Annotated in this window: 53 protein-coding genes and 8 pseudogenes (1 of these 61 cut by a window edge); 27 read left to right on the top strand and 34 right to left on the bottom strand. The window is 69.5% G+C overall.

Annotated elements, in window-relative coordinates:
* Positions 1-398: 398 nt before the first annotated feature.
* The 4 genes from BM536_RS41670 to BM536_RS05445 form a co-directional block, all read right to left on the bottom strand.
* Positions 399-1,271 carry a hypothetical protein gene (locus BM536_RS41670; protein ID WP_094102597.1) on the bottom strand — a complete coding sequence of 291 codons (873 nt, stop codon included), beginning with the start codon at positions 1,269-1,271 and terminating at the stop codon, positions 399-401.
* Positions 1,271-5,029: a peptidoglycan-binding domain-containing protein gene (locus tag BM536_RS42400; protein ID WP_073490892.1), complete on the bottom strand. Its 3,759-nt coding sequence runs from the start codon at positions 5,027-5,029 to the stop codon at positions 1,271-1,273. The genes BM536_RS41670 and BM536_RS42400 overlap by 1 nt, the downstream gene beginning before the upstream one ends.
* Positions 5,030-5,065: 36 nt before the next feature.
* Complete coding sequence (locus BM536_RS05455; protein ID WP_143650804.1) at positions 5,066-7,987, bottom strand: hypothetical protein; 2,922 nt, start codon at positions 7,985-7,987, stop codon at positions 5,066-5,068.
* A 408-nt stretch (positions 7,988-8,395) separates the two neighbouring features.
* On the bottom strand, positions 8,396-8,746 hold the full coding sequence (locus BM536_RS05445) for a hypothetical protein (RefSeq protein WP_143650802.1): 351 nt from the start codon (positions 8,744-8,746) through the stop codon (positions 8,396-8,398).
* A 185-nt stretch (positions 8,747-8,931) separates the two neighbouring features.
* Between BM536_RS05445 and BM536_RS40215 the strand changes: the two genes are divergently transcribed.
* Complete coding sequence (locus BM536_RS40215) at positions 8,932-9,249, top strand: hypothetical protein (protein ID WP_143650800.1); 318 nt, start codon at positions 8,932-8,934, stop codon at positions 9,247-9,249.
* A gap of 141 nt (positions 9,250-9,390) precedes the next feature.
* Here BM536_RS40215 and BM536_RS42395 read toward each other — a convergent pair whose 3' ends face one another.
* The gene (locus BM536_RS42395; RefSeq protein WP_245873275.1) at positions 9,391-9,636 is read right to left on the bottom strand and encodes an MscL family protein; all 246 of its coding nucleotides are present in this window, start codon (positions 9,634-9,636) and stop codon (positions 9,391-9,393) included.
* Here BM536_RS42395 and BM536_RS44255 point away from each other — a divergent pair.
* The 9 genes and pseudogenes from BM536_RS44255 to BM536_RS42385 all read left to right on the top strand — a co-directional run.
* Positions 9,541-10,155 carry an STAS domain-containing protein gene (locus BM536_RS44255; RefSeq protein WP_342748779.1) on the top strand — a complete coding sequence of 205 codons (615 nt, stop codon included), beginning with the start codon at positions 9,541-9,543 and terminating at the stop codon, positions 10,153-10,155. The genes BM536_RS42395 and BM536_RS44255 overlap by 96 nt on opposite strands.
* Before the next feature lie 728 nt (positions 10,156-10,883).
* Positions 10,884-11,285 (top strand): gas vesicle structural protein GvpA, encoded by a 402-nt coding sequence (locus BM536_RS05430; protein ID WP_073490988.1) that lies wholly within the window; start codon positions 10,884-10,886, stop codon positions 11,283-11,285.
* An 887-nt stretch (positions 11,286-12,172) separates the two neighbouring features.
* Entirely contained in the window at positions 12,173-13,621 is a 1,449-nt protein-coding gene (locus tag BM536_RS05420; protein WP_245873274.1) for a PP2C family protein-serine/threonine phosphatase, read from the top strand.
* A 3-nt stretch (positions 13,622-13,624) separates the two neighbouring features.
* Entirely contained in the window at positions 13,625-13,996 is a 372-nt protein-coding gene (locus BM536_RS05415; RefSeq protein ID WP_073490900.1) for an STAS domain-containing protein, read from the top strand.
* A gap of 602 nt (positions 13,997-14,598) precedes the next feature.
* Positions 14,599-14,835: pseudogene (locus tag BM536_RS05410) on the top strand (hypothetical protein).
* A pseudogene (locus BM536_RS42390) lies at positions 14,835-15,108 on the top strand (hypothetical protein). Before BM536_RS05410 ends, BM536_RS42390 begins: the two co-directional pseudogenes overlap by 1 nt.
* An 896-nt stretch (positions 15,109-16,004) precedes the next feature.
* On the top strand, positions 16,005-16,322 hold the full coding sequence (locus tag BM536_RS40210) for a hypothetical protein (RefSeq protein WP_143650798.1): 318 nt from the start codon (positions 16,005-16,007) through the stop codon (positions 16,320-16,322).
* Positions 16,323-16,442: 120 nt separating this feature from the next.
* Positions 16,443-16,907 (top strand): hypothetical protein, encoded by a 465-nt coding sequence (locus tag BM536_RS05390; RefSeq protein WP_073490991.1) that lies wholly within the window; start codon positions 16,443-16,445, stop codon positions 16,905-16,907.
* A 144-nt stretch (positions 16,908-17,051) separates the two neighbouring features.
* Positions 17,052-17,338: pseudogene (locus BM536_RS42385) on the top strand (hypothetical protein); the annotation flags it as partial.
* 100 nt (positions 17,339-17,438) lie between these two features.
* Here the strand turns inward: BM536_RS42385 and BM536_RS05380 are convergent.
* Positions 17,439-18,398, bottom strand: coding sequence for a helix-turn-helix domain-containing protein (locus tag BM536_RS05380; RefSeq protein WP_073490904.1), 960 nt, complete (start codon positions 18,396-18,398; stop codon positions 17,439-17,441).
* Positions 18,399-18,647: 249 nt separating this feature from the next.
* Between BM536_RS05380 and BM536_RS05375 the strand changes: the two genes are divergently transcribed.
* The 3 genes and pseudogenes from BM536_RS05375 to BM536_RS05365 all read left to right on the top strand — a co-directional run bounded on the left by BM536_RS05375 (position 18,648) and on the right by BM536_RS05365 (position 20,503).
* Positions 18,648-19,493 (top strand): SDR family NAD(P)-dependent oxidoreductase, encoded by an 846-nt coding sequence (locus BM536_RS05375; RefSeq protein ID WP_073490906.1) that lies wholly within the window; start codon positions 18,648-18,650, stop codon positions 19,491-19,493.
* Positions 19,494-19,559: 66 nt separating this feature from the next.
* A pseudogene (locus BM536_RS44735) lies at positions 19,560-19,722 on the top strand (nitroreductase/quinone reductase family protein); the annotation flags it as partial.
* A gap of 241 nt (positions 19,723-19,963) precedes the next feature.
* Positions 19,964-20,503, top strand: coding sequence for an NAD(P)H-dependent oxidoreductase (locus BM536_RS05365; RefSeq protein ID WP_073490908.1), 540 nt, complete (start codon positions 19,964-19,966; stop codon positions 20,501-20,503).
* Between the two features lie 366 nt (positions 20,504-20,869).
* Here the strand turns inward: BM536_RS05365 and BM536_RS05360 are convergent, their stop codons facing one another.
* Positions 20,870-21,730, bottom strand: a complete 861-nt coding sequence (locus BM536_RS05360) for a helix-turn-helix domain-containing protein (protein WP_094102595.1) — start codon at positions 21,728-21,730, stop codon at positions 20,870-20,872.
* Between BM536_RS05360 and BM536_RS05355 the strand changes: the two genes are divergently transcribed.
* The gene (locus BM536_RS05355) at positions 21,699-21,935 is read left to right on the top strand and encodes an Lrp/AsnC ligand binding domain-containing protein (protein ID WP_245873273.1); all 237 of its coding nucleotides are present in this window, start codon (positions 21,699-21,701) and stop codon (positions 21,933-21,935) included. The genes BM536_RS05360 and BM536_RS05355 overlap by 32 nt on opposite strands.
* Positions 21,936-22,396: 461 nt before the next feature.
* Here the strand turns inward: BM536_RS05355 and BM536_RS05350 are convergent.
* Positions 22,397-22,516 (bottom strand): annotated as a pseudogene (locus BM536_RS05350) (MSMEG_1061 family FMN-dependent PPOX-type flavoprotein); the annotation flags it as partial.
* A gap of 142 nt (positions 22,517-22,658) precedes the next feature.
* On the opposite strand from BM536_RS05350, the gene BM536_RS05345 reads away from it, so the two are divergent.
* The 6 genes and pseudogenes from BM536_RS05345 (at position 22,659) to BM536_RS05330 (ending at position 25,557) form a co-directional block, all read left to right on the top strand.
* Positions 22,659-23,222, top strand: coding sequence for a hypothetical protein (locus tag BM536_RS05345; RefSeq protein WP_073494314.1), 564 nt, complete (start codon positions 22,659-22,661; stop codon positions 23,220-23,222).
* Entirely contained in the window at positions 23,219-23,479 is a 261-nt protein-coding gene (locus BM536_RS05340; protein ID WP_073494316.1) for a hypothetical protein, read from the top strand. The genes BM536_RS05345 and BM536_RS05340 overlap by 4 nt, the downstream gene beginning before the upstream one ends.
* A gap of 106 nt (positions 23,480-23,585) precedes the next feature.
* Positions 23,586-23,906, top strand: a complete 321-nt coding sequence (locus BM536_RS42380; protein ID WP_245873272.1) for a DUF6185 family protein — start codon at positions 23,586-23,588, stop codon at positions 23,904-23,906.
* A 218-nt stretch (positions 23,907-24,124) separates the two neighbouring features.
* On the top strand, positions 24,125-24,736 hold the full coding sequence (locus BM536_RS05335) for a TetR/AcrR family transcriptional regulator (RefSeq protein ID WP_073494318.1): 612 nt from the start codon (positions 24,125-24,127) through the stop codon (positions 24,734-24,736).
* Positions 24,733-24,870 (top strand): annotated as a pseudogene (locus BM536_RS39280) (MFS transporter); the annotation flags it as partial. The gene BM536_RS05335 and the pseudogene BM536_RS39280, both read left to right, overlap by 4 nt.
* 30 nt (positions 24,871-24,900) lie before the next feature.
* Positions 24,901-25,557: a lysophospholipid acyltransferase family protein gene (locus BM536_RS05330; protein ID WP_245873271.1), complete on the top strand. Its 657-nt coding sequence runs from the start codon at positions 24,901-24,903 to the stop codon at positions 25,555-25,557.
* A gap of 69 nt (positions 25,558-25,626) precedes the next feature.
* On the opposite strand, the gene BM536_RS41660 is transcribed toward BM536_RS05330, so the two are convergent.
* The 4 genes from BM536_RS41660 to BM536_RS42375 all read right to left on the bottom strand — a co-directional run bounded on the left by BM536_RS41660 (position 25,627) and on the right by BM536_RS42375 (position 27,852).
* Entirely contained in the window at positions 25,627-25,923 is a 297-nt protein-coding gene (locus BM536_RS41660) for a hypothetical protein (protein WP_211362824.1), read from the bottom strand.
* Positions 25,924-26,000: 77 nt separating this feature from the next.
* Positions 26,001-26,213: a hypothetical protein gene (locus tag BM536_RS05320; protein WP_073494323.1), complete on the bottom strand. Its 213-nt coding sequence runs from the start codon at positions 26,211-26,213 to the stop codon at positions 26,001-26,003.
* A gap of 97 nt (positions 26,214-26,310) precedes the next feature.
* Positions 26,311-27,378, bottom strand: a complete 1,068-nt coding sequence (locus BM536_RS05315) for an IS110 family RNA-guided transposase (protein ID WP_073494324.1) — start codon at positions 27,376-27,378, stop codon at positions 26,311-26,313.
* 228 nt (positions 27,379-27,606) lie between these two features.
* A complete protein-coding gene (locus tag BM536_RS42375) occupies positions 27,607-27,852 on the bottom strand; it encodes an ATP-dependent DNA ligase (protein WP_073494326.1) in 246 nt (81 codons plus the stop codon).
* A 632-nt stretch (positions 27,853-28,484) separates the two neighbouring features.
* Between BM536_RS42375 and BM536_RS05300 the strand changes: the two are divergent.
* Positions 28,485-28,856: pseudogene (locus tag BM536_RS05300) on the top strand (site-specific integrase); the annotation flags it as partial.
* A 201-nt stretch (positions 28,857-29,057) separates the two neighbouring features.
* On the opposite strand, the gene BM536_RS05295 reads toward BM536_RS05300, so the two are convergent.
* The 6 genes from BM536_RS05295 to BM536_RS05270 form a co-directional block, all read right to left on the bottom strand.
* Complete coding sequence (locus tag BM536_RS05295) at positions 29,058-29,615, bottom strand: isoprenylcysteine carboxyl methyltransferase family protein (protein WP_073494328.1); 558 nt, start codon at positions 29,613-29,615, stop codon at positions 29,058-29,060.
* Positions 29,616-29,658: 43 nt separating this feature from the next.
* Complete coding sequence (locus tag BM536_RS05290) at positions 29,659-30,591, bottom strand: acyl-ACP desaturase (protein WP_073494330.1); 933 nt, start codon at positions 30,589-30,591, stop codon at positions 29,659-29,661.
* A 62-nt stretch (positions 30,592-30,653) separates the two neighbouring features.
* The gene (locus BM536_RS05285; RefSeq protein ID WP_073494371.1) at positions 30,654-31,766 is read right to left on the bottom strand and encodes a type III polyketide synthase; all 1,113 of its coding nucleotides are present in this window, start codon (positions 31,764-31,766) and stop codon (positions 30,654-30,656) included.
* A 5-nt stretch (positions 31,767-31,771) separates the two neighbouring features.
* Positions 31,772-33,877 carry an MMPL family transporter gene (locus BM536_RS05280; RefSeq protein ID WP_158086498.1) on the bottom strand — a complete coding sequence of 702 codons (2,106 nt, stop codon included), beginning with the start codon at positions 33,875-33,877 and terminating at the stop codon, positions 31,772-31,774.
* Positions 33,878-33,935: 58 nt separating this feature from the next.
* Complete coding sequence (locus BM536_RS05275; RefSeq protein WP_094102592.1) at positions 33,936-35,159, bottom strand: beta-ketoacyl-[acyl-carrier-protein] synthase family protein; 1,224 nt, start codon at positions 35,157-35,159, stop codon at positions 33,936-33,938.
* Entirely contained in the window at positions 35,149-35,529 is a 381-nt protein-coding gene (locus tag BM536_RS05270) for an acyl carrier protein (protein ID WP_245873270.1), read from the bottom strand. Before BM536_RS05270 ends, BM536_RS05275 begins: the two co-directional genes overlap by 11 nt.
* A 70-nt stretch (positions 35,530-35,599) precedes the next feature.
* On the opposite strand from BM536_RS05270, the gene BM536_RS40205 reads away from it, so the two are divergent.
* Positions 35,600-35,818 carry a hypothetical protein gene (locus BM536_RS40205; RefSeq protein WP_073494337.1) on the top strand — a complete coding sequence of 73 codons (219 nt, stop codon included), beginning with the start codon at positions 35,600-35,602 and terminating at the stop codon, positions 35,816-35,818.
* Here BM536_RS40205 and BM536_RS43865 read toward each other — a convergent pair whose 3' ends face one another.
* The 4 genes from BM536_RS43865 to BM536_RS05255 form a co-directional block, all read right to left on the bottom strand.
* Complete coding sequence (locus BM536_RS43865; RefSeq protein WP_281258538.1) at positions 35,819-35,953, bottom strand: hypothetical protein; 135 nt, start codon at positions 35,951-35,953, stop codon at positions 35,819-35,821.
* 76 nt (positions 35,954-36,029) lie between these two features.
* A complete protein-coding gene (locus BM536_RS05265) occupies positions 36,030-37,151 on the bottom strand; it encodes a tyrosine-type recombinase/integrase (protein WP_094102591.1) in 1,122 nt (373 codons plus the stop codon).
* 1,257 nt (positions 37,152-38,408) lie between these two features.
* Complete coding sequence (locus BM536_RS05260; protein WP_073494345.1) at positions 38,409-38,744, bottom strand: helix-turn-helix domain-containing protein; 336 nt, start codon at positions 38,742-38,744, stop codon at positions 38,409-38,411.
* Complete coding sequence (locus BM536_RS05255) at positions 38,741-39,841, bottom strand: tyrosine-type recombinase/integrase (protein ID WP_245873269.1); 1,101 nt, start codon at positions 39,839-39,841, stop codon at positions 38,741-38,743. Before BM536_RS05255 ends, BM536_RS05260 begins: the two co-directional genes overlap by 4 nt.
* Positions 39,842-40,754: 913 nt before the next feature.
* Between BM536_RS05255 and BM536_RS40715 the strand changes: the two genes are divergently transcribed.
* Positions 40,755-40,901 (top strand): hypothetical protein, encoded by a 147-nt coding sequence (locus tag BM536_RS40715; protein WP_158086497.1) that lies wholly within the window; start codon positions 40,755-40,757, stop codon positions 40,899-40,901.
* A 561-nt stretch (positions 40,902-41,462) separates the two neighbouring features.
* On the opposite strand, the gene BM536_RS05240 is transcribed toward BM536_RS40715, so the two are convergent.
* From BM536_RS05240 to BM536_RS05195, 11 genes and pseudogenes are all read right to left on the bottom strand, one after another.
* Positions 41,463-41,924 carry a hypothetical protein gene (locus tag BM536_RS05240; RefSeq protein WP_073494347.1) on the bottom strand — a complete coding sequence of 154 codons (462 nt, stop codon included), beginning with the start codon at positions 41,922-41,924 and terminating at the stop codon, positions 41,463-41,465.
* On the bottom strand, positions 41,911-42,840 hold the full coding sequence (locus tag BM536_RS05235; protein ID WP_143650796.1) for an Hsp70 family protein: 930 nt from the start codon (positions 42,838-42,840) through the stop codon (positions 41,911-41,913). The genes BM536_RS05240 and BM536_RS05235 overlap by 14 nt, the downstream gene beginning before the upstream one ends.
* A gap of 379 nt (positions 42,841-43,219) precedes the next feature.
* Positions 43,220-45,469 carry a dynamin family protein gene (locus BM536_RS43860; RefSeq protein ID WP_094102588.1) on the bottom strand — a complete coding sequence of 750 codons (2,250 nt, stop codon included), beginning with the start codon at positions 45,467-45,469 and terminating at the stop codon, positions 43,220-43,222.
* Between the two features lie 6 nt (positions 45,470-45,475).
* A complete protein-coding gene (locus BM536_RS05225) occupies positions 45,476-46,054 on the bottom strand; it encodes a hypothetical protein (RefSeq protein WP_073494351.1) in 579 nt (192 codons plus the stop codon).
* The gene (locus BM536_RS05220) at positions 46,051-46,593 is read right to left on the bottom strand and encodes a C39 family peptidase (protein WP_158086496.1); all 543 of its coding nucleotides are present in this window, start codon (positions 46,591-46,593) and stop codon (positions 46,051-46,053) included. The genes BM536_RS05225 and BM536_RS05220 overlap by 4 nt, the downstream gene beginning before the upstream one ends.
* Positions 46,594-46,627: 34 nt before the next feature.
* Positions 46,628-48,115 (bottom strand): hypothetical protein, encoded by a 1,488-nt coding sequence (locus BM536_RS42360; protein ID WP_245873268.1) that lies wholly within the window; start codon positions 48,113-48,115, stop codon positions 46,628-46,630.
* A gap of 128 nt (positions 48,116-48,243) precedes the next feature.
* Positions 48,244-48,396, bottom strand: a pseudogene (locus BM536_RS44730) (dynamin family protein); the annotation flags it as partial.
* 150 nt (positions 48,397-48,546) lie between these two features.
* Positions 48,547-49,830, bottom strand: coding sequence for a hypothetical protein (locus BM536_RS05210; protein WP_107439549.1), 1,284 nt, complete (start codon positions 49,828-49,830; stop codon positions 48,547-48,549).
* Complete coding sequence (locus tag BM536_RS05205; protein ID WP_245873267.1) at positions 49,827-50,723, bottom strand: PP2C family serine/threonine-protein phosphatase; 897 nt, start codon at positions 50,721-50,723, stop codon at positions 49,827-49,829. Before BM536_RS05205 ends, BM536_RS05210 begins: the two co-directional genes overlap by 4 nt.
* 39 nt (positions 50,724-50,762) lie before the next feature.
* Complete coding sequence (locus BM536_RS05200; RefSeq protein WP_073494360.1) at positions 50,763-51,545, bottom strand: vWA domain-containing protein; 783 nt, start codon at positions 51,543-51,545, stop codon at positions 50,763-50,765.
* A gap of 97 nt (positions 51,546-51,642) precedes the next feature.
* Complete coding sequence (locus tag BM536_RS05195) at positions 51,643-52,335, bottom strand: hypothetical protein (RefSeq protein ID WP_073494362.1); 693 nt, start codon at positions 52,333-52,335, stop codon at positions 51,643-51,645.
* A 25-nt stretch (positions 52,336-52,360) separates the two neighbouring features.
* On the opposite strand from BM536_RS05195, the gene BM536_RS05190 reads away from it, so the two are divergent.
* A complete protein-coding gene (locus BM536_RS05190) occupies positions 52,361-53,107 on the top strand; it encodes a hypothetical protein (protein WP_143650794.1) in 747 nt (248 codons plus the stop codon).
* A gap of 972 nt (positions 53,108-54,079) precedes the next feature.
* On the top strand, positions 54,080-54,301 hold the full coding sequence (locus tag BM536_RS05185) for a hypothetical protein (protein ID WP_073494366.1): 222 nt from the start codon (positions 54,080-54,082) through the stop codon (positions 54,299-54,301).
* A 450-nt stretch (positions 54,302-54,751) separates the two neighbouring features.
* Here BM536_RS05185 and BM536_RS44725 read toward each other — a convergent pair whose 3' ends face one another.
* The gene (locus BM536_RS44725; RefSeq protein WP_073494376.1) at positions 54,752-54,811 is read right to left on the bottom strand and encodes a hypothetical protein; all 60 of its coding nucleotides are present in this window, start codon (positions 54,809-54,811) and stop codon (positions 54,752-54,754) included.
* Positions 54,812-54,936: 125 nt separating this feature from the next.
* Between BM536_RS44725 and BM536_RS05180 the strand changes: the two genes are divergently transcribed.
* Together BM536_RS05180 and BM536_RS05175 are read left to right on the top strand one after the other, a co-directional pair.
* On the top strand, positions 54,937-55,119 hold the full coding sequence (locus BM536_RS05180; protein ID WP_073494368.1) for a hypothetical protein: 183 nt from the start codon (positions 54,937-54,939) through the stop codon (positions 55,117-55,119).
* A gap of 450 nt (positions 55,120-55,569) precedes the next feature.
* On the top strand, positions 55,570-56,401 hold the 5' portion of the coding sequence (locus tag BM536_RS05175; RefSeq protein ID WP_094102584.1) for a CAP domain-containing protein. 8 nt of this gene lie beyond the right edge of the window; 832 of the gene's 840 nt are visible here — the first part of the coding sequence; it begins with the start codon at positions 55,570-55,572; the stop codon falls past the right edge of the window.

Here is a 56,401-nt window from a genome sequence, read left to right as displayed (position 1 = left end):
GGCAAGGCCGGGTGCGACCAACTGGTCCGTCCCAGATCCCACGTCGCAGAGGCGGTGCCCCGAGATGACCGTCCGCTTCGCTATCTGGGACCCGATCACCGGCGTCGCTGGCGGTGCGGCTGTCGGGCTGGGCCTCAGGGCGGACTCCGGGAACCGTTACGGGTTCGGCTGATAACTCAGAGGCCGCTGTGCCTCGTTGGACCTGTGAGTGCCTGTGGTGTGTCGGGTGTGATGGGGCCGGGTTCCGGCTCCGGACTCAGGCCGCGGCGGGGTCCGCGACGCCGATGGCCGCAGGCCGACGGAGAACGGATGCGCGAGCCGGAGATGGGTGTGGGCGGCGATCACCGCGCTCGCCCTGCTCGCCCAGGCCACCGACCCGGCCCCCTTGTGCCGAAGGGTCAGCCGCGGCGGAACCCGCCGCCATGATGGCCGGGCCTGCCGTGCCTGTCATGGCGGTCCTGCCCACCACCATCATGCCCGCCGTGCCTGTCCTGCCCACCACCATCATGCCCGTCATGCCCGTCATGGCGGTCCGGGTTGCCACGCTTGGGTGAGAGGTTGACGGTGTCGCAGTAGATGACAGGCCCTGGGGTCGTGGGCGGGGTGAGGCCGTTGGCTCGGACGCCCTCGGTCTCGATGACCATCAGGCGCAGCGGCTCCCCGCGTCGCACGGGTGGTATCGGGACCTGACCCGTGTAGAAGGGAGTCCGGGAGGATTCCGCGTCGATCGAGGTGAGTACCGTGGCGGTGTCCTCGAGTGTCACCCAGCCGAGGTCCTCGTCTTCGACGACGCTGTTCCGGCGCTGCAAAGTGGCTGTGATCCGCGGCGCAGGCGAGCCGGTGGGGTCCCAGGAGGGGCCGGTGACGCTCACCGACAGCGACTCGCCGGGCGTGACGATCAGTTCCCGGTCGGGAAGGGTGCGCACCAGATCGGCGAGGACGACCTGCGAGATCTCGGCTCCGGGGATCGAATCCGGCTGGTAGCGGACCAGGGCGAGCCGGACGAAGGGCAGGCAGGCGTCCCCGGTGTCGATGTCGAGGTCGCAGAACCAGCGGCCGCCCCTCTTCTCCGTCTCGTCCGTCCCCCCCATCCCCCGCCTCTCCTCAACCTCCTCCGTGTCGAACTGCGGAGCGAAGCCGACGACCGTGACGTCGAGCGAGCCGGAGGGCGTGTGGAGAGAGAGTTTCCCGGACTGCCGCACCGCGTTGGTGAACATGTCCGCGGTCGGGGCGACGACGGGCGCGGAACGGTGGATGGGGTCACGGCCCATCAGGGTGACCCAGGCATCCCGTACGGAAGCCGGGTCTCCCCCCGGAGACTCACCGAGGACCACGCCGAGCAGCTCGCCGTCTCCGGAGGAGAACCAGGGACGTCGAGGAACACCCGGACACCGCCGCCTCGCCGGCGGTGGACGATGGCGCCGGGCGGTCCGTCGACCTGCTTCAAGTGCTCCAGGGCGAGGGTGGGTACGCAGTACAGCAGCCGTGGCGCAGTGGGCGGTGCGCTGCTCGGCACCGAGTACTTCTTCGCCTCCCCCCGTACGGTCAGCGCATTCTGGCCGGCCGCGGCGAACTGCGGAGGGAAACAGTCCCCGAACCTGCTGCCGGCCACCGGGCGGTAGCTCACCTTCCGGTGTTTGGTGTCGCCGAACTCGTGCTTTTGGGTCACGGGAGGGATCTTGAGCAAATCCGCCTTCGCCTTGTCCTCGGCCGTCAGGGCCACTTCCTCGAGCGCCCTCGCCTCGTCCGCGGCCACCTTTGCCCTGTCCTCGGCCGCCTTGGTGCTGAAGGTCAGGATGCCGTTTCGGAGGATGGCGGGTTCGGTGTCGGGGGCGCCTTCCCGGCTCACCCTCGCCGTCAGGAGGTCGAACACCGGGACGGCCATGTCCCGCGTGTCGCGGCCCGTGGGCCCGGCGTCCGTCACCTCGGTCCACTCCGCGACCAGGTCGATCCGGTCCGTGCTGTCCTCGTCCAGCGCGATGGTGCCGGCGAGGTGCTCGGCCGTCGCGTTGGAGGCGCGCGGCGTCGCCACGGGAGACAGGTCCAACACCGGTGCCTTCAAGGGCTGTTGAACGGCATGGACGAGCGTCAGTTCCTGGCAGGGGGTGAACATCCAGTGTCGACCGGCCGCGGCCAGTTCCAGCGCGTGGTCGGCTCTCCGCAGCTCTGCCGCCTTTCGCGCCGCCGCGTCATCCTCCGTTTCCGGCGCGATTCCCGGTGCCGGCGCCGGCAGTTCCCGGCACCACGAGGCCATGCCCATGACCTTCTCGTCGAAGTCGATCGCGGAGCACAACCTGACGGTCGCCACGACGCCCTTCGGCAGCGACACCGTCAGCACCCTGGACGCCTCGTCGAAGCGTGGCGGCGCACTGCCTTCGGCCAGCCTCAGTCGGAAGGACCTGGGACGGTGCCAGACATCACCGCCCCAGGGGACGATGAAGGGCTCCCCGGCGGGCATTCCCGGCAGGTCGAGAAGGACCGCTCCCGTGCCCAACGGATCGCGAAGGTACGGCACGTCGACCTGCCCGCCCGTGTGCAGGGCGGTCACTACAGGGTTGTTGGGGTCCGCCGCCGGCGACGGGATCGGCTCCAGCTGTACATTCGGAAGGGACGGATCGTTCAGTGAGCCGCTCTCCCGCTTGGCCAGTTCGTAGACCGAATCCTGGGCCCGCTGATCGGTGGAGCCGATGGCCTCGTCCAGCAGGCCGTGCCACTCGACACATTGCAGCGACGCCTTGGGCGCCACCACATGGCGTTCGTCCGTTCCCTGGTACGGGAGGTGTCCTTCCTCGGTGACCAGCCGCGACCGGTTGAAGTCCGCGGCGTACTGCTCCGCTGTCCTGCCCGTGTCCCGGCCTTCAGAACCTGCGTGATCATCGCCGGCTCCGGGGCCGGCGGCGCAGTCGACCGCGAAGCCGCCCTTGCGGCCGAGTTCGGTGAGGGACTGACAGCCGGGGTTCCCGTCGGCGTTTGTCCCCTTGAACCCCTGTGCACGTTGCTCGGCGGCGTAGGCGGCCTTGGTCTGGTTGCCGAAAACACCGTCCGCGCCGCCCACGAGGCTGTGCCCTTGGGCGATGAGAGCCTCCTGGACGGTGCGGACGTCGTCGTTGGTCTTGCCGACCTGAACGTTGGCCAGGACGACCGTCACCTCACTTCCCGGAGGGCTGGGGGGAGCGGCCGGGGGCGGCCCGGACCCCGGGCTGCTCCGGATCACCATCCGGAAGGCCGAGGCGCCTTCCGCGAGAGGCAGTCTGGGTGCCACGGCGGGCGCCGGGACAGCCTCGTACCTCTGGAACACCAGCAGCCCGTCACCGGGGAGCGCCAGATCCTTCTGTTCCATCAGGGCATCGGCCTCCGCCAGGGTGGGGCCGTTGCCCGCAAGGTCGACGGTGCGCAGTCGCACCCGGTACTGGTGGCCGAAGCGCAGCCTTGGCAGCGAGCCGGGCCGCACCTTGGACGTGATCTCCAGCGGGAGTGCCGTCATCGCCTTGTTGCTGACCTCCACCGGCTGATTGGGGGGCCGGTTCGCCTCGACCGATCCCTCATCGATGTCCAGTACCAGGCCCGGGCGGGGCGCGGACAGTGACCATCCGTCCCAAGTGACCAACTGCTCGGGTACGTAAGGCTTGTCGTCGCCCATTCCTGGCGGCAGTGATATCAGGTTGGCCTGGAAGAAGCCCTCGTCGGATGCCGTGAGAAGGAGCGGTCCACCACTCGGCTGCCGGTACTCGACGTCGCGCTCGTGCAGCGAGAACCAGCGCTGATGGTCCTCGTCCCAAATGTCCATCCGGTGGCCACGGACCAGGTCCTCGGCGACCAGCTTGGGGGCGGGCGGGGGCGGCGGTGCGGTACTTGGGGTCTGAGGGTCTCGCGCCGCGGCTGCCGTGCTCGTGAGCACCTGGGTGAAGGCCTGGTCGTGGTCGACCGCCCGATCCAACTCCTCCTTGAGCTTCTCTCGGCGCTTGTCCCTGACCAGCGAAATTCCATGGGTCCGCACCGGGGACAATCCCCTGGCATCCGAGGAGCTCGCCATCCTGATGTGCGCGGCGATCTGCAGCGCGGCGCCGTCGATGTCGGCCTGCTCGAGGGAGAAGTCCTCCTCGGGCAACGCCAGCACGCCGCGGGACGGCGACGCCAGCGGGTCGGCGGTCGTGCGGGACTTGGCCCCGGGAACGAGGACGTGGCGGTCCGGGAGGAAGACATAGAAGGTGTGGGGGGACACGTCGTGCGAGTCCGCGTGCGGTTCGGTCCAGTGGGGAGTGACGGTCAGGAACCGCTCGCCCGAGGAGACGGGCAGCCGGTCGGCCGGCAGCAGAAAGTCCAGGACCAGTCCGAGGCGCCGGAGCAGCTCGGGATGGTCACCGAGCGAAGTGAGCATCTGGTGGAAGTCGGGTTGCGACAACTCCGTCGGCGGCATTGGGGAATCGTCTTCGCCGCCAATCGTGCGCGGCCTTGTGATCGTGTGGAAGGCAGTCAGCGCAGCCAGTGCGTCAGGCATGGCACCCCGATCTGCGGCCAGCCCCTCGACGCCCGGTGAGGAAGTGCTGAGCGAGGGCATCACGTCCCTGGTAGCGGGCTCTCTCTCGGGCGACATCTTGGCCGCCTCGGCGTAGGTACGCCTGGTGAGTCTGCTGACTTCGTTGGCCGAGTAGGTGTGGCCGTCATTCACGTCCATGCACTTGAAGACGAACAACTCCAGCGGGGTGTCTTCGGTGAAGAGTTTCTTCCACAAGTTCGCGTCGGGGTGCGGCCCTTGTGGGTCGATCCGGCCGGTGAAAGACGTGGACGAAGCGGAAGTGTCGTCCCCGGTGGCGAACTCGAAGGTTGCCGCCTTCACCCTTTCCGGCCAGGTGACGAAGTCGGGGAAGTTTCCGAGCGTGCTGAGCACCGGTTGGTCGGCCGCCGCCACCTGGGGCTGGTCGGTTGTTGTCAGCCGGGGGGCGATGAACACCGACACCCGGACCTGGCTGCCGTCGTCCGTGAGCCCGGCGGGAAGAACGGTCCAGTTGATGTGCTGTTCGAATGGCATGGTCGTCTCCCACGGGGCTCACAGGGCCGGCGCGTCTCAGGGGGCGAACGCCGGGCAGTACTCGTGCCAGTGGTGTGGCAGGACGGAGTCGGCGAAGGTGGGGTCGCCCGGCGCACCGGAGAAGCTGCGCTCGAGCTCCAGCGAGACGGACTTGCTGAAGAAGGCGATCCGCACGCTGACCGTGAGCCTGCCCTTGCCCCGGACCACGGACTCGCGACCGTGCTTCTCGTACGTGAGCTCAAGGTAGAACTCGACGGACACCGTGATGATGCCCAGCACGCACAGAAATCCGTTGCACCGTAGGTAGCCGCCGAGGGACACCCTGTCTGCGGCTCCGTCGAACTCGAAGCGGATGCCCGCCATGACCGACACGCCACCGCTCGCGACCCCGAGGTTCAGTGCCGCGCTGCCGCCGAACTCTATGGCGCCCTCGATCTGTTGTACGCCTGTCGCGTCGACCAGCATGGAGAAGTAGCCGCCGCCGCCGAACAGGGAGACGGTGACGTTGAAGGGATGCGTCCGCTCGGAGACCGTGAAGCGGAACGAAACCGGTTTGCCGTCGAAGGGGATCAACAGCTCCGCACCGAGCGAGACGTTCGACAGGGTGAAGACGCCGACGCCGATGGCTGGAAGCGCGAGTCTGTAGCCCGCGCGGATTCCGCTGGGCTGTACCTCGATGTACGCACCGCCGCCGAATGCGTCGGCGGGCAGGGCGCTGCGCAGGCTGTTGATGAACTCCAGCTCGTTGGTGAACTTCAATTCCAGGCCACTGGCCGCCACCTCGGGCTTCTTTCCCGGCCCCGTTCTGAACTGCAGGTCGGCGATCTCCACTCGGGCCATTCCCTCGAAGTCCAGCGCGAAGTTGGTCAGTCTTCCCTCCACCGTGGCCTTGTCGACGGCGTCCTTCGAGCGGACGGTCCGGGCGTCCAGGGTCAACACGGCATGGGACACATCGAGGATGTCCTTCGAGTTGTCGCCCGGCTGCACGTCCCGCTTCCCCAACGCGGTCTTCCACACGTAACGCAGTTCCTTGCCCTGCCCGTCCGCCAGGTCGCGGATACGGAGTACGGGCGTCGGCAGCAGGCCGTTGGAGGCGCGCAGGATGGCCTCGATCTGGTCGTCGCCGAGCTGCCGCAGCGTGCCGAGGCTGTCCTTGGCGATGTTCTGCAGGTACCGCCCGAGGTCGATGAAACCGAGCAGCTTCGCCCCGCCGAAGGCCGCCTTGATGTCGGCGAGGGGAAGCGCTTCGACGACGTCCCCGGCGGTGCCCGTCTTGAAGACGTCCGGAATGACGCCTGCCTGGCTGGTGATCAGCTTGACCGAGGCGTTGGGGCTGGCGACCCCGCCGGCCTTCTCCGCCCCGAAGGTGAGGCTGAGCGCCTGGTCCAGATTCAGGTATGCGCCCGCTGGATGCTTCTCCATGCTCTGCTGGAGAAAGGTGTCGTTGAATCTCACCGCGAGATAGCCGGCGTTCGGGGTGAACTGCTCGACGGCGGGGACGCGGACCTCCGCAGCGGATACATGGGGAAGACCGACCACGGGGTGGCCTGCCGGACCCGTTACCCCGAGCCCGAAGGTCAACTTGCCCACCGCGTGGCTCGTGCTGCCGAGAGCGTCGGCGGGCGGCTGCGCCATGGCCATCACCTGTCCGCCCATCGACCGGTTCATGCGGCTTATCAGCTTCTGGTCGATCGGGCTTGGGGCCGTCGCGTTCAGGTCTCCCGCATACAGGTCCTTCAACTGTGTTTCTTGTCTGGCCTTCTCCATGCCGTCGGGAACGAACACCAACGGCATGGTGAAACTGACCTTCCGATTCTCGTGGTCCGTTCCGATCAAGGTGAACTCGTGGTCACCCCCTGAGCTTTGGAGAGCCACCCAGAAAGCATCGTTGCCAGGTACGGGCTGGAGAAGCGGTGGGGTGACACGGTCGGTGATGCGCAGCGCACGGAAGGGCATTTCGCGTCCTCCGTGCGTAAAACCGGTCTCCGAGCCGTACTGGACCTCCGGTTGCTTGACGACGACGCGGTCCTCTCGTTGAAGGTAGGCGACGATTCCGTCATTCGGGCGCGCGACGAACAGCCGTCTGAGCTCCGAGACGAGCTGGGCTTCATGACCGGTGGACAAACGGCCGCGGCTGACGACGCGTATGTACTGGTCACGCCCCAGGCCTGTGATGTGGTCGTACGTCTCCAGGTTCGGGGCGCGTTTCCCGAGGTCCAGGAGTCGGCGCTTGCTTTCCGGCGACAGTGGCTCCCAGGCGCCGCGCACGTGGGCAGAGGTACCCAGAGGCGTCATGATGAACTGCTCGGCCTGCAGCGGTGCACTGGGGACTTCGATGGGCAGGCTACCGCTTGGTCCTGACAGTTCGGCCCGGCTGGTGAGGGTGACGATGTCCTCCAGCTTCTCGACCGTCAGCGGGTTGTTCGCGGTCAGTCCACTTCGGTCCGCGACTGTCGCGAAGGCCCGCAGCAACACCTCGCCGTCCCGTGCACCGTGCAGCCGCGTGTGCCACAACGCAGTGCGGCCATCGACCTGTTGGGGCTCACGTCGGCCCACCCAGTCCACGGGCTCGTCGTACGTGATCAGCAGCCGGGTCGGGAACTCGATGACACTTCTGGGGATGCCCTGGAAGACCGTCGATCCCGCCGTGTCCGGGCTCTGCAGGCCCGCCGGCACTGTCATCGGCACCAGCCGCGCCCAGTTGAGCAACGAGGCCAGCGACAGCTCCAGGCCGTCGATGTCGGCGGGCACCGAGAAGGCCAACTGGGTCGAGTCCGCGGTCACGGCCTTCATGGGATCAAGTGCGGTGACGACGGGGCTCACCGGTGCGGGAACCTCTTCCAGCACATGCTGCGGCGGCAACCCGACGAGGATGAGCGTGGGCGCACCCGGATCCCGCCGCACGAGGCGCCGACCGTCGAATCGCAAATTGACCAGGCCTATGTCGACGACGAGCATGTCTGCCGGCCGTACCACCCGAAACGGCCCCTCCGCCACGTCCTCGTCGTGCGGACCGGGGTCTGGGGGCCTGTCGGGGCGTGGGTCCTGCCCATGCGGACGAGGCCGCCTCCCACCGCTTCCGCCTCCACCGAACCCTCCGCGAGGGTGACCACCATGGTCGCCTCGGTGGTCGCCTCCGGGATGGTTCCGCACTTCATGCCACAGCCGCAGGGAGACGGAACGAGGGGGGTGGAAAGACATGGTCAACGCCTCATCCGAGGTCGTGAGAGGCAGGAACTGCGGCGACGCCGCTCACCGCTCTTCCATGCTCACTCCGATGGCGGATCGACGCCACTGGGATGTACGAGGAGTGCGAGGCGGTTCGCATCCGGAGGGACGTGGCGAACCGACGCACCGGCTGTCGCATCAGGGAAAGAGGAACGCCGCGGTCGCGGCGTCGAATACCTGTGAAACCGGCCTGATGGATGCGTTATTGGCGAACGGCAGGTTCTGGAATGCCAGGACGAAACGGCTTCCTGTGGAGTTCTCCTGGACGATCGCCGCTTCGGACGCCACTGCCTGTTGAGTGGGAGTACCGGTGTGGACGGAGCCGAAGCCCCTCTTCGATTGCAGCAAGCTGAATTGCACGGTCGTGTCCCGGTCCAGGAAGGTGTGCCGGCGCTGCACGGCCTTGGTCAGGAGATCCAGCATGGCCTCGTCGCTCGGTCCGTCGACCAGGGGCGCGTCGCCGGCCAGGAAGGTGAACAGGCGGGCCATCTGCCGGAGGGACGTCTCCTGCGCGGTGGGGGTGTCGTTGACGCACGGGATGCGCTGCGGCGGAAACCCGTTCGCGAAGTCCCCGCACAGCCACATTCCGTCGGCGGTCCGGGGCGTGCCGGTGGCGGTCTCGTCGAAGAATCCCGCGGTCGCGGCCCTACGGTGAGACAGCCGAAGCCGACACCGTGTACCACGACACCCGTCGCGACGTCGTCGCCGTCGGCGATGGAAGCGGTGAGATTCGTTTGGAAGTTCGTGGAGAACGTGACGCTGGAATCCGCCTGCACGGTGAAGATCTGATCCCACCGTGGAAGTATGAACCCGGTGAGATTGACGCCGGCGAGCTGTACCACGCGGACATCGTTGATGATGTCGTTGAATTCGCTTCGCAGCAGGGGGATGACGTCGCCGGGCTGAGGCTGCTTTTCGGCCACGAGTTCGTTGGCGGCTCGCAGAAGCTCGAACGATGCCCACATCGATGCCGCCTTGAGCAGGCTCGCTGAGTAATGGATTTTTCGCTCTCGAGGTGTCCGGCGAAGCCATGGGGCGCCGAGTCATTGAGTGCGACGATGCCCATGGGTGTACTGCTCAGCCCTGGTGGGGAGGCGGCCAGTGCGTTGTCGAATGCTTGTTGCCGGTCCGCGTCAAAACCGAGCAGGTCGGACTTCACGATGGCCGCGGCGATTGACGTCATCGAATGCCGCTCCGATGACGATGCCGACGGCCAAGTCGACCACGTTGCCACGCAGGATGAAGCTCCGGAAGCCCTTCACTTTCTCACCCCTTAACAGCCCATGACGTCTACGGGCGGCACCAGGGGCGCAGTCGGCCCGCCCCGCTTCACCCCGGATGCCCTGACCACGCCTCACCCATACCTGCTGGACGCGCATGGCCCACTCCGGGGCGCGCGGCAGCACTGCCACTGCAATGTGCCGTACGTCACCGGCTCCCCGCTGGTATCTGGCACAGACTGGCCGAAGGTCCGCACCACGGGCGATCACCCGCGAGGAGACCGCAGCGCGGCGGTCACTCGTTGTTCTAGGTCATCCCATGCCGCCCCAGCCTGCGGGACGCACCCAGCTCCTGACTTGCCACCGCAGGAACGGGGGCGGGGGGGGGGCTGGTCAGGTCGCGATGGTGGCCAGTCCACCAATCCCGATCAGATGGATGATCACCATGTCGAGGATGTCGATGCCCATCAGCAGCCCGCCGGATTGTCGATCGTGTCCGGCACCACGGACGGCATCTGTGTGCTGACTCTGGCCGGAGAGATCGACCACCACAACGGAGACAAGCTCCGACAAGTCCTGGACGTTCCCGACCATGTCCGCTCTCGCATCGTGGTCGACCTCGGTCGGGTCACCTTCATGGAATCCAGCGGTAGCTGGCCGCCCCCGCCGCATCAGTGATGCGGTGCCCTGCAGATCGTCGGCGTCGACACCGTCATCGACTGCCGCGAAACGCTTCGCCACGCCTTCAGAGCCTGACCCTTGGTGATGCCCCGTACCCCTCGCCGTACGGATCGGAGCGTTGCGTTACACGCTGGCGGTGCTGGGGCACGACTCGGGCCAGGATGAGGAGAACATGGTCTCCTCATCCTGGCTGACCAGCTCGCTTCGGGCTACGCGCTGTGGCGGCGCTGACCACCAGATGGCAGGTGCAGCTCCGCGCACCTGCGCCGCTGACCACGGGCCGTGACGGCTCGTGGCCGCCAGCTCCGGGCGGCATGAGCACATGATCAATGCCGGAAGTCGTTGGGTCCCCTCTCGTCCCACAGGACCCCTCACCCCGCCCGATCCTCGCCTCAGTCAACCTGGTCACGCAGCATCCGGCAGCCGTCGCATTCGCCACCGGAGTCCATGGCGTAGGTGATCTGCCTTCCCTCTTGGGCCGCAGGTCGGGGCCGACTCCTTCGCAGCTGCGGTATGCAGCAGTGCCGGCTCAGCGCAGGGTAGGCATGTGGGCGCAGAGCCGCCCAGGTAGACGTCGACGACCATCTGCAGGTCCACCTGGCCAAGCTCGGACACGCGTTTGTCACAGGTGGTGGTGGCTACTCGCGCCTGTAAGCCCTGCGTCGCAGCGAGGGAAAAGCGCCGACGGGACCACGCAGAGACAAGACGGCAAGGGGTTGGTCGTGATGACCGTGGCGACGCAGCAGGGCGGCGGGGGAGGTTCCAGTGGTCTTTACGACGTTCTGGAACTCATTCTCGACCGAGGTCTGGTGATCGACGCGTTCATACGGGTCTCCCTCGTCGGTATCGAGATACTCAAGATCGACATACGGATCGTGGTCGCCAGCGTCGACACCTACCTGCGCTTCGCCGAGGCGTGCAACCGCCTCGACCTGGAGGCGGGGCCGCGCAGGCCGGCCGGGCTCACGGAGCTCACGGGGCAGCTCACGGAGTCCGGCGCCCGCGGCAAGACCAAGGGAGCCCTGTCCGGCGCCGCGGAGACGGTTTCCGACGCCTTCCAGCAGTCCCGCGACGAGGGCAAGGAACGTCAGGGCGTCCGACCCGCCGCACGCCGCAGGGAGATATGAGCACGTACGTCTACGAGATCATCGGCGCCTCACACTCCTCACTCCCACAGGACGTGGACGGCATCGGAGACCCACCGTGACCGGTGCGCGTGCTGCACCAGGGCGAGCTGGCCGCGAAAGTCAGCTGAGCTCCTCGCACTGCGCCGCCACCGCCGTGAGTCTCAGTGGCCTCACCTGCATCACCAATTGCTGGGCGCACCACCCCCTACTGTCGCCTCTCGAACGCCTCGCCCCGGCCGCCCACAGCAGCAGCTCCCGCGCCGTTCGCGCGGCGCCGCTCGCGTGCCCCTCGGCGGCTATGGACTCCTCTTCTGCCTCCTCACCGCCATGTCCGTGGCCGCCGCGCTCATCGCACCGTGGACAGCCACCGGCGCCATACGCCGCCGATCCGGACGACGGCTCCGCAGTCGTTACTGATCGCTCCGCAGAGTAACGGCAGAAGCGCCATCAGAAGCGTTTCCGACAAGTGTGCTGATTTGCCGACTGTGCTGCGTCGTCACCCGGCAGCAAAGCATCTTGCCGTGGATGACGCCGACAGCCCGCACCTACAGCCCGCACCTACATGCGCAAGCGCTCACCCGAGCGCGGGATCCCGGTGCCCGAGGGCGAGCTGGTCGACAGACGGTCCGCCACACCGAGGACGAGCTGAGGACCTGGCGCGCGGCCTGGGCGAACCAGTACGCCCCTGTCCGGAGACATCTGACGTGGACCGATTGCCATTGAAGTCGGACCAGCTCTTGCTGGTATTGGCGCGTTCATGTGGAGATACAGCGTGGGCGGGTGGTTGACGCGCGGGAGGCAGAGGAGGGTTTCGCTGCTGTCGTAGGGTCGGTGGTCGAGGACTGGGCGCTGGAACCGGTTCCGTCGCGGAGGACAGGAGCTGAGCGATGGCAGGTGCCCCTGAGGTTTCGCCGGATGAGCCGCGGCTGCGGCGGGTACCGCCGGCCGAGGTGGAGGCGGCGCGGATGGAGGCGGTGCGCCGCTACGACATCCTCGACACCCCGCCCGATGGGGCGTTCGACCGGGTCGCGGCGATGGCCGCCCGTCTGTTCGATGTCCCCGTGGCCAGCGTGACGATCGTCGATGCCGACCGGATCTGGTTCAAGGCCATTCACGGCCTGGAAGGGGTCGCGCAGATCGGCCGGGATCCGGGACTGTGCGGGTCGGCGATCCTACGCGATGACGCGCTGGTGATCCCCGACACCCTCACCGATCCGACCGCCCGCACCAATCCGCTGGTCACCGGTCCTCTGGGGGTGCGGTTCTACGCGGCGGCGCCGATCATCACCGCCGACGGCCACCGGCTGGGCACGGTCAACATCCTGGACACCAAACCGCGTCTGATCACCGAGGCCGACACCGACACCCTGGCCGACCTGGCCGCGGTGGTCCTGGACGCCATGGAGCTGCGGCTTTCGGGCCTGCGGCTGCTACGCGAGGAGCAGGAACGCCGCAAGGCGGAGGAGGAGGCACGGACGCGGGCCGAGCGGGACACGGAGGCGATCACCGCGTTCGCCACCACCCTCCAGCGCACCCTGCTGCCTCCCGCGCTGCCGCCGGTTCCGGGGCTGGAGCTGGCCTGCCACTACCAGACCGACTCGCCCCGGGACGTCGGCGGTGACTTCTACGACGTCTTCTCCCTGGGCGGACAGCGCTGGGCGTTCTTCCTCGGGGACGTGTGCGGCAAGGGCGCCGAAGCCGCCGCCGTCACCTCGCTGACCCGCTACACCCTGCGTGCAGCCGCCCAGCACCACGACGATCCCACTGAAGTCCTCGACGCCCTCAACAGCGCCCTGCTGCTCGATCCCTCGATGGGCAGCCGGTTCTGCACCTGCGTCTTCGGCACCCTGCAGCCCGTCCCGGGCGGCGGTTTCACCGTGAGCGTGGCCACGGGAGGTCATCCTCCCGCCTTCCACATACAGCACGGGGATGGCGGCGCGATGGTCGTGAACGGGATACGCCCCAAGGGCGGCATGCTCGTGGGCGCACTGGAAGGCGCCCGGTTCGCCTCCCTCACCTTCCACCTCGCCCCGGGCCAGGGTCTGCTGCTCTACACCGACGGGCTCACCGAGGGCCGCCTGCCGGACGGGACCATGTTGGGTGAGGAAGGCGTGGCTGCCTTCCTCGCCACCCGCACCACCCCGGACGCCGGCCGCCTGATCGAGGACACCGTCGCCCTCATCACCGACCTGCCCACCGGTCCCGGTGACGACGTCGCCCTGCTCGCGCTGTCCGTACCCCTGGCACCGGGCACTGAGCAGACGGCCGCCGTATCGACAGCCCGCACCCTGGCCACGCCCGTCGCCGGCGCCGCCCGCGCAGCCCAGGAGCGCTGACCGGTGACCGACGACCTCACCCTCACCACCACCCACACCGACGGACACCTGGCGGCCCTCTGCGTCGGCGGAGAGATCGACACACAGACCGCTCCCGCCTTGCGCAAAGAAGCACTGGACGTCATCGCCCAAGGACACCCGCACCTGATCCTGGACCTTACCGGGATCACCTTCTGCGACTCCTCCGGCTTCAACGCCCTGATCGGCATCATGCGCTGCGCGATGGCCGCAAACGGCTCCCTGACCCTGGCCACGGTCCCCGACCGCCTGTCCCGAATGCTCGATCTCACCGGCCTGAACACCCTCATGCCGTCCTACCCCAGCATCGAGGCCGCGATGAACGCCCGCCTCCCTACCACGCCCGAGCCCGCCTGACCCGGCCAATCCAGTGGCCACACCGCCCCCAGCGGCCCGATCCAACTTCAGTGACCAACCAACAGAGTTCAACGGCAGAGGACACCCGCACTGATCACCGAGGGTGACTGTCACGCTGTTATGCTCACGGGTGGCACGCACCTCGATCCGGCTGTCACGCCGGGGTGTCACGCTACCTGTTCGGCCCGGAAGCATGGGCCCGCCCCCGGTTTGGGCCACCTCCACGATCAGCGTGACACCCCTCGCGCCCGGCTAGGTCCGCATCCGGCCCGGCCCCCGCCTGAACAGTCCGGCCGCTCTGTGTCATCGACCCCCTGTTTTCCCAGGTGCGCACGCTTATCTGTGTCACCGTTCAGATGATCTGTGTCATCGTCGGCAGGCGGGACTCAGGACCCCGCTGGACCCAACAACCAGACCTGGGTCTCTGGGCTCGGTACGGGTGTTCTCCCTGGTGGACACAGAGAGGGCGCTAGGAGCTGGGTCTATCTGGGTCCCTGGGTCTCGCATCCTCGTACGGCCGGGTTCGTCCGGAGCGGTCACCAGGGCCGGGGGCGGCCGATACCGTTGGGAGAGACGCCAGTTTCTGCCCTCTGGAGCCCTGGATGAGCGAACAGCCGGCCACCTCCGCCGACCCCGCCCGTCAGCAGCTGGAGCCTGCGGCCGCCGACGGGTTGCGTGCGTACGCGGCCAAGACCCGCGCCAGTGCCGACTAGTTCGCCGCCGTCCTGGAGGACATCGCCGAGAACGGGCTGCCCTCGGTGGAGGACTGCACGCCGTGGGAGGAACTGCGCGAGGCCCATCTCGCCCGCCTCGCCGCACAGCGCCCGGTCGTCGCCTGATGGCCCCGCAGCCGGGCCCGCGCCGCGCCCGGATCGCTTTCTCCGGCTCCGCCGCCAAGCAGGTGGAGAACGTCACCAGCGAGGCGGAGATCCACGCCCTGGACCGCGACCCTGGTCGTCATCTCCGTCGCCCCGGACATCGGCGAGCCGATCCCCGGCGACACCGCCGGCCCCCGACTGCGCCAGTACACCGACGAAGTCCAAGCCGTCCGGGTCCTGTACTTCGTCACGGCGCTTCGCACCGTCGTGGTCGTCGCGTACATCAAGGTCTAGCCCGTGCAGGCGGGTGCGCGACAGTGCCGTGCACCCTTGCACCCATCCGGCACCCGCTCCCCAAAACCGGCGGCGCTCCCGGCCCGGAGCAGACCGGCTCCGCAGCGGACCTTGCACTCCAATAGGGGTTGGTGCAGGTAGTACCTATGTGCGGGTTGTAGATCTCTTCCTCTGCGAGCGGAGTTCGCAGCGCGAGGAACCCCACTCGAAGGAACCGACGGCATCTGCAGGCCGCCGGCTGGAGACTTTCCCGCCGCTCTCGGGCGGGGGAAGAGGAGATCCTCAAGAGCGTCCATGGCGAAGAGGAACGCCACCATCAGAGCAGGCACGAGCAGGGCAAGCAAGATCACAGGACCTCCCGGGGGGATGGTCGGCCTGTGGAGCCGATGGTGCCGCTACTCAGGATGGGGCCGAATGGCGTAGTGCGCATGTCATGCGCGGTGGCGCAGCGTCGGCTACAGCTCCAGTTGCGCGAGACGCCACAATCCTGACCCACGGCGCGACGCCCCGCCAGCATCTCGCCCGTTTCGAGGGAACCGGCGGCTCGTGGGTTCGGCCGGTGCTGCCGTGCCGGTTAGCAGCCTGCCCGGCCAGTGGCGTACTGCCGATTCCGGAGCCACGCCGCCGGATGACGGAGGTCAAGGTCCTGCGGGGCCCGCTCCGAACCGTATTGCGTTCCGTCGTGTCCACGGCAGTCGTACGAGCCGGTCCCCTGCCCAGGCAGGCTGCCAGGCTCGAAGAACCAGCTGCCGGCCACCCGTCCCGCCGTCGGGCGGTCCTCGCCACCGGCGAGGCGTTCAGCCGTCCAGCCCACCACAAAGTCGGCACCAAGCCCCGCCGCACGTGAAGCTCCGCTCGACTGAACCGTCAGGAAGCCGACGAGGTTGGATGACTCCATGGTGAGACGAAAGCGGGAGAAGAAGAGGCGACCTCCATTCGGCATACCGAAGGGCATCGTCCTGCTCGCGACACCGGAAGGCTGGCGCCACAGTGTCCTCACCGTGGAATGCGGGATGCTCTGCGGGCCCCTCGCCGACGTTCCGGTCGAGGCCGGCCCAGCCGAGGCACGGGCCGCCGCGGCGGCCATGGTGGTGGGACTCGCACACGAATTCCACGAAATACGCGTCGACGTGACCTGGGATCCGCCCCGGGAACCCGGGTCCTGGACCGCCCAGATCACCGTTGCCTCGACCCCGCCGAACGCCCGTGGTTAAACGCCAAGGTCAGTACCTGTTTCGAATCCTTGGCACATCGTTAGTCGAGGTTCGTTAGTCGAGGTCAGGAATCGACAAGGCCGTCTCCGGCGGGGGATCCGTTCATTTAGAGTGATCCGCATGGACATGCGGAGAATCGTCGCAGTGCTGGCTGAGGAAGCCGAACAGCAGATCCAAGACAAGGTGTGGAAACTTGCGTCGAGCGACCGCGCACTCGCCCTTGAGACCGAGGCCCGCCTGCGCGACGTTGTCGGCCCGCAGGACGTCCAGCAGGCCTTGCCGCAGATCAAGCGGCTCGAACACCTGCGGGAGACCCTCGCCGTCCTGGCCATCTCACTCGCTCGCACTCACGGCCGCCTGGCCTGGTTTCTCTCCGGGGCTCTCAACGCGCTCGAACCGGTCCTGGGCTGGCGCGCCCTGCCATCTGAGGGCGGCGGCACCTTCGGCACTGTCCTCCCGAGTCCTGAGGAATACCTGGAAGCGGAGGATGCCGTCCGCCGACTCCAGGACGCCCTTGCGCAGATCACCGCCCAGTCAGTTGACCCCGGCAGCGTTCACCCAGATCAGCGAGCAAACGAGGCTTGAATGCCTGTTTCAAGGTTGAGCTGCGCGTTTGCCCAGCAGGTTCGAACTCGGGCGGCTTGGGGTGGGTGATGACCTGAGCGGTTCGATCGTGCGGAAGCTCTAGGCGACCTAAGCAGGTTCGACCACGTTGCGGGCCTTGTAGAGCTGGCAGTCGAAGGCCGCCGACCTGACCGCGCCGCTGGCGGTTGGCCTGCTGGCCGGCCCCACTGCGTGTGGCTGTATCACCGTCATTCCGCGAGGTCGAGGAGCTCATGCTCGAGCGCGGATCGCCGTCTCCTACGAGACGGTACGCCGCTGGCATGTGAAGTTCGGCCCGGTCTACGCCCGCGAGTTGCGCCGTCGGCCTGCTCCGGCCCGGGGACGAGTGGCATCCGGACGAGGTCCTTATCAAGATCGACGGTGAGCAGAAGTACCCGTGGCTGGCCGTCGACTGAAACAGTGCTGAACGGCCGCTACCTGGACGGCTGGTACAAACCGGCTGCGAGCCGGGGTCGGTGGCCGCGCTGAAGGCCCCGTCGCCCGAGTGGGTCGTCAGTCGGGTGTCTCGGCCGAGTCGGCCGGCTTGGAATTGTTGGCCGGTGTGGACCGCTTGATGTCGTTGTTGGTCGCGGCCCAGCTGGCCAGCAGGTTCAGGGCGTCCTGCGAGGGTGAGTGGGGTTCAGCGGTGTAGGTGAGGAGGAACTGGCTGGGGCCGTCGGGGAGCGGGAAGGTTTCGAAGGGCAGGTCGAGGTCGCCGACGACCGGGTGGTGGAGGAGTTTCACACCTGTGGTGTGTATCCGGACGTTGTGGGCCGCCCAGCGGCGCCGGAATTCCTCGCTGCGGGTGGACAGTTCCCCGATCAGGTCCGTGAGCCGCCGGTCGTAGAGGTCGCGGCCGGCCTCGGCGCGCAGCATGGCGACGGTGTCGCCTGCGACTTCGTCCCAGTGGCGGAAGAACTCGGTCGCGTGTGGGCTGAGGAAGACGAACCGGGCGTTGTTCGGCGGCCGGACTGGGTCGGCGTAGACGGGGGAGAACAGGGCGCGTCCGAGGTGGTTGGCGGCCAGGTTGTCCCCGCGTCCGCTGAGGATGAACGCGGGGGTGCCGGCCATCGAGTCCAGTACGCGCTGCACCGTCGGACGGACCCGCTTCTGGGCCGGTCGGCGGCGTGGTGGACGGGTGGTGCCGGCGCCGCGCAGGAGGTCGAGCAGGTGGATGCGTTCGGCCTCGTCGAGCTGGAGTGCTTGCGCGATGCCTTCGATGACGCTTTCGGAGACTCCGGTGGCGTTGCCGCGTTCAAGGCGGGTGTAGTACTCGCTGGAGATGCCCGCGAGGAGGGCGACCTCCTCGCGGCGTAGTCCGGTGACGCGTCGGCGTTCTCCGCCGTAGAGGGGCAGGCCGGCCTGCTCGGGGGTGACCCTGGCTCGTCGCGTGCCGAGGAATTCCCGGATCTCCGCACGAAAATCATCACGGATGTCGCGGTTGCTGCCTTGTGGGTCGTTTCTGCCTGCCATGCGTTTCACTCTACGAGCGCATCCGCCGGGTTGGGGGTCCCTGTCAGTGACCCCCTCAAGAGGGACCCCCACACCTCGACGACAGCCGGTTTTGTTGGCGGTGCACCGCCCCCCCGGCGGTGTGAACGGCCCAGACAGGCGGCGCTTGTGCCGCCGGTCGCCAGCCCCTTCTGCGGCGCTCTTCGCACTGCACGCATCACCCCCGCCCACACCGGGTGCCGGATCACGGCGCCTGAAAGGACCCCCCCCATGAGCAAGGTCATTCTCGTCACCGGTGCCGGACGCGGTCTGGGCACGGACATCGCCCGCGAGGCCCTCGCCGCCGGCCACCAGGTCGTCGCCACCGGCCGCCGTCCCGAAGAGGTCGAGGAGACCCTGGGCGGGCCGCAGGACAATCTGCTGGTCGCCAGGCTCGATGTCACCAGCTTGGAGGACGCCGAGGCCGCCGCGCGGGCCGCCGTCGACCGCTTCGGCCGCATCGACGTCCTGATCAACAACGCCGGGAACCTGTTCACCGGCTACTTCGAGGAGATCTCGCCCGTGCAGATGCGCCGGCAGTTCGAGACGAACCTCTTCGGCCCGATGAACGTCACCCGCGCCGTCCTGCCGATCATGCGCAAGCAGCGCGCAGGCCACGTCATCACCATCACCTCGACCGCCGGGCTGGTCGGCATGGAGTTCACCTCCGCCTACGCGGCCTCCAAGTTCGCGGAAGAGGGCTGGATGGAGTCCCTGCGCTACGACGTCGAGCCGTACAACATCCACACCACCGTTGTGGAGCCGGGCTACTTCCGCACCGAACTCCTCGTGGACGGCTCCACCACCTGGCCAGAGCTGTCCATCGACGACTACGCCCCGCGCACCGCCCCCAGGATCGAGGGCATGAAGAGCATGAACGGCAAGCAGCCCGGCGATCCCGCCAAGCTCGCCCGCGCCCTGCTCACCATCGCCGGCCAGGACAAGCCGCTGCTGCGATTCGTCGCCGGTGCGGACGCCATCGAGGCCGCCGGGGCCAAGGCGAAGGAGCTTCTCGCCCAGGCCGAGGCATCCAGGGAGCTGGGCGGCGCCCTGGCCTACGACGACGCCCACGCCTGAGCAGCACGCCCCGCCCCCCCCGGCCAGCACGGAGGACCGCGCCGGGTGCGCGGAGAGAGAGTCAACATGCCCCTCACAGGCGGGTACGAGCCGAGCAAGGCGCAGTTTGTGCGGGACCAGGTGGAGCTGTACGAAAGCTCCGGCGGTACGGAAGGCACGACGCTGCAGGATCTGCCCGTCGTCGTCCTGACGACCCTGGGTGCGAGGAGCGGCAAGATCCGCCGCATCGAACTCAGCGCCGCTCAGCTCGACCGCCTGAACAACCTCACACCGGCGCGGGCGAGCGCAACGACGAGGCGAACATGGCCACCATCGACCGGTGACGGTGGGTGCCGCTGCGCCCCCTCAGTCCGCGCAGCCCAAGTCCGCGCAGGAGAAGGGCTGACGCCCGGCGAATTCCTGACCCGTCACACCCGATCGACCCGCATCCGCTCACCCATTTCACTGATCACTGAAGAGGCTTTCTCATCATGTCCGAGGTTCTCCTCGTCGTAGGTCACCCCGACCTGTCCCAGTCGAAGGCCAACAAGGCCCTGGTGGACGCCGTCCGCGATCTGGCCCACGTCACCGTGCACGACCTCTACGCCACCTACCCCGACTTCCAGGTCGACGCCGACGCCGAGCGGGCGCTGCTGGCCGAGCACGACGTGATCGTCTTCCAGCACCCGGTGTACTGGTACAACACCACCCCCCTGTTCAAGCAGTGGCAGGACAAGGTCTTCACCCTCGGCTGGGCCTTCACCATGGACGGCTCTCCCTCCCAGCTGGCCGGCAGGAAGGCTGTCGTCGCCGTCACCGCAGGCGTCCCCGCCGAGCACTACACCCTTGAAGGCACCAACAAGACCACCCTGGAGGCCCTCCTTGGCAGTTGGCACGCGACCCTGCGGCTCTGCCAGTTCGACATCCAGCCGATGGTCAAGCTGTACGGCACCGCCTTCGGCCTCTCCGACAAGGATCTGACCACCGCCGCCAAGCAGTACAACGAACTGCTCGCCTCCTTCGCCGGCTGACCGCGCCCTCACGACAACGGCCGTCCCCGTCGATCGCGGCGCGCGGTATGGGCGCAGGTCGGGGCCGTGACGTTGGGGTCTGTCGGGCGTCCACGCCGGACGCTCGAATGACGCTCACCTGGCGCAGTGGAGTCCGTGCCGGTTGACTTCATCGGTTCGTCCGGCAAGCGCCGACGACTGGCAGTCTTCTTCGTCCCCGCAGACGCGGCAAATGCGGGGTTCAAGCGTGCTCAGCACCGGCTCTGTTGCGTCCATGTCACCGTTCTCGTTTCCGCCGACCGGGCCGTTTGGATCAGCCCCGGTGTGAGGGCGGCCTGGTCGTGGCTGCCTCGGACTGGTCGTTGTCCCAGCGACGGCCGGTCGCGGTCAGCTGAGCGGTGAGGAGGCCGGCAGGTTCTGGTCGGCGGCCCAGGAGGCGAGGATGCGCAGCCGTTCGTGGGTGGGGGAGCCGGGGGCGGCGGTCCAGACGGTCATGTTCTGGTCGGGGTCGGGGTCGGTGTTGGCGGTGAGGGTGTCCCAGTCCAGGACGAGTTCGCCGACGACCGCGTGGTTGAGGGTTTTCGTGCCCACGGTGCGGGCGGCGACGTGGTGTTCGCCCCACCATCGGGCGAACTGCTTGTCACACATGGACAGTTCGCCGACCAGCTCGATCAGGCGGGGGTCTTCGGGGTACTTTGCGGCCTCCATGCGCAGCTGGGCCACGGCGATCTGTGCGGAGGCCTCCCAGTCGGCGTACAGGGTGCGCATGGCCGACTCGGTGAAGATGATCCGGGGATAGTTGCGGTGCTTTTCCGGGATGCGGGAGAAGTCGGTGACCAGGGCGGCGGCCGGCGCGTTCCAGGCGAGGATGTCCCCGCGTCGGCCCTGTACGACGGCCGGGGTGGCGGTGAGGTTGTCCAGGATCCGCTGCAGTTGTGGCTGGACCTTCTGCCTGCTGCGGCGCCTCGTGCGGGTGCTGGTTTTGCCTGCGAGCTGGAAGAGGTAGCCGCGCTCGTCGTCGTCCAGGTGGAGTACGCGGGCAAGGATGTCCAGCACGGGCGCGGATGCCTGCATGCGGCCCTGCTCGAGCCGGGTGTAGTAGTCGGTGCTGATGCTGGCGAGCTGAGCGACCTCCTCGCGGCGCAGCCCCTCGACCCGGCGGGGCCTGTCGGTCTCGGGCAGTCCGACTGTGCGCGGGCTCAGCTTCGAGCGCTGGTTGACCGTCACGCCTGCCCGGCTCAGCAGCATCGCCCGGACGCTGGCTGGTGATCCTGAAGCGGCCTTCGTCGGCAGCACGACTGGCCCCCACAACCTGGTTGCCATCACTGTCTGCCAAGACGCCAACGCTCTCCACACCTACCTCGCCGACCGCATCGGCTCACTCGATGGTGTCGACCGCATGGAAACGGCGTTGATCACCGCCTACATCAAACGAGCCGCCCCGGCGCTTTAAGAGCGGTCCAGCGCCTGTATGCATCAGACCGCCCCACGCGTCAATGACTTCTGCCAGCGGGCGTAAGCAGGTCGGTGACCTCGGCGAGCACCTCAGCCTCGATGCGCTCTCGGACGGGCCAGCTCGCGGGAATCGAGCGACCTGAGCCTCATCGCTGGCCGTGCATCGGCATGGGTTACGCCAGCCACAGAACATGTGGTCTCCGCCAGTACCACTCAGAACGCTCGGGGTCCTGCCCGGAATGCCATGACGGCACCCCAGCCGACCCCACCACCTACACCACTCCCCGGCCAAGCACCTGCTGGCTGCGTGGCCACAGCACCCCCCAAATGGTCCCTCCGGCCGGACCGGCAGCGCTTCTGCAGGGCGACGGCAGCATCGGCCAAGAGTCGGCCGCCCCGTCCTCCATCACCCTTTCGAGATCCGGAGAACTCCAGCATGCAGCACCGCGGGTCGGCCTGTTACTCGTACCGGTACTTCAGCGAATCCGCCTCCGCCTGCTCGATATAGACGATCGTCACCCCGGTATCCGCAGCTGGGGCCAGTGTCACCTCGGCCGAGGTCGGCTGGGCATCCGCCGACATGCGCACGCACCCCCTGCGGGCACAGAGGCTTGGACTGCTGGGTGGTCCAACTTCCGCTTCCGCAGGTTGAGTTAGCGGATTGCCTTACCCGAGCCGGGGTACGCGGACGTGCGAATCCGCAGGGAAGGGGCCGGCGAGCATGGAACGCGTCAACGCCTATCTGGGCAAACACCTGTGGCTGCAGTTCGTGCTGTCGATCCTCTGCGCCAGTGCCCTGGTCATGCTCCTGTATCCAGGGCACTCTGCGCTCTCGGTCGTGCTGCGCACTGCCCTCATCTCCATCAGTGGCATCGTCGTCGTGCTCATCGGGCGGAGCAGGGAGAGGCGGGCGGCGGGCGGCAGCACGAACAGCCTCGTCTCGCTGGACAGGAAGCTACGCAAGGGTGAGGTACCCGTCGACCCTAGCGAGCGCGAGGCGATGCGCGCTCTGGTCACACAGCGCCTGCACCGCACGCGCCACCGCGTGGCGGCACTGGTGCTCCTCGCGGTCCTCTTCTGCGCCGTGACGGTATTGACGGCCCTCACCTCGGGCCTCAGGCAAACGATCGGATTTGCCCTGCTCACAGGAATCTTCCTCGTTTGGATCATCGGCAACGGCAACCTCCAGCATCGGCGCCTGCGCGTCATGCAAGCGGCCCTCGACGGCGACAGCACGTCAGCTCGCGCTCAGCGCAACGGAAACCAGCAAGGAGGCAGCGCATGAACCTTCGGGAGACACCCGGCGCATCCGGACTCGGCGATCTGAAACCCGGTACCAAGCAACGTTCTCAACTGCAGACCCGTCTCGCCGACATCGCGTGGACCGCTCTCTGCATCGTCCTGGCGATCTGGGCGATCTGGGGCTCCGTCGGCGCCGCACGGGAGGAGGCGGCATGGGCGCACGGCGTCGTGGCCTGGATCCTCCTGGCTGCCGCGCTGACGCTGCGCGTCCGCTCCGTCCGCCGCCGAACACGCCTGTGAGCGCCGCGACTCACACCCTCGCGGGCAACACTCCCGGCCCGGCCGGTGCAGCCGTCGGTCACCAGCTCTCCGCGGCGGTGATCCTGGCGGGGCCGAGGGCCTCCACGTGACTGTCCTCGGTGGCTGGGCGGACCGGGTCCGCGGAAAGGCCTGGCAAGTCACCCTTGCCGACCAGTTCGGCCTGCCGGGCCTGCTGCTCGCTCTCTTCTACTGGCTGTCTACCGGGGGCGTGGCGGGGTTCGTCCTGGGCGCGCTGTGGCGCGTCCTGCCCGGCAGACGCGGTGCAGTCAAGGCCCTCCCTGTAGCGCCGGCCTTCGCCCTGCCGTCGGGCTGGACGCCCCGGCCAGCTGGTTCACGCAGGAGGGCGCCGCAATTTTCACTCACCATGCCTCGACGATGCTCCTCGATCTCATCGTCACCGTCATAGCCATCGAGGCGGTGTCGCCTACCTGTGGCGGTCAGCAGTCGCCCCCCCATGACGGTGTGGCCGTCTTTCTCCCGACCGGCAGCTGAACCCCGTGTCCTGGCTCGGCCCGCATCGCAGCCGAGCAAACGGCGCACGGCACCACGTGGACCTCCATCGCTCAGCCCGCGCAGATGAGTTGCCGGTAGACGCTGTCTATGGAGGTCTGGTAGACACTGTCTATGGATGTTGAAGGGCCCCTGCGGGAACGACTGATCGATGCCGGCGTAGAGCTGGTGCTGTCCGAGGGCACCGCTTCGGTTGGTCTTCGGGAGATCGCCCGCCGGGCAGGTGTGTCGCACGGTGCGCCGCGGCGCTACTTTCCGACACACCGGGCGCTGTTGTCGGCCATCGCGCGCAGAGGCTTCGAGGAGCTGGTCGCGCGGTCCGCCGTAGCCACGGCAGGGACTGCCGTGCCGCGTGATGAGTTGGCGGCGCTGGCGCGGGTGTACGTCACCTACGCACTGGAGCGGCGCGGCATGTTCGAGTTGATGTTCCGTCATGACCTGCTCGACAGCGGCAAGCAGAGTGGAACTCCGGACGGGCCTCGGCTGAGGGAGGCGACGCTCCCGATGTTTCAGCGCGTCACCGAGCTCGTTACTCGGTGCCGGGCACGGGCGCTGGAGCCTTCGGCGGCAGTCACCGCGGCTGCACTGTGGGCGAACCTGCACGGCATCGCCCAACTGTCGTCCTGGGGCAGCCTGCAACTCGCCCTCGGCGGCGAGGGTTGCGACAGTCACGACCGGTTGATCGAAGCTGCGCTGGACGCCCATCTCGGGTCGATGGCCTCATGACCGGGCGGCAGGCACGCTCGGTCCCGCTTTTCGTCAGCGTGGCCGGGGCGGTGATCGTCGCATTGGACGGCACCGTTCTGCTGGTGGCGCAGCCCAGCCTGCAGCGTTCGCTCGCCGCGAGCCCGGCACAGATCCCATAGAGGAACGAATTGATGTATGAGCACTTGAAGCGGCTGACCGGGCCGGTGCTGCGTACCGCGGCGCGGCTCGAAGCCGTGGGCCTGGAGAATGTGCCGCAGTCGAACGGCGTCATTCTCGCGTCCAACCACCTGTCCATCGTGGACTCCACCTTCCTGCCGCTGGTGCTGGACCGACAGGTGACCTTCATGGCGAAGGCGGAGTACTTTGAGGGAGGTTCCTGGTCGACGCGGATCGTCTCGTCCTTCATGCGGGGCAGTGGGCAGGTTCCAGTTGACCGCGAGAACCAACGGGCGGCGGTAGCCTCGCTTGACGCGTGTCTTCGGGTGGTGCAGGACGGCGGTGTCTTCTGTATCTACCCCGAGGGCACACGCTCCCCGGACGGCCGGCTCTACCGGGCCAAGACGGGCGTGGCATGGCTGGCTCTCAAGTCCGGCGCGCCCGTGGTGCCGGTGGCCATGAGCGGCACCGATTGCGTCCTGCCCCCCGGGCGCGTGCTTCCGCGTCCGGCCAAGGTCAAGGTCACCTTCGGCAAGCCCGTCGACCTCTCCCTGTACGAGGACTCCGCCGCTGACGCTGGTGCCCGAAGGGCTGTCTCTGACCTGATTGTGCAGGCAATAGCAGAGGTCTCCGGCCAGGAGTACGTGCCCGTCTACGCGGCGAGGGCGAAGGAGCAGGGCTGACCCGGCCCTGTTCTCCCCGAAGCTACGGCGAAGTGACAAGTAGCTCTCTGTGACAAGCCTGACGCGCGGTCAGGGACAGCGGGGCGGGTCCGGGACCTCGCCGACCTGCCCGAGCCCGAGGAACTTCGCGTCCTCGCTCGGCAGCGCGGCCAGCTCAGCGACCTTCGCCTCACGGCGCTGCGTCAACGTCGTGCAAGCCGAGTCGAACCGCGGGCGCGGGTCCCCCTCCTCGGCCCAGAACACACTGCCGCTGCGGTAACCGGTCTCGGTCTCCAGCACGTGAGCCAGCCGGATCCGGGCCCGCAGTGACGCCAGGCGGGGAACGTCTTCGGGGGAGAGGTCGGTGCGGACAGGGTGCCAGCGCATGGGATGCCGCCACCGGCTGGCGGCATCCCGTGCGAGGTCTCCTGAGACCTCCACGACGACGTCAGGCGGCACGAGGATCACGTCCAAGGCCTCACGGCGCCCCACCCAGCGGTGAACGTCCAGCCGTTCCACGGGTGCGTGGCGACGGTCCTGGCCGGAGCCAGGTGCCCGGCCACGGTACGGGCAGCGGTCTGGGCCAGGGTGGTAGTGCGGCCGACGTACCCCAGCTGCCCGGCGGCGTCATAGCGCCCGAGCAGGAGCGACCGCGGCGCGCCGGTCGGGCCGGTCACGGCGCCGACGATGACGTCGTGGGTCTCGCGGATCTTGTGTTTCCGCCAGGTCCTGGCGGTGGGGCGGTAGGGCTCGGTGAGAAGCTCCTATAGATGGTCAAGTGGTCTGTGGGAGGGTTCGTGAGGTGTGGATCACGTGAGGTAGGTGGCGGTAGATCTCGCGGGCGACGAACCGTTTCAGACAGCGCATTATGTCCTTTTTGGCCATGCCCTCTGCGGTGCGTCGGGCGACGTACTCCTGGGTGCGCTGGTCGCATTTCATGCGGACGAGGACAATCGTGTGCAAGGCGTTGTTGGCCGCGCGGTCGCCGCTCCGGTTGAGCCGGTGGCGGTTGGTGCGGCCGGAGCTTGCGGGGACGGGGGCCGCTCCGCAGAGGTGTGCGAAGGCTGCTTCTGAGCGGAGCCGGTCGGGATTGTCACCCGCGGTCGTCAGCAGCTGGCCGGCGGTTTCGGGGCCAACCCCGGGCAGCGCGACGAGCCGGGGTGCGGCCTGGGTGACCAGCGGTCCGATCTCCTTGTCCGCGTCCTTGATCTCCTCGTCGAGCACTTGGTAGCGGCGGGCGAGCCGCCGGAGTGCTGTCCTGACCGCGCAGGTGGGGGCGCCAAGGTCACCGGTGGGACGGGAACGGGCGAGGGCGTCGATCAACTCGCGTGCGGACAAGCTGCGCAGTTTGTCGCGTACTTCGGAAGGGGCGGTGACGATGAGGGTGCGGATCTGGTTGATGGTCTGGGTACGAGCCTTGACCGCACTCTTGCGGGTCACGCGCAGGACTCGGATCGCCTCCACGATTCCGTCGCGGCTCTTTGGAGTTCCCGTGGCCCGGCCGGACAGGACCGCGGTCGCGGCCGCGTAGGCGTCGACGGGATCGGACTTGCCATTGGTGCGACGGGCCTTACGGTCGGGCCGGTCAACCTCCACCACCGTGACGCCGTGCGCGGTCAGGAAGCGGGCGAGTTCGGCGCCGTAGGCTCCGGTGCCCTCCATCCCGAGCGCGAGGACCTCGCCATGCGAGCGCAGCCAGTTCAACAGCCGCCTGTAACCGTCCGGGGTGGTCTCGAATGCTTCGGTCGCGAGGTGCCGGCCGATACTGTCGATGACTGCCGCTTGGTGGAGGTCGGTGTGGGTGTCGACGCCCCCGATCACCGCTATCTCATCTGCTGCCATGCTGGGTTGTGCTGCCTTTCCGACTGCCGAGTACGGGAGGGCACGAGCCGGTCGGGCAGACGGACAAGACAGTGATGGGACCTCTAGCCAGGCTCCTATGAAGTCACAGAAGCCCGGCCGGCCACGCGCCAGACGGCACCGCCCGGCCAGCCGACAGTTCTCATCAAGGACAGCTTGAGCGTCAGTCGTTTGGAGAGTCAGACCGTCGGACGGTGCCATCACCCATCCTCACTGTCGTTTGAAGCACAGCCCTTCCAGGCCGGTGGCGGTCCAGTCCAGCCACTCGAGTGCGGTGGCCGGGTCGGTGGTCGACGGAGACAGCGTCTGCGGCGCTGGCAGATGCAGGCTGCTGAAGAGTTCCTCGAGGGCAGCGCGGCGGCGCTGGTAGGGCCAGGCGGTGGTGTCGGTGCCGGCCAGGTGCAGCACATCGAAGGCGAAAGCGAACGGGTTCTCGGATTCCGGGGGCCCGAACACTCGGAACCTGCCCGTGTGCGTGCGGTTCTGATGGGTGGGGAGGGCAGTTCCAGGTCGTCGGAGGCGGCGGCAGCAAAGGCGGACGCCGCCCGGCCGTGGCGGCCAACAAGACCGACGACGCGCGTACCGACTACCCAGAAGGCCGATCGATCGCCGCGGTTGCCCGCGATCATGACGTCAGCCGTGGCGCCATCAGTACCGCCGTCACCGACCTTCTGCCCCCGCACACCACCGACGGGCAGGAGGACGCCCCTGTGGAGCTGCCGGTCACGCCAGGCCCGTGCGCGTCACCTGGCGTCGACGCTGATCGTCGTGCTGAGTTCCGGAGCGCTTCTCGATAGGGACATCGCAACGAAAACCGGCGCTAAGCCTCCGTCGGCCCTGGTGGGCGGCTGACGGGGTGTAGGCGGCTGGACCCGTGCGAAGTCGTTCCATGGATAACGCCTATTACCTGCGGGACAGCTGATCACGACCTGCGGGAACGGTCGCCAGGCCTAACAAGCGGCCCTGTTATCTGCGGCAAGGGGGAATACGGTGCTCGCCGTCGTACAACTGCCGGCCGAGAAGGCGCTGACCGTCCGCGCGGCGGCCGACGTCTTCCTCAACTCGCTCGGCAACCCGCACACGGTCCGGAGACCGCCTACTGGGACGCTGGCACCGCCTGGCTCGTGCCCCGCCTGCTCAAGGGCCGTATCCGCGGCCCGGTGTCGTCACGCACCACCGACCCGCCCGGGGAAGATCGTCAGCGCGCACGACGTGTGCCCAGACACCGAACCTACGGCCAGGCCCGCGCCCTGCTGGACGAGCACACCGCCGGGCGCGGGCCGGGAACCGGCTGGGACCTGCACGAGTACCGCCACGCTGCCCTGACCCACCTTGGTGAGCAGGGCACCTCCTTGCTGATGCTGATGGCCAAGTCCCGGCACAAGGAGCCGGAAAACGTTTGCTACTTCAAGCCTTCCCCCGAGGCAATCTCGGAGTTGACCAGCCTGCTCGCGCCCGGCCTACGCGCGCCGCTGAACTGCCGGCCTGCTCCCCGAGATCCGGGCCCGGCTTGCGCCCGTCCGTTCGACCTGCGCCCAGCGGCCGACCGCATCCCGTAGGCCACGCGCGCGGGCCTCGCCGGTCGACGTTCACGACGATGTGCGGGTAGGAGAAGCGCAGCGCGAAGAGTATGGGTCCGTCGACGAGGTCGGCGAACAGCTTCACGAGCTGCCCTGAGCCGCTGGTCCCACGGCAGGCCATAGCGCCGCGTTCTCCGTGCGGATGCGGACGACGAGCCAAGGTGTGTTGGCGATGGTGAAGAGCATGGCGGTAATCCATGCGGTGTGGACGAGGGGCAGGGCGATGCCTTCGAACAGGACGATGAGGTAGTTGGGGTGCCGGATCCAGCGGTAGGGCCCGGTAGTGACCGGCAGTAGTCCGGGCACGACGATGACGCGGGTGTTCCATCGAGGGCCGAGCGCCCTCATGCACCAGGCGCGGCCTACCTGCACGAGGATGAGGACGGCCAGTGCCGGCCAGCCGATCAGAGGGACGAAGGCGCGGTCAGTAAGGACGACCTCTGCAACGGTCCCAACGAGCAGGCAGACATGAAGGACGATCATGACGGGGTAGTGGCGTTGCCCGTACTCGATGCCGCCGCGATCGATGCCCCATCGCGCGTTGCGGCGGGCGGTTGTCAGTTCGATCAGGCGCACGACGGCCACGGCGGTCATGAGAACGAACAGACTTACGGGGATCGTTACCCAGCCCAGAGACATGTCGGATCCTCCTTCTCCCGCCCGGACGGCGAGATCCGTCGTCTTACCGCGTTGCGAGTCGGTGGAGGCGTTCGGCCAGGGCGCGGTATCTGCCGGCGCGGTCCGCTGATTCCTTCATGTGGGCGGCGATCTCCTCCTGGGCCTGCTGTCCGACCGGTGTAAGTCCGGTGATGTCGAGGGCGCCGAGCATGCGGACGAAGGGACGGGCGACGTCCTTGTAGTAGATCTCCGGTGAGAGGATGCCCGACCTGGCCATGGAGCTGATCAGCCGCCCGAAGCCGGGTGCGGCGTGGCCGGGGGGACGGAATGTCTTGAGGACTTTGGCCGCGGCCTGCAGCGTTCGGTCGGGGTGCATGCGCATAGCCGCCTGGAGGGTGGTCCGGTAGAAGAGCATGTGCCGGTTCTCGTCGTGGGCGATGCGTTGCATCAGGGCCCCGCACACGGGTTCGTCGCACAGTCGGCGGATTCCCTGGTAGCTGACGCGGGTGCCGAGTTCCTGGATGGTGACGTAGACCAGGGAGGCGATGAGGTCGCCGCGGTAGTCGATCTCGTATCCGTTCTGCATATGCGCGGTGCGGGCGTCCTCCAAGAGCACCGGATCGGCATTGCGGGTGACGACGAGGTAGTCGCGGATGGCGGTGCCGTGCCTGGCTTCCTCCATGGTCCATCGATTGACCCAGACGCCCCAGGGGCCGTCGAGTGACAGCATTTCCCCGATCACCCGGTGGTAACTGGGCAGGTTTTCTTCGGTGAGCAGGCTGTAGAGGAGGCCGTCCCGAGCGGCCGCGTTCAGTTTCTGCTGGGAGGGGTCCCATGGCTCTCCTTCGAGGAGACCGTCGTAGTCGCGGCCCTGGCTCCACGGGATGTACTGGTGCGGGTACCAGTCGGCGGTGGTCCGGAAGTGCGTGTCGAGGGCGTCGGTGACGACCGGTTCGAGGTCGATCAGGATGCGTACGTCTGCGGGGATGGCGGGCACGTCCGTGACACCTTCCTAGTGATGCGGTCGGCAGGTTGCGGTGGCGGGTGGGGGGCGGTCCCCTACCAGCGGAGGAGGACCAGTTCGATGGCGAAGCCTGGCCCCATGGCGGCGACCAGTCCGGGTGCGTTCGCTGGGGGCGGTGTTTCCATGGCCGCGTGCAGGATGTCCAGTACGGAGACGGACGAAAGGTTGCCTCGCTCGGCCACGGAGCGCCGGGTGAGCTCCAAGGCGTCAGGCTGCAGGTCCAGGGCTCGTTGTACAGCGGTGAAGACCTTCGGTCCGCCACCGTGGATGATCCAGCTCGAGATCTGCTGCGGCGACAGTGCGTGCCGCGCGAGGAGCCCTTGGACGGCCGTGGGCAGGTGCTTCTCTGTGAGCGTCGGGACCTCGGGCGACAGCATGATCCGAAAGCCGTGGGAGCCGATGTCCCAGCCGAGGACGTCCTCGGTGCCGGGGAGTAGCAGGCTGTGAGTGTCCACCAGTTCAGGCCCGGCGGGGTAGCCGTCCCGCTGGGCTCCGAAGGCCACGGCGGCGGCCGCGCCGTCCCCGAAAAGGCTGCCGGCGACGATGTTCGCCACGGAGCCGTCCTTGTGCTGGTAGGCCAGGGTGCACAGTTCCACGGCGAGCAGGACGGCCACTTGGTCGGGGTGGGCCAGGAGGTAGTCATGGAGGCGGGCCAGACCTGCGGCGCCGCCGGCGCAGCCGCTGCCGAACAGCGGGATACGTTTGACGTCCGGTCGTAGCCCTACCCGGTGGGCGAGCCGAGCCTCCAGCGACGGCACGGCCAGCCCGGTGACGGTGGTGCTGATCACCGCGTCGACCTCCTCCGGCTGAATGCCTGCGGTGCGCAGCGCGCCGATCAGCGCTCGTTCCCCCAGGTCCATGGCGGTGTCGAGCCAGACGCGGTTCTGCTCGGTGAAGTCCTCCCTGCGGGCGAGATCGACGAGCTTGTCCAGCGGCAGGGACAGCGAGCGGGTCTCCACACCTGAGCTGGCCTGGATCTTGCGGAGTACTCGGGGGCCCGTCTCGGACTCCAGCAGCGTCGTGCTGGCCAGGGCGGCCAGGATCTCTTCCTGCCGGTATTGATACGGCGGGAAGGCCGTCTGGATCGCCACCACCTGTGGGCCGCCGACCGCCGACGGTCGGGTGCGGTCATGTGTCGTCTGACGCATCGACATCAGCTTCCGCCTTTCTTCACGGGTGTGGTGATCAGCAACGGGGACCTGGTGCGGGCCGGAGCCCACCAGTTCGCCGGACCAAGGGCTGCCATGACGGCGGGCACCAGGACTCCCCGCACCAGGACGGCGTCCACGAGCGCGCCGAGTGCGACGCCGATGCCGATGAACTTGAGCAGGGCGACGTGGGAGGTGGCCATGGCTGCGGTCGAGATCGCTACGGCTGCCGCGGCGGACGTCATCAGCCGGCCGGTGCGGGCGACGCCCTCGATGATCGAGGTGCGGTTGTCGCCGCAGTGGTCGTACTCCTCGCGGATACGGCCGAGTAGGAAGACCTCGTAGTCCACCGACAGGGCGAGCGCGATGAACAGGACGAACAGCAGTGTCGAGGCGTCCAGCGTTCCCGTCGCCGTGAAGTGGCCGAGCACTGCGTTGCCGTGGCCGTCCTGGAAGAGGACGACGAGCGCGCCGAGGCTCGCCCCGAGGCTGGCGGCGGCCACGAGCAGAGCTTTGAGGGGGGCAACCAGGGTGCGGGTGAAGGCGCCGAGGAGGGCCAGGAGCCCCACAGCCAGCAGAAGCAGGCACCGTGGGAGGGCGCCGCGGACGGCGTCCGCCGTGTCGAGGACTTCCGCGGCTCGCCCGCCCACCGCCACGCTTCCCGGGGCGGGGGTTTGCCGTACCTTGCGCACCACGCTGTCCGCCTCCGGCGTGCCGGGGGCGGCAGCCGTGGCCGCCAGCAGCACGACCGCCTCAGCGGACGGAGCCACACGCGCCACGTGAACGCCGGTGATGCCCGGGACGCGGGCGAGTCGGTCGCCGTACGCCGGTGCACCGTCCGTCGCCTGCGGTCCGGTGACGACCACGGTGAGGAGCCGCTCTGGTGGCGCGGTGAACTCGGCGCGCACGCGCTCGGCCGCTGCGGCAGCCGGAGCCGACGAAGGCAGCGTGCGTTCGTCCACGATGCCGAGCTGTGCGTGGGTGAAGGGTGCGGCCAACAGGGCCAGCAGCAGCACCGCCAGGCCACCCGCCAGGAGGGGCCGTGCGGTGACCGTGGTCGTCGTGCGATGCCAGAAGCGACTCCCGTCCCCGGTGCGGGCACGCCGCCACCGCGCCAGGGGGTCCCATGCTTGGGCCCGGGGGCCGAGCAGCCGCAGACAGGCGGGCAGCACGGTCAGGGCGACCAGCGCCGCCAGCACGGTGACGATCGTGCCCGCCAGGGACAGTGCGCGCAGCATCGGCACCGGCACCAACAAGGCGGTGGCGAGGCATACGGTGACGGCGGCGGCGGAGAAGGCGACCGAACGGCCGCTGGAGCGGCGGGCGGCCGCCAGCGCGGTGTGCAGGTCCCCGCCCCGCGAGGTCTCCTCCCGCACGCGGGCCAGCAGGAAGAGGCTGTAGTCGACGGCCAGGCCGAAACCGATCGCCGAGGCGGCGTTCACCGCGACCCGTGACACGTCGACCACCTGCGCCAGCAGGCCCAGGACCGGGATGGTGCAGCCGATGGCCAGCGCTGCCACGACCACGGGCAGCAGCGCGGATACCACGGACCCGTAGGCGAAGACCAGGACGACGAAGAGTACCGGCGCGGCCAGCAGTTCGGCCCGGCTCAGATCACGCTCGATGGTCTCGTCGATCTCCCGGTTGGCCCACACCTCGCCGCTGGGCTCCACCTGCATCCTCGGGACAGCCGAGCGGGCTGCCGCCACCACAGCGGGCGCTGCCTGTTTACGTTCCTTGTCTGTCCCCTTCAGCCGTACGGCGACAAGCAGGGTCCGTCCGTCCTTGGAGCGCAGCCACGTGTCACCGGTGGTCTGTGCCGACCACACGGCCTTGACGTCGCGCTGCCCGGCCAGCGTCTCCGTCATCGCTGTGGCGCTGTCCCGGACGGAGGCCTCGCGTTCACCGCCGGGGCGCTGGGAAACGGTCAGGAGCAGATCGGGCGAGGGCACGCCGAGCCGCTCTGCCTGCCGTCTGGCGCGCATCGCCTCCGTGTCCGTCGCAACCGCGCCGCCCGTGCTCAGCGCCGAGAAGGCCATCGGGGCCAGCACCCCCGCGCACGCTGCCGCCAGCAGGGCGCACGCCACCACCAGCCAAGCCCGCCGCCGCACCGCATCCATCCCTGTACCCCCGTCTTGCATCTGAACCGGACGCTTCGTCCGGCTCCCGCTAGGAAGCCGCGAACAGCAGAACGGCGTTCTGGCCGCCGAAGCCGAAGGAACAACTGATCCCCACGTCGCCGCGCATGGGGCGGGGACGTCTGGCGACGACGTCCAGCTTGTGGTCCCCGTCCTGGCCCTCGAAGTTCGCCACCGGCGGGACGGCCGCATGGCGCAGCGCGAGAACCGTGTAGGCCGCCTGGATCGCCCCGGCCGCCCCCAGCGCGTGCCCGATCACGCCCTTGGACGCGGTGACCGGCGGTCCGTCGTCACCGAAGACGCGGACGAGGGCTCCTGCCTCGGCCGCGTCGTTCAACGGGGTGGAGGTGCCGTGCGCGTTGATGTGGCCAACGTCCCCCGGCCCGCACCCGGCGTCGGCGAGAGCGGTGTGAATGGCGCGGACCGCGCCGTCGCCCCGCGGGTGCGGGGCGATGGGATGGTGCGCGTCGGCACCGGCACCGTAACCCCGCAGCAGCGCCAGGACGGGAGCCCGGCGGGCCCGAGCCGCACAGGCGCGCTCGAGGACGAGGATGCCGGCACCCTCGCCTAGGACGAAGCCGTCACGTTGCGCGTCGAACGGCCGGCTGGCCAGGGCCGGCTCCGCCTTGCGCCGGGACAGTGCCCGCATCCGTGTGAAGCACGTGGCCGTCATCCGCGAGCGAGCCGACTCGCTGCCGCCCGCCAGCACGATGTCGCAGGTACCGGACCGCAGGAGGTCCCGGGCCACGCCGATCGCGGTGGCGCCCGACGCGCAGGCGCTGGCGGTGGTGAAGTTGGGGCCGCGCACGCCCAGGTCGATGGCGACCTCGCCTGCGGCCATGCTCGGTACGCTGCGCGGGAGCGCGAGCGGCGAGACCCGCTCCGGCTGCCCGGCGCCGAGGTGGCCGAACTCAGTGACGTACGTACTCAAACTGTTCGACCCCACGCCCAGCACGACACCGATTCGGTCCGCTTCCCAGGTATGACGATCGAGGCCGGCGTCCGCGACGGCCCGCCGGGCGGCGACGAGGGCGAACTGGATGAAGCGGTCCCCGCGCCGCGCCCACGCCCGGCCGAGTTCTGTCTCGGCGTCGAAGTCCGTTACCCGGCAGGAGAAGTCGACGGGCAGTCCCGCCAGTTCGGGATCCGGCGTGGCCAGCGAGCGTCCTCGGCTCAGGGCCGCCCAGTTTGCCTCTGCTGTATGGCCCGCTGGAGTCACCAGCCCCAGTCCGGTGACCGCGATCTCAGCGCACATGCTCGAACGCCTGACCCGCCTCGCCCAGAGTCGAAGACGGGCGCAGGTTTAGGGCGTTCTCGGGCAGAACGATCCCGTACTCCTCCTCCGCCGCCACCACCAACTCCATCAGCGACAGCGAGTCCAGGCCGAGACTCTCGAACGTCGTGTTGTCGGAGAACTCTCCGGCATCCGCCTTCACGTTGAGGTGGCCGGTCAGCAGGGTCACCAGCTCCTCGGGAAGGGCCGACTCCGCCGTGCTTTCCGTCGCTTGCTTCGTGCCGGGGTCTTCTGTTTCCTCACTGCGAGAGGCGGCACGCCCCCCGTTGACCCGTTCGTTTGTAGCACCGACCATGTCTGCATCCCCCTTGTCCTGTCTGTTGTCCGTCACTGTGTGAACGCCGACGAGGGGGGTACGGAACGATCTTTCACCCCTGAGTGTTGCCAGGGCCGTTCCAGCCGTGGCCATCCATGACGCCGACCTGCTGAACGTGCTGCCCTACCCGGCCTTCAGCCTTGTTCACACGTCCGAGTTCGAGGCGTGTGCCGGCGCGGCCGACGCCTCCGCGATCCTGCGGGTCTCCGCTTGGTCGTACGTCGCCCCAACCCGGCGACGCACCTCCGTGAGCTGGCGCTCGGCCGTCCGGCCCGTTGCCCAACAAAAGTGCTGTCGAGATTGATCATGGTCCGGCTGGTGTCGGGGTGAGCGGGTTGTCCAGCCGCCGGATGCAGGCCCGGCGGGGGCGGAGGATGTCGTCGGCGTGCTGGAGGTCGGCGAAGTCGGCGTGGGCCTGTGCGACGGCTTCGGGGTACACCTCCTTCCCCCTCGAAGAACTTCCTTTCCCAGGGTTTGGGGCTGGCGCGGATCACCGCGCGGGGGCTGGTGTCGCCTCAGCGGATTTTCGCCAGGGCCTTGTCCGGGTGGGCGGCGTGGACGTACCTGACGGCGGTGTGGGGGTGGATGCCGAAGACGCGGACGAGGTGAACTGGGTCGGCGGTGTGTCTGGCTTCGTCGAGGACACGGTCGGTCCACAGCTGCTTGGGCAGCATGCCGGTCTGATCGAAGGCGGCCCGCAGTGCGCAGTAGCTCAAGGGCGGCTGGGCGGGGTGGTGGGCGGAGTGGCTCGTGATGAGCAGGTGCGGATTGGGGGAGAGGGGCCAGTTCCTGTGGCGTTCGGTGAGCCAGGCGGCGAGGAGGTCCAGGGTCAGCGTGTCCAGGTGGACGCTGTGCTGGTGGTCTTCGCCGCGCCGGATCCGCAGGGTGCGGCGGCGCAGATTGAGGTCGTCGAGTCTGAGCCGCGTGACTTCGAGGGGCCGTACTCCGTGGACGGCGACCAGGCCGACGGTGAGCCTGGCACGGGGGCTGTCGAGGGCGTCCAGGAGGCCGCGGAGTCGGTCGCTGGGCAGCGGGGTGGGGACGGGCACCGCGGTGGTTAGCGAGATCCCGGTCGTCGGGTTGTGGAAGAGGACCTTCTCCTGCTTCAGCGCGGCGAAGACGCTGCGCAGGACGTGGTGCAGCGCGCGGGCCTGGTTTCCCTGCCGTTGGTCGAGTTCGGTGTGGATGTGCTCTGTGGTGATCTGCCGCAGGTTCAGGCCGGCGGCGGTCCAGGCTTCGAGGACGGGCAGGACGATGTTGAGGTTGCGCCGGATGCGGGTGTAGTCGGCGGCCCGGTGACGGCGGCGGCCCTGGCCGCGCATGGCCCTCACCCAGGCTTGGACCTGGGTGGCGACCGGGTGGGGCAGCACGGTGAGCTTTGCGGCGATGGCTGCTTCGTGGCGCCGGTTGCGGCGTTCGCTGCCAAGGTCGCTGGCCCGTCGGCGCCGCTCGGCGTGGATCTCCTGCAGCGCATCTTCGGGCTGCAGTGCGGGGTCGACGGGGCATAGAAGACCCTGACGTCGCAGGAACGCCAGGACGTGGGTGGTTGCTGTGGGGGAGAACGTGGCAGCCAGGCCGAGGACGTCCTGCTCGCTGAACGGCGCCTCGGCGCCGAGCCAGGCCAGGAGGGTCCGCAAGACTTCCACACCGGCCGGTGCGGGGTGCCGGGGGGTCGGGAACTGGCGTCAGTGGCGCGAAGCTGGCCAGCAGTTCCGCGGCCCGCTCGGTGAGGGCCGGAAGCTCGGCCGCGCTCAGTCCTCGCAGCGCGGTCCAGTCCCGGGTCATGGTGAACAGGGGCGGTTGCCGGGGATCGAGGAGATGCTCGGATACCGGCGGTGGCTTCTGGCCGACACGGCGGCGCATGATGTGCCGTGTCGCGGGACAGGACTGCTTGTGGGGTGTGAAGCCGAGGACTCCGGCCCTGGTGGCGAGCTGGTGGGCCAGCGCGCCGGCAAAGTCAGCTGTGCGTGCGGACCGGCTGTGTCGCCGTACTCGCGCACGTAAACCAAGCAGCCCCGGCACATGCCTTCGACACGGTGAACGGCCAGCCCGTCACGCGCGCAGCGCGGGCACCGGCCTAACGGATAGCGGGTCGGGTCGCCACGCCAGCACTGGCAGCCCGCGCAGCGGCTGGCGGTGATACCGAAGCACCCGCAGTCCTCGCAGCCGCGTACCGGCCACACGGGCGCCCGGGGGCCGGTTCGCGGCCGCAGCAGCCCGGCACGGGCAAGCATCTCTCCAGCCGCCTCCTTCAACGGCAGGTTGACCTGGTCGAGTACCTCCTCGGCTACCAGCACCTCACCGTTGGCGTCCCGCAGGGCCAGAGCGAGCCGCACCAGGCGCATCACCATTCCCGGCCACGTGGGGCTCAGCCCCCGCGCGGCCGCGCTCTCCCGCGCCAGCTGGGTGAGCGCGTCCTCCTCCGGCCAGGACCGTGCGGTGAAGCGGTGGAAGGCGGCCCGTTCCAGCCGCCGCCGGACGGGAAACAAGGCCAGCTGGCCGCGCACTGCCGCAGGAAGCATCCGGGGATCGTCCACCGGCAAGAGGCCGGGCACGGGCTCCAGCCGGGGAGCATGATCCCGGCGGGAGCGTCGCGGCAGGGGCCACGCCTCGTGGTTTCCGAGCCCGGGCACGTGCAGGCGCAACTGCCTCGAAAAGGCAGCACCACCGAGCAGCCGGCACGGGTCTCGGCCCGGATGGCGATCACACAGGCCCGGCACAGCGCATCACGGTCCACTGGCACCGCCGCCAGGCAGCCGCGGCACTCGCCGTGCGCGAACAGCTTGCACCAGGACCGGCAGCCGGCGCACAGCCCGTCACTGCCGATCTTCATATGCCCCCACACCAGGCAGGCGGCACACTGCCGAACCAGCTTCACTGACTGCTCCCCACGGTCAGTTCGGCGGGTGAAGACGCCGGGGCCCGTCCTTGCGGACCGTGGGCCGCACCGGCACCGGCCGGTCATCGCCGACGGCTGCGCGGCTCTCCAGCTGCTCGGCACTGCCGTGACCGGTCAGTGGCTCCGCCTCCAGGAGGTCGGCCACCGTGCAGCCGAGCGCCTGGCAGATCCGGTCGAGATCGTCCAGCCGCACCGTCACCGGGACGCCGCCCCACAGCGCCGCGACCTTGCTCAAAGACGGGTTGAACCCCACCTCCCGGAACGCCGCCAGCAAATCGGTGGGCCGCCAGATGTCACGTCTGGCCGCAACCCACCGCAGGTTCCACTTCACCTCAGGCTCCCCGCATCGCTCACCAGCCGTTGCACCGCTCGCCCAGCCGCCTCCCGGCACGCCTGTTCCGGATCCGCCTGCGCGGTCGCCAGATACCGGACCGTGGTCGTGGTCCACTCATGTCCCAACAACCTCTGCACCTCCCACAGCGTCTTCCCCCGCTCGTAGTTGTGAGTCGCGCAGGCATGCCGCAGCAGATGCGGGTAAAGCTCGGCGACCGGGCCCGGAAGGTGCAGCCGGGACGCCGCCTTCAAAGCACGCCGGAACGTGGCCGGCACGATCGCGGGCGAGATCGGCATGTTCAGCGCCGCCACCGCGCCCGGCACCCGCTCGGACGGGAACAGCGGGGCCAGCGGGTGCTCTGGGTCGTCCCGGAACATCCCGCGGACCTCCTCGACGTACCACCACAGCAGCTCACGTCCCTGCTGGAACAAGAACGCCTCGCGCTGGCGGGGCCCCGATCCGCGCGCGCCCTTGCCCTCGACGATGAACCGGCCCCACTGCCCGGACTCCCAGTGCACGTCCGAGATCCGCACGCCGCACAGCTCGGAGGCCCGCACCCCGGAGAGGTACGCGATCTTAGCCATCACGTAGTCGCGGCAGGCCACCGCCTCCTTCCGCGCGGTCGGCAGTGCCTCCCGCCACCGTACGAAGAAGTCGGTCATCGCCCGCTGCGACGGCGGCACACGCAGGCCGAAGTCCCCACGGTGGCGCGGCCGGTTGAACGGATCGACGGGCGACTCGACCGTGGCACCGAACAGGCGACTGATCTCCCCGGCGTACCGTTGCTCAAGGAACGCGTAGAAGCCGTCGATGTTGGTGATCTTCGCTCGCACCGTGGACCGCGCCCGCTTGCCCACGCCCGCAAAGTACCGGTCCAGGTGCTTCGGTTCGATCCGCCAGGGGACCGTGGCGTAGTGGTCGCACAGCTCGATCACCGGCTTCACGAGCTTGTCGATGGTGCCCGGCATCAGCCCGGCGGCGTCCCTGGCCCACTGGTACTCGGCCAGCGCGTCCAGGAAGAACGCCCGCTCGTCCGCCGGATCCGACGAAGCCGACCGCTGCCCGTGCAGCGTGAAGACATCAGCCAGAGGCACCCCGGTACTCAGGGGACCCTCATTCTGTGGGGCATGCGTCGGCAGGAGCGCCAGGCGACGAGTTTCGGATTCCTCCACGGATCCGGAGATTAGGCCCGCTACTCGCAGAATCTGCCAGTGATCGCAGGAATCTCATGCCATCGGGTGACGAGTCGAACAGGCCCCGTTGACCTGCTGACTTGCGGCGTTCCTCCCATAGCACGGCAGTCTGGAACCCGTGCGTCCTCCGGTTACGAAGTGAGCGGGCCACTGCGCGGCGGCCGCCGTCGCGGCACTGCCGCGTCTGGGCAGGCGCTGCTGGAGCCGCTCGAAAGCGAGCCGGTCCGCCTCCCAGACCACCAGTTCCCCGCCTGTGTGAGCTACCGCATCTGTCTCAGCGAAGGCCCTTCCCCTGTGGATGAATGGTTCGAAGCAGTAGAGAAGGCGGTCGTGCAAGCGCTTTGCAGTGAACGCGGGAACCGTTCCGGCTCACGCCCACTGCCAGGGATCCGTCCTGGTGGACGGGCTGGGTCCATCGTCGGCCGATCGGGCCGGGCGAGGTGCTCGCCGTCGCCGACCGGAGCGGCACCGTGCGGTTCTGGGACCCGGTGGCCGGACGGTGGCTCGGTGAGGAGCTGAGAGGTGCTCAGGACCTGTCCGGCGTGATGTCGTTCAGCCGCGACGGGACCTTCCTCGCCACAGCCGCCGTCGAGGCCGTCTCGCGCGTCTGGTTCGTGCCCGTGCCGCGGGTGGCGGTGGCGGAACTGTGCGCCCGGTTCGGCGGGCCGACCGAGGGGGAGTGGCGCAGGTACGCCCCGGCCAGCAGAGACCCTTTCGGTGCCCGGGTTCCGCTCCCCGCGCATGACCGGCCGCCCGCTGGGCACGATGTCGTTCACCAGCGCGCCGGCGAGGGTGGAGGAGTCGGGTGCTGGGCATGGACTCCGTACCCGATGCGCAGCACGAGGAGAGCGTCATGAATCGTCAGGCCCGGGTTCGTGTCCGTGTCAGCCGTCGGCCCACCGCGCCGTGGAAGGACGAGATCGACCGCAGGACGCCGTCGGGGCGGCTCCTGCCGTACTGACCCGGTCACGGCGGGCCGCGTGCGCGGTGGCCGGGCGCCGCACGCCCGCAAAAATCGGGTGGCGAGTTCCGCGTCGCCGGGGCGTTCGGAGGCGGCGAGTCGCAGTCTCAGCGACCTGAGCCGGGCCGCCCCCTCCTCGGGTTGCTCCAGACCGAGGAGCGGCGTTCGGCGTTGTGCAGAACGCGCCAGGCGGCGGCCAGCCACCCGACCGCCAGGCATTCCGGGCCGGCGCCGATCGGCTGGCGGGCTGGCTGGCTGGCAGACCCTGGCGCTGGCTGGCAGCCCAGTCGCGCTTCCGTCTGCACTTCGCACCGACCGGGTACTCGTGGCTGAACCTGGTCGAGCGGTTGTGCGCCGAGCTGCGCGGGAAAGGCCCGGACGCGGCGTCCACCTCTCCGTCCAGGCACTCGAACGCGACATCCGCCCCTGGCTCGCCAACTGGAACGAAGAGTCCCGCCCATTTGTCTGGACGACGACCGCCGACGAGATCCTCGACAAAGCCGCCGCTTACTGCCGACGAATCTCCGACTCAAGTGAATAGGGGCCGGCCCGAGCGGCCGGCTACAGCCGGAACTCCCGGTGGCACCAGGTGAACAGTTCCCGTGCCTCCTCCAGCCAGCGGTCGGCCATCGCGTGGAACGCCGGCCGGGACAGCGCACACGCCAGCGGCAGGGTACGGATGCCGCTCAGGTACGCGGGGCCGGCGCCGCCGAGGTTGCAGACCGAGAGCATGGGGGCGAGCCGCTCGACATTCCAGGCGTTGGCAGCGGCGGCCGCCAGGGCAATCTGATTTTCCGTCAGGTAACGGTCGTCCGTGATGAGCACCAGCAGCAGTTCCTTCCGGGCCGTCGTGAAGGCCAGCGTGATCTTCCGCCGGGCCTCCGGGTGGTCGAACCGGACCGACACCGAGCCCGCATCGGCCTCCAAGGGCAGGTCGCGCCGCGCCACCCAGGTGCTCACCAGCCGCTGCCACTGGCCGGACAGCGCGAGCCCGTCGGGCGACGGAAGGTCAGATCCGGGCACGTCGTACCGCCTCCAGCACCATACGGTCGTTCAGTCCGGCGTCCAGCAAAGCCGTGACGCCGGCCGGGAACGCAGGCACCGGACGGGGTTCCGGCGGTGCGTCGGAAAGGGCCAGGGGCGCGGCCACACGGGTGGGGACTGCGCCCTCGGCGAGCCAGGCCGCTCCCGTGGCCACCGCCAGTTCCGGCTCGGACACGTTCATCACCGGCCGCCCCGACCGTGCGGCCAGCAGCTCGCCGACCATGGGAAGTCGGGAGCTGCCGCCCACCGGAATGATGAGATCGAGGTCCGCCCAGCCGAGGCCGTGGGCTTTCAGCAGCCGCTCGCACTCCGCGACGGTGTCCGACAGCAGCGGACGGACCGCCTCCCTCAGCTCGTCCTGGGTGAGCCTGACCTCCACCGGCGGATCGAGCATGGTGAGCAGATCGGTGTGCTCCGATGAGACGGACAGCTGCTGCTTGAAGGCGGTGCACGACTCGGCGAGCTGGGTCCGGCGGCGCAGCACTGCAGCGGCGCGGTCGTCCTCGCCGCTGCCGCTGCCGCTGCCGCTGTCGCCGTCGCCGGAGGGCCGCAGGGAGTCCAGGGCGACGGCGGGGCAGCGGTCCCGGATCAGACCGAGCACCGCCTGGTCGATGGCCAGCCCGCCGACGTGGGGCAGACCGCCGGGGGAGCCGAGCACGGTGAGGCCGTCCCTGGTTCCCCGGGCGACCGCCAGGTCGAACGTGCCGCCGCCGAGGTCGTACACCAGGATGGTCCGCTCCCGGTCCATCCCGTGGTCGTGCAGGGCATACACGGCTGCGGCCACCGGCTCGGTGTACACCTCGACCGTCTCCGGCCGCAGGCCCGCGGCCTCGGCGGCATCCAGCATGAGCCCTCTGCGGGCCCGTTCCCAGGTAGCCGGGACGGTGATTCCCACCCGGTCCGGCTCCGCCCCGACGGCCGGCGGGCCTGCTCCACCAGGAAGCCGAGGACCCGTGCGGTGAGTTCCTCGCTGCTGAACCGGCGCTCGCCCAGCCGGTGCGGTAACGGCTCGCCGAACTCCCGCTTGAATTCGGCTCGGAAACGCTCGGGGCGTCGTAGGCGCGAGTTCTGGGCCGCCTGCCCCACCACCATCGATCCGTCGGGAAGGAGACACACGGCACTGCGCACGGAGGTCGCTCCATGAGCGCTGACGGGGTCGCGCACCGGCAGCGGCGGTTGCCCCTGACGGAGTACCACCAGGGCGGAGGCCCAGGTGCCGAAGTCGATGCCGTAGACCACGCCGCCGGCCGTGGCACCTGGGCCCGTGCTGCCACTCATGGCGTGTCGAACTGGTCGGGGTCGAAGGACGCGCCGATCACCGGGGGCAGGGTGGTGTCGATGACGGGGGACTCGGGCAGGGTGGCGGGCGGCTCGGGCAGCACGTCGACCGCGGAGACATCGGTCGCCCCCTGCGCCGTGACGGCGGCCGCGGCTGAGGCGGGGACATCCGGGCCGAGCGCGTGCAGCGCGGCGTCCAGGGCGAGGTCCGCCACGACCTCACCGGCCACCGCGGCGACCGTGGCCGCGGCCACAGTGGCTGTGGAAGGCACGCCGTGCCCAGGCATCCCGTGCGTCGGTGCGGCGGACGGCGGTGTCGCGGGCGGCGCCGACCGGGGTGCCGGGGCCGCCGGACCCGGCCGCGCTCCGGGGGGTGCCTCCGGCGGCGCCGACCGGGTGGCCAGGCGGTCCACGCGGGAGCGCAGCCGGTCGAGTTCCCCCTTCAGACGGCGGTAGCGCTCCTGGCGAGCCAGCAGTTCGCCGCGCCTGCGAGTCTGGGTCTCCTTGGTCTGCCGGCTCGCCTCCTGGAGCCTGCGGCCCGACTCCGCCAGCGATTCCTGCTGGGCCGCAAGCTGTGCGTTGAGCTCCTTGACCATGGACTGGGCGATGTCTCCGTACGCCTGCTGGAAGGATTCGGAGGCGTGCCGCCGGTTGGCGGCGATTTCCTGGCAGACGAGCTGGAGCAGCCGCGCATCGCGTTCGCGCTCGGCCCGCTCACGCAGGTCCAGCCGGTGGTTGCGGACACCGTGGATCAAGCCCATGATGCCCAGCCCGGTGGCCATGATCGTGCCGCTGAAAGGTTCGAACAGGGCGACACCGGCTCCCGCGCCGAGGCCGGCCGCCGCGGTGGACCAGCCGGCTCGGAGCTGGTCGAAGGTCCGGGCGGAACGGACGTTGAGCGGCACGGTGGGGACCGTGATGCTGGGAGTGAAGGGCGGCGGGGGCGCCTCGGGCGAGGTGAGGCGGAGACTGGTGTGCCGGGCGAAGTCCTCCATAATCTGCAGCGCCACACCGGCCAGCCGGTCGTGCGCCTCGGTGAGTGCCCGGTGCATACCTGACGCGACCTCGCCGATCAGCTCGTCGGAGCCCGGGTCGCCCCCGGCGGACACCATTTCCTGGTAGCGGCGCAGGAGCGCGTCGAAGGTGTCCTGCAGCGCGGCGCGGGCCTGCCGGGTGTCCACCTCGAAGCGGCGGGTCAGCTCGGTGCGCCAGCTCGCGCTGCCGGAACTCAGATGCGCGAGCCGGGCGGTGGTCTCCTCGACCTGGCCGCGGATACGCCGGAGTGACGCGTCGGACTCCAGCGCGGCCAGTTCGTTGACCAGCGGCGACCCCGCCGTCGTCAGGGCGTCGCACAGCCCGTCCAACGCTCTGTGCAGCTGTAAGGCGGAGCTCGCGCTGGCGAGCCCTCCCCACAACTCACGGCCCAGCTCCGGGAAACCCGAGTCGGCGAGCAACTGTTCGTCGCCGCGGTCTCGCAGCCACTTGAGCTTGCGGAAGGAGGACACGGGCACGATCACCAGGCTGTCGGCGGGCCTCCCGGTGCGACCGGCGAGCTTCTCACGGGCGCCCTCGACGACCGGGCCGGCGTCCCGCACCTTGTCGACCTTGGTGACGGCGGTGACGACCACCTCGCACTTCTCCAGGGCCTCGCTCAGGAAGTCCAGTTCGTACGTGGCGGGCGGCTCGATCGCGTCGCAGACGAAGACCAGCCCGTCGGCCCGCTCCAGGAAGGCGCGGGTAGCCGCCGTGTGTTCCCCGTTGACGCTGCCGACACCGGGAGTGTCGACCACCACCAGACCCCCCTCCAGTTGGGGCACCGGCGCCTGGATCTCGACCAGTCGGACGTTTTTGTGATTGCCCGGGTTGCCCTGCTCCGTGACGTACACGGGAAGCTCCGCGTGGGTCAGCTCCAGCTGCCGGACGACGCCCCCGGAACCCGGTTCCGCGAGGTGCACCACGGCACGTTCCTCGGCACCCCACGCCAGTGTGGAGACCACACAGGTGGCCACGTCGACATCGACCGGGAACAGACCGGGCCGTTCCACCAGCGCGTTGAGCAGTGACGACTTGCCGCGCTTGTACTCACCGACCACCACCACATGGCAGGTGCCGGCCTCCAGGCGTTCCCTGGACCGCGCGAGCAGTTCCCGCTGGCGGGGGCCAAGTTCGTCCAGGAGCTCGTCGAGGACTCTGGGATAGGCGGCCAGCACGTCGGTGCGCAGACGGCTGATGACGTTGTCCCGCATGGTGGTTCACCCTTCGTGGGGCAGAGGGTCGCCGGTCAGGTACTGCCGGGTGAAGTGGGGCGCGAGCCGCCGGTAGGAGGGCACGAGGCAGGGCTCCAACAGCCGGCCCAGCAGCTCCCGGAACTCCGAGACCGTCGCCGCGTCAGGCTGCCGCCCGAGCGAGAACGCGCCGAAGAGCTGGTCGTACAGACCGAACAACCGCGTGCGCCGCGCGCGGTATCCGGCGTTCGACAGCCCTTCGACGGCTGGGTGGGGGAAACGGCCGATCGGCTGCGCCCACTCCCGCCGGGAGCGGTGCGGCTCCTTGAAGCGCAGATCGGTGTACTCGACGAGGCGCCCGGTGGACCAGTCGAGGGTGGCCGTGGCGAACGGCGTGAAGAGGTCGGCGCCGCCGGCCGGTTCCGGACGCAGTACGAAGAGCGGCAGCCGGGCGAAGACCCTCGGCCCGCCGTCCTGGATCACCGCGATCGGAACGGGCCAGCCGATGCCGCACTCCATGGGCGCCAGATCGCGGAAGGTCCGTGAGCGGCGCAGCGCCTTGACCAGGCCCTCACAGCGCGGCAGACCACGCTCGGTACGGGTCATGGCGCGACCGTCCCCGGCGCACCGGCCGCCACCAGCAGGTTCCCCGAGTCCTGCCAGGCGCCCATGAACTCGTCCAGCGGGACCGCCAGGCCCTGCCCGTCCGGATGCCCCGAGTCGTTGAGTATCACCATCGGGCTGGCCGGGTCGCTGTAGTCGATCCCGGTGACCCACACAGCATGGTCGGCGTCCTGGCCCGGAATGCCCGGTGCGGTGCCCACAGGATCGTCCGCCGGGTCGTAACCGGACGTCCAGATCTCACTGGAGTCGACCCCCACGATGGCTGCCCCGCCGCTCGCGACCACCTGCTCCAGCTGCTCCAGGGACGCCCCCTCGACATGCTGGACCGGGACGCCGTGGTGCTCCAGAAGATTTCCCACATCGGCGGGCGCGGTACCCGAACCGTCGAACCAGCCCATGCTCGCCGCCTCCTGGGTGAGCTGCTCCTCGCTGTACTCCTGGCCGGTGAGATGGCTGAGTACCATGCCCTGCGCACCGATGGCACAGGCGTTGACACCGGTGTGCTGCCGCCACACGTCCATGGCCTCGCCGGGACTCCCGGAGACGGCCGCGGGATCACTCCGTGCCGGATCGAAATTGGGCAGGTCCGGTACGCCGCCGACGGCCGGGCCGGCGTACGGCACCGCCACCGCCGACGGGCCCACCGGGTCGCCCAGGAGCATCTGGTCGGTCAGGTTGATCGGGGACGACGGATCCATGTAGTCGGTGAGGTCCACATCGGCCGCAGGCTCGAATCCGGGATGAGCGCCCGGGTCGTACGGTTCCCAGCTCACTGACCCGTCCCTTCGTCGCCGACCCCGTACAGCAGCTCCCGGGCCCGGCCGATTTCGTCCGCCACCCGCTCGTAGGTGCGCAGCACCGCCCGCGCACGGCGAGCGTGGGCCGGTCGACCAGCGGGTCCGAGCACAGCCCGGCCCACTGGGCGGCGTGGCGGCGGGCCGTCGCAAGCAGCGTGTCGACGGGTGTGCCGACGGGCAGGCCCAGCCGGGCCGCACAGCTCGGGCCGTGCTCGCCGGTGACCGCCAGCAGCTGGGCCTCCTGCTCCGCCGTCAGGTCGAGCCCGCCGTTGTAGTACGCGCCCAGCGCGGCCAGTTCTGCCGGTCCCGGGTCGGTGACCTGGAGCTCTTCCAGCAGAGCCGCCACCCGGTCCGCCGCGGCGGGCACGGGCCGCCCGGCGAGCTGCGCCGTGGCCCGCATCCTGAACACCTCGTCCGCGATCTCACGCCGACCGTGGTCCAGCTTGATCAGCCCGGCCCGGTTGCCGAAGTGCCGCAGGACGAGCTCCCGCAGCGCGAGCACACCGCTGCGCTCCAGCAGAGTCCGGCGCACCGCGTCCTCACCCAGGCCATCCCGAAGACAGCCGCAGGCCAGGAAGACCCCCCACGCCCCCATCCGGTCGACCAGATCGGCGCGGACCCCGGCCGGGACGGGCAGCTGCGGATACTCGCGGCCGCAGAAGAGACTGACGTCCTCCATGAGGTCCGCCAGCCGCCGCGGCGGTACCTTCGCCAGCTCCGACAGCGGCCCGAACGCCTCCGACGGCATGCGCTGGGCGGCGATGCCGAGCAGACCCGCCACGGGCACGACCGTGCGGAACACCCGCCGAACGGCGGGGCGTCGCGCGTACGAGTCTGCGATGCGGCGGGCTGTCGCCATCGGATCGTGGTCCAAGGGGTCGGCGGGCATCCCATCGGGACCGGTCTCACCCACGGGGGGCCAGTACTGGTCGCTGCGCGAGAGCACTCCGAACGCCTTCAGCGGGCTCACGACCGCCCCGTACGCCCCGGCGAAGCTGTCCACCGCCTGCTGGTCGGCCCGCCCGAGACCACGGCTGAAGACGAAGACGACGGCGTCGGCCCGGTCCATCTCGGCCGCGCTCAGGGCGTGCACGGACCGGGCGTCCCCGCCCAGCCGCTCGAGCACCCGGGCGGCGTCCTCCCGCTCCACCGGATCGTCGATGCCCAGGAACGACAGCGTGTTGTCCGCGTCCGTCCCGTGCACACTTCCCAGCCCCGGCGTGTCCACGATCCGGAAGCGGCGCAACAGCGCGCTGGGCCGGCCACCTCGACCTTCCGAATGGCACGCAACTGCCGCAGCGCCCCGGCGTCACGCACGGTCAGCCGGGACAGCGCGTCCGGCGGCCACTCCTCGACGGGGCGGCCGTCCTTGAAATGGACCAGCAGCCGCGGCTGCTCCGCGTGGTGGAACTCCGAGACGTTGAAGGTGAGCTCCAGCTGACCGGTCTCACAGACCTCATCGCCGAGCAGGGCGTTGACCAGAGTCGACTTGCCGCGCTTGATCTGGCCGGCCACCGCTATCCGCATGGGCTGCGCCATGCGGCCCGTGCGGCGCGCAGGATGCTGGGAAGATTGCCCGCCTCCGGGCCCGCCGGGCCGAGCTCCTCGACGATCCGGGCGAACACCCGGCCGTGGGGTCCTGCGGTGCTCGCCGGAACAAGGGTGTCCGCCATGACGTCACCAGTCCGAGAACAGGTCGTGCATGATGAGCCACAGCACCACGAACAACGCCGCCTTCACGCAGTCCTTCAACCACTCCGGCACCGAGAAGCCTGGCTGCACCGGCGTGGCGCTGCGCTGAGGTTGAGGCTCGGCGGTAGAAGGCGTCGTGGTCGGGGCTGACCCGCCGGTGCCGGCCACACCGAGGGGCGGCGTGGCCGTGGGCGGCCAGCCGGTGCCGGCCATCCCGGGTGGGGTCTGCGGCGTCCGCTCCGACGGGTTGAAGGCGTCGTGCCCCGTTGCCTCGGCCCGGTGGCACCACGGACAGCTCGTCAGATGGGCCCCGTAAGCGTGCCTCGGCCGACGCGGGCAGATCGTGATCGCGCCCTCCTCGCGCGACTCCGCCAGGGCCGCCAGCCACTGTCGTGACGTCGGGCGCTGGGCCGTGTCCTCCAGTCCGGGTCCGAACGCCTGTCGGGCCAGCGTCAGAAGGGCCGGCGGCAGCACCGTCGGATCGAGCACTCCGCGCGGTTTGATCACCGATTCCGGCCGTACGACGAACGAGCGGCTGGCCTTGATGTTGTCGGAGATCTGTACGTCGTCCTCGCTGTCCCGGGGCACGCCGCCGAACGGGTGGTACCCGGCGGTCAGCACCTGGTAGACGAGTACGGCCAGCGCGAAGTCGTCGCTCGACGTGCTTCCGGGCGCGCCCAGCAGCCGTTCCGGGGCGGCGTAGTCGGGCGTGTGCAGGGTGGCCGGGAACGGCTCACCACGGTGGGTGAAGCCGATCGAGTCGCAGTCGAGGAACGTAGCGAACCCGCGCTGGTCGACGACGACGTTCTTCGCCGAGAAGTCGCCGACGACCAGGCTCTCGTGGTGCAGCCTGGCGGTCATGAACGCCAGGTTCCAGCAGATCCCGAGCAGGAACCGCCAGTCGGCCTCGGCCGGGAATCTGCGGAGCCGCTGTTCCCGGCTGAACAGCGCCATGAGCTGGATGTGTCCGGGCCCGGCGAAGCTCTTCATGCCGTAGCCGAGGAAACCGCCGTCCGTGCCCTGCACGATCCCCACCGGCCACGCCAGCTCGGGGGGTTGCCCACCGTCCACGGGGCGGTCGGCCAGCGGGTTCAGCGCCAGCATCCGCCGTACCCGGTGCTCCCGCGCGGCGTCGGGCTGGTGGTAGAGCTTCACCACCAGGCCGCCGTCGCCCTCGACCGGATGGACCGCCGCCTCCAGGCCCGAGCCCAGCGGCGGGGCCAGGAGCACCAGCGGCTGCCCGTCCAGAAATACTTTCCGTCCCGTCACGGCAGCTCCCCTCCCACCGGGCCGCCCGTCGTACGGACTGCCCGCACCAGCGTCTTGTCGTCGGCGTTGAGCGCCGTGAGCCGGTCCGACAGCAGCAGCGCCTCCAGCTCCCGCGCGTCGGCCCGAGGGCTAGGGCCCGGACGGTCCAGCGAGCGCAGCACCGAGGCGGCGAACGAGGGGTTGGCCCGCGGCACCGGGCCTCGTCCACCGGACAGTGCGGCCTGCGCCAGACCGTCGGTGGAGAGTATGACGCCGTCGACGTCGTCGTCCCGTACACAGTCGATCCGCACGCGCAGCGCGGCGTCCGCCGAGCTCAGAAAGGTGGTCTCATTGCCGTACTCGCCCGCCGCCTCGGGCTGCGGCAGCAGATGGAACTGCGGTTCACCGTTCTCCACACCGGCCCGCAACACCACGAAGCCGTCCCCCAGCGAGGTGTAACCCAGCCAGCCGGGACCCAGCACCACCACGGTGAGGGTGGTGGCGAAATCCGCCGGGCCGCCCCTGCGGCCTCGGGCGGCTGCGCCGTCCTCGGTGGACAGTGCCCAGGTGCCGTCGATGAACGCGTCCAGCACCTCCAGGAAGGCGTCCCGCAGCCGGGTGCGGAGGTCCTCGACGTCCCCCGGCGCGCTCGCCCGCTCGCCCAGCCGTGCCCCGAACACCGACGTGGCCAGCTGGATCGCCAGCTGTGCACCCTCCTGCGAACGCGGTCTGCTGCCCGCTCCGTCCGCCACCGCCAGGACCGGGATCCGGCTACCGGGAGGGCTGGCGTGCGACTGCCCCCAGGCGTCCTGGCATGGCATCCCCTGCTGGGCGTGCCGATATCCCTGGACGCTGACGCCGTGCACGCGCCACGCCCGGCTTTTGACCTGTCCGGTCTCCGTTGCCCCCGGCACCTCGATCGTCCTCACCCCTCGCCGCTCGTCGCCCGCCGCTCAGGCGTCCCAGGCGGAACGCTGCGTCTTGAACCGGTTGAACAACTGCTCGAAGGTCTCCTCCTCCGCACCCTGCTGTTCGGCGCTCGCGCTTGCCGACATGGTCTGCAGCAGGTCGCGGAACGGGAAACCCTTGAGCGTGGCGTGGTACTTGGGCGCCAGTTCGCGCAGCACCTGCTGGCCCCGGTCGCTGATTCCGCCGATGCCGAAGGCGTAGAAGCGGAAGCGCTTCGCGGCTTGTTCGGCGGCAAGCGTCGGGACGAGCCGGCGCCACGCGTCCGTGGCCATTCCGTGGCTGTCGGTCGGCAGACCGTCGGTCACCAGACAGATCTGCGGGCGGTAGTACTGGAGCCCGGAGCGGCGCAGTTCCGTCTTCCGCTCCGCCACCAGGCGCATCCCCGTCTCCACGGCCTCCGTCAACAGCGTGACCCCGGAGGCCGACAGCTGCGGCGACCGGAACTGGTGGGCGGACACGAAGGGGCTGATGGTGGCCCGTGGGTCGAGGAGATGCGGGCCCTGCCAGACCCCGATCCCCATGCCGCCGAAGGTCACCAGGGCGATCTCGACGCTGGAACTGAGCCCGACATCCTCCTGGATCTCGCGCCCCCAGAGGGCCAGCGCCTCGTTGAGCAGCCGGATCGGCTCGCCCGACATGGAGCTGGAGATGTCCAGGCACAGCAGCAGCGGCAGCCGCTGAGCGTTGTTGTCGAGCTCGATGTCCGCGTACGCGGCGGGCAGATCCTGCGGCGGTGTGGCCGGCGGGCCCGGGATGGTCGGGTTCATGGGAAGGGATCCCCTTGCTGTCGTGTCCGTGATGTGGTGCGTGTGTGTCCCTGCGCGCGGCGGCTCCGCGCGGCTCGGCCCGCAGCCGTCGGCCGAGTCAGGCGTGGGAATCGCGCGAGTCCGCGGGCGCGTACGCCAGGAGGGGTCCGGGCCGGTGGTCGGTGACGTCGACGGTCGCGTCGGGGTCCGGCGCGTCCAGGTGCGGCTCGGCCCAGCTCGCGCGGTACAACCAGCCGTCCAGTTCGACGTATCCCTGGGGGTGCAGGCTCGTGCGTACGGTTGCCGGGCGGACGGGGCCGTCCGGCACGGCGCGTGGGCCGGCCGTGGGTGCCTGCGGGTGGTCGTCGGGCCACGTCCGGTGTGGCGGATGCCGCGGCAGCACCGGCGGCGGTCCGGCGGTACGGGCGGTACGGGCGGTCCATGAGCCGGATTCGGGTTCGGCGGCGGGCCGGGGCCGGGTGCCACCGCCGGGTACGGCGACGAACGCGGGCCGGTACCTGGTCCGCAGGACCGCCCAGCCGAACACGGCCGTACCGGCGGCGAGCACTGTCAGCAACGTCTCGTCCACGCCGAAGCCAGTGCTTTCGCCTGAGGGGAAGGTGAGCCGGACAGGGTCGACGGCCGAGGTGTTCCTGAGCGCTGCCCGCTCGTCCAGGACCATGCGCGGATCGGCCTCCCCGGGGAGACCGGCCTCTTTCATCCGGACCTGCTGTTTCTTGAACTGGTCGAGGAGCCGGCACAGGCCTGCCCCGTCGCCATCACAGAGCTTCAGCTTACGGGCGGATCGCACGGCCCAAGAGGGAGGCGGGCCGATCGTGGCTTTCCGGTTGGCGGCCGCCGACCTCTGGCCCGCCGCCGTACCGCTCGCCCCGGGGAGGGCGGCGGCGCCCGGCGCCCGGGCACTCGCCGCGTACGAGGACTTCGGCCCACAGGCGGACGGCGCGGAACTGCCACCGGGACTGCGGCGCCTCTGCCTCGCCGTCGACATCGAGAAGTACAGCGCCCGCGACAACACCGACATGATCCGGCTGCAGCGGGTCCTGCTGCGGACGCTGCGCGCCGCATGCGCGCGCGCAGGCATCGTCTGGGACAGCTGCGGCCGACAGGCGCAGGGAGACGGCTATCTGCTCGTGTTCGAGCCCGGCATCGACGAGACCCGGGTCGTCCCGGACCTTCTGGACGGCCTCGCCTCCGCGCTGGCCGACGCCAATGCAGCGGCCTCGTATCCGCAGCGCGTCCGGATGCGGGCCGGTCTGCACCAGGGCATCGTCCACGAGGCGGACAGCGGCTACGCCGGGTCCGCCGTGGTCGCTCTGTTCCGGGTCCTCGACTCCGGCCCTGTACGCCGCGCCCTCGCCGCCGACCCTTCGACCCACCTGGTCGCCGCGTTCTCGGACGGGCTTTACCAGGACCTCGTCTCCCACGGATACAACGGTCTGGCCGCCACCGGATTCCGGCGGGCGGAGATCCACGTCGCGGCGAAGAGCTTCACCGGCGTGGCATGGATCCGCGCCCTGCCTGCCCCCCTGGACCAGGCACCGGCCCCGGGAGCGGAAGGCTGATGTCTGGCGCAGTTCCAGCCGCCCGGCGTCGCTGTGCCGCGTGCACGGAACAGGCATACAGAGCACGTCTTCCGCTCTCGGTGCGGGGGAGGAGGATACCTGCTCGGTGCAGGGCAGGCCGCAGTCGACGCACCGGCGGTCGTCATCGGCCGCGGGAGCCAAGCGCGTACGGCGGGGACAGGGTGATCGGCGCACGGCAGAACCTCTTTCGTCTTCAGGGCCGGGGAGCGTCGTACGCGCCCTGCGTTGCCGGGCGTTGACGGTTATGCGGGGGTGCCGCCGGTGGCTTCCCGGCGGTGCTGTTCGGCGAGTGCGCGAGCGTCCAGCGGTGATCGGGCCGTCATGCTCCAGCCGCAGGACCAGGACGCGACGGTAGAGCGCGGACAGGTCGACGGTGTCCAGCGGGGTGTGGGCCTGGAGCACGGCGGCGGCCCTCTCGTGTGCGGGTTCTCCCAAAGCGGACGCGTCAGCGGCGGCGGCCACGGTCGGCGAAGTGCCAGGTGAAGATGCACCTCGAGGTCATCGGTGCGTTGGGCAGCCGGGGCCAGGACGGAGCTGGTCCACGCCCGAAGGAACGCCTGGCAGTATCGGCTCACAGTGGCGCGGCATGTCCGGGGCGGTGGTGTTCAGTGACGACGCCCAGCTGGGCGCGCTGGCCTTGGGTGTCATCAGCGAGCACCACCTCCCTGAGGAGGGCGTCCACCCTGACCGTCGTACCCCTGACGGGATCTGCGGTCTGCGCCCAGGCGCAGCGGCTCTTTCGGCCACTGGACCGACCGTTCAGCATGAGCAGCGACCCCGACGGGCGCCCTCGCCGAGACCCCGCGGCGTGCCCGCCGGGCTCTCGGCGAGGGCGCCCGTCGTTGGCAAACGGGTGCACCGGAGGTGGCCATGGGCTGTTTCAATGCGGCGGGGGACCGATGGTCGGTGATGCCGGAATCGGTCGGCACCCCGCGAGAGAGGAACCGCACGATGGAACAGTCGGAGCTGGAGAGCAAGATTCATACGCGGGAGACAGGTCTGGCCGTTCAGGAAGCGTCCATGGCCGGGGCGCAGGTCACACAGGCGGCGGCGCAGGCGGGAATGACCGCGACGTTCACCGCGACGCAGACCGGGACGTGGGCCGTGATGGCCACCAGCAGTGTCGCATTGCTGGTCGGGATCTTCCTCGGCATGGCGATCGCCAAGGACTGACAGCCGGCCCCACCTTAACGGGAGCCGCTCGTCTGGCTGGGCCGCCCCCGTTTGACCCTGTGGTCCGGCGGGGGCGGCCTGGTGCGAGGCTGCCCGTGGTGCAGCAGAGGATTCAGCGTTCACCTCGCACGGTGAACGTTCCCCATGCGAGCGTGAGGGACGGCCGTGGCGGTCCTGCGATCAGTCGTTTGCGGCTCACAGACTTTCGTAAGAGGTGGAGCACCTCGATCCGGTCGTGTCATATGCCGCCCCGACTGTCATCTCGGCTGACCCACCAGGGGGAATCATCCGCTCTGCGGGTGTCAGCAATGGCCGGAAAGGCCGGTGACGGCCAGACTCGCCTCGAGCAGCGTGGCATCCCGCTGGACCGCCAGCTGCGCAACTGGCGAGAGCTGAACGTGGCTCCGATCGACCCGGACCGCTGCGATCCATACACCCGGTGCCGGATCATCACCAGACCCGCTTGATGGTGCCGCCCTTGCCCGCCGCGTCCCGGCCCTCGAACACCACCCGGCCGGACCGGTCTGCGGCGGGGCGGGCACCACGGCCCGCACCCGATCCGATCCAGTGAACTGGTCACCAACGCCATCCTGCACGCGCCGGGCCCCTGCGGGGCGGAGTGCTGGACGTCGGCAGTGCGCCGGGGCGCGGCACTCACCGGCTACCGCTTCACCCTCACCGTCCACGAGGCCGGCGAGCCGGAGGTGTCCCGGGTCGAATGGTCCGGCGTCTCCACCCCGGCCGGCGTCGGCGACGAGGAGGCCGTGGCCTTCTTCCACGGCCTCAGCGCGCTCCTGCGCACGGTCACCGATGCCTGACCGCATCGCCCCGCACGCCGGACGTCGAGAGGGTTGTGGGGAAAGTCAGTGACATCCGTCACGTGCCCGGTCCCTATCAACGTGCCGCGATAGTAGTGCCGCGTGGCCGACATAGGCGGATCTGGCATATGGAAGCGGGCATACGCGGCACCTTGGCCGGGGTCACCGGCCCGGGGCACCGGCCTCAAGCCGCCGGACCGTCTCTGCCGTCCTTCTGACGGAGTGTGAGGCGCCGTCGGCCTCCGGCGCGGCATGCCCGGCACAATCCCGGGCCGGATTCAAGGGTGCCCTCGCCTACTGAGCGAGGTAGTGGAAGCCCCCGTTGCCGTGCCCTCACGCGGCTTTTAACAATGACGGCCCGCAAGGCGTCCCCCCGCAGGTCGAGCGCAGTGTCTGTGCGAAACCGAGCCCCGCCGGAGGCGCAAGGAGAGTCGACCGAACGAGGTCCGCATGAGGAACCACCGGAAGCACCGCAGGAAGACGCGCCGCCGGCCCATAGCCGTCGCCGTCCTGGCGATGAGCGCGGTGGCGGTGCCGTCGGCCGCCATGGCGTGCATGGGCGACGGAGGAGCCGAAGCCATCACCGCCACGTCCAGCGGTCCCTGGACGGACGGGAGGAAGGCGTCCTGGAACGGACACCGGACGGACGGGAGGAAGACGTCCTGGGACGGGCACCGGGGGCGGGACATCCGGACCGCGAAGCCCACGGCGACGGCTTCGCCCTCGGCCTCGCCGACGACCTCTCCCGGGACTGCGGCGCCCGCCCCGGAGAAGCCCAAGGCGCCCGTCGCGAAGACGACCACCCCGCCCGCCCCGACGAGGACCACCGCCGCGCCGAAGCCGCCCGCCACCACGGCTCCCGCCGCCACCACGGCTCCCGCCGCCACCATGGCTCCCGCCGTCGGCACGGCGACCCCCGCCGTCGCCCGCGTGGTCGCCCTGGTCAACAGCGAGCGTGCCAAGGTCGGTTGCTCCCCGGTCACCCTGAACGCGAAGCTCTCGCAGGCCGCCCAGGCCCACAGCGCGGACATGGCGAGCCACAACACCATGTCACACACCGGCTCCGACGGGTCCGACCCGGGACAGCGGATCACGCGCGCGGGCTACCTCTGGAGCACCTACGGCGAGAACGTCGCGTACGGGTACTCCACGCCCGACCAGGTCATGGCGGGCTGGATGGCCAGCGCCGGTCACAAGCGCAACATCCTGGACTGCGGCTTCAAGGAGATCGGTGTGGGGGTGGCGCAGCCCGGCAACTACTGGACGCAGGTCTTCGGCACGG

This window comes from Streptomyces phaeoluteigriseus (assembly GCF_001896135.2).
Lineage (GTDB): Bacteria > Actinomycetota > Actinomycetes > Streptomycetales > Streptomycetaceae > Streptomyces > Streptomyces phaeoluteigriseus.
The sequence above is the reverse complement of the archived record's forward strand: the minus strand, read 5'-3'. Positions and strand labels throughout refer to the sequence as shown.

What these genes read in the sequence shown, in the direction of transcription:
- BM536_RS05185 (WP_073494366.1), top strand. Translation starts at nt 54,080, where the DNA reads ATGGAACAGTCGGAGCTGGAGAGCAAGATTCATACGCGGGAGACAGGT.
- BM536_RS05285 (WP_073494371.1), bottom strand. Translation starts at nt 31,766, where the DNA reads ATGCGTCAGACGACACATGACCGCACCCGACCGTCGGCGGTCGGCGGC.
- BM536_RS05345 (WP_073494314.1), top strand. Translation starts at nt 22,659, where the DNA reads ATGGAACGCGTCAACGCCTATCTGGGCAAACACCTGTGGCTGCAGTTC.
- BM536_RS05225 (WP_073494351.1), bottom strand. Translation starts at nt 46,054, where the DNA reads ATGACCCGTACCGAGCGTGGTCTGCCGCGCTGTGAGGGCCTGGTCAAG.
- BM536_RS05455 (WP_143650804.1), bottom strand. Translation starts at nt 7,987, where the DNA reads ATGCTCGTCGTCGACATAGGCCTGGTCAATTTGCGATTCGACGGTCGG.
- BM536_RS05340 (WP_073494316.1), top strand. Translation starts at nt 23,219, where the DNA reads ATGAACCTTCGGGAGACACCCGGCGCATCCGGACTCGGCGATCTGAAA.
- BM536_RS05390 (WP_073490991.1), top strand. Translation starts at nt 16,443, where the DNA reads ATGGACATGCGGAGAATCGTCGCAGTGCTGGCTGAGGAAGCCGAACAG.
- BM536_RS05360 (WP_094102595.1), bottom strand. Translation starts at nt 21,730, where the DNA reads ATGCTGCTGAGCCGGGCAGGCGTGACGGTCAACCAGCGCTCGAAGCTG.
- BM536_RS41670 (WP_094102597.1), bottom strand. Translation starts at nt 1,271, where the DNA reads ATGGGCCGTGACCCCATCCACCGTTCCGCGCCCGTCGTCGCCCCGACC.
- BM536_RS05430 (WP_073490988.1), top strand. Translation starts at nt 10,884, where the DNA reads ATGACCGTGGCGACGCAGCAGGGCGGCGGGGGAGGTTCCAGTGGTCTT.
- BM536_RS05420 (WP_245873274.1), top strand. Translation starts at nt 12,173, where the DNA reads ATGGCAGGTGCCCCTGAGGTTTCGCCGGATGAGCCGCGGCTGCGGCGG.
- BM536_RS40210 (WP_143650798.1), top strand. Translation starts at nt 16,005, where the DNA reads ATGGTGAGACGAAAGCGGGAGAAGAAGAGGCGACCTCCATTCGGCATA.
- BM536_RS05445 (WP_143650802.1), bottom strand. Translation starts at nt 8,746, where the DNA reads ATGGCCCGCCTGTTCACCTTCCTGGCCGGCGACGCGCCCCTGGTCGAC.
- BM536_RS43860 (WP_094102588.1), bottom strand. Translation starts at nt 45,469, where the DNA reads ATGCGGGACAACGTCATCAGCCGTCTGCGCACCGACGTGCTGGCCGCC.
- BM536_RS05380 (WP_073490904.1), bottom strand. Translation starts at nt 18,398, where the DNA reads ATGGCAGGCAGAAACGACCCACAAGGCAGCAACCGCGACATCCGTGAT.
- BM536_RS42400 (WP_073490892.1), bottom strand. Translation starts at nt 5,029, where the DNA reads ATGCCATTCGAACAGCACATCAACTGGACCGTTCTTCCCGCCGGGCTC.
- BM536_RS05220 (WP_158086496.1), bottom strand. Translation starts at nt 46,593, where the DNA reads ATGGACGTGTGGCGGCAGCACACCGGTGTCAACGCCTGTGCCATCGGT.
- BM536_RS44255 (WP_342748779.1), top strand. Translation starts at nt 9,541, where the DNA reads ATGACGTCTACGGGCGGCACCAGGGGCGCAGTCGGCCCGCCCCGCTTC.
- BM536_RS05315 (WP_073494324.1), bottom strand. Translation starts at nt 27,378, where the DNA reads ATGGCAGCAGATGAGATAGCGGTGATCGGGGGCGTCGACACCCACACC.
- BM536_RS05295 (WP_073494328.1), bottom strand. Translation starts at nt 29,615, where the DNA reads ATGTCTCTGGGCTGGGTAACGATCCCCGTAAGTCTGTTCGTTCTCATG.
- BM536_RS05200 (WP_073494360.1), bottom strand. Translation starts at nt 51,545, where the DNA reads ATGAACCCGACCATCCCGGGCCCGCCGGCCACACCGCCGCAGGATCTG.
- BM536_RS05375 (WP_073490906.1), top strand. Translation starts at nt 18,648, where the DNA reads ATGAGCAAGGTCATTCTCGTCACCGGTGCCGGACGCGGTCTGGGCACG.
- BM536_RS41660 (WP_211362824.1), bottom strand. Translation starts at nt 25,923, where the DNA reads ATGCGCTGGCACCCTGTCCGCACCGACCTCTCCCCCGAAGACGTTCCC.
- BM536_RS05365 (WP_073490908.1), top strand. Translation starts at nt 19,964, where the DNA reads ATGTCCGAGGTTCTCCTCGTCGTAGGTCACCCCGACCTGTCCCAGTCG.
- BM536_RS42395 (WP_245873275.1), bottom strand. Translation starts at nt 9,636, where the DNA reads ATGCGCGTCCAGCAGGTATGGGTGAGGCGTGGTCAGGGCATCCGGGGT.
- BM536_RS05335 (WP_073494318.1), top strand. Translation starts at nt 24,125, where the DNA reads ATGGATGTTGAAGGGCCCCTGCGGGAACGACTGATCGATGCCGGCGTA.
- BM536_RS40715 (WP_158086497.1), top strand. Translation starts at nt 40,755, where the DNA reads ATGGACTCCGTACCCGATGCGCAGCACGAGGAGAGCGTCATGAATCGT.
- BM536_RS05275 (WP_094102592.1), bottom strand. Translation starts at nt 35,159, where the DNA reads ATGTGCGCTGAGATCGCGGTCACCGGACTGGGGCTGGTGACTCCAGCG.